This window comes from Nocardia veterana NBRC 100344 (genome assembly GCF_000308855.1).
GTDB lineage: Bacteria > Actinomycetota > Actinomycetes > Mycobacteriales > Mycobacteriaceae > Nocardia > Nocardia veterana.
The window spans coordinates 1-52,465 of the sequence record NZ_BAGM01000202.1; the positions used below are offsets into that span (position 1 = coordinate 1).

Consider the following 52,465-nt stretch of genomic DNA (forward strand, 5'->3'; position numbering starts at 1 on the left):
AGCCATGTAGGAACATCTCGCCGCTACGTTAGGGCGTTACCAGGGCAGACAGGTAGGGGTCGTTGACGGACGCCGAGGATTCCCAGGCCACGAACCGCGCGTAGGACTGGCCGGGCCGGTCATGTCTCAGAAGGGAAGGCCTGTCTTGAAACCTTGGCTGCGATCCGATGCGCCCGGCCACTGCTCTGGACGCGCGGCCACGGAGGTCCCACACTCGGTCGCCTCGACCGTGGATCATGGGTGTCACCGGGACGCAGGTGGAAGGGACCGCCGCGCGCCTGCGTGCAGCTCCCGGCGGCAAGGCGCGTGCTCGACGGTCAGCGCGCCTCGGAATCAGCGAGCGGTACAAGGTGTGTCGACCGTTGCTGTTTCCGGCGGCAACGGGTATCGCAGCGGCCGGAATCCGCCGTGCGCGCTGTGTCTGGTCTACCCAGGTGGTGAAGCGACCGTCGTCGATCAGCCACGCCTGGGCAGCCTTCTGACGCGAGTGAGATCCTGCCGCTGCTGTACGGGCGTGGCCCACCCCCTTCGAGGAGGAGTTCATGGGCAAGGAACCGATGGATCGAGAGTCGGCGGACCGGATCGCGGCCGCGGCCGAACGCGACCCCGACAGTCCCACAGCACAATCGGGATTCGACGACCGCGCGGCCGCCGCAGCTGACCGCAACGACGCCGACGAGGAGTAGATGACGGGGGCCGGCCCGGCTGCCTGGCCGGGCCCGCCCCCGTTCGGAATGCGCGATCGCAGCTGCGGTCAGCCAGCCACGACTTTGGCCCAGCGTTCGTGGGCGGATTGGCGAGTCATCCCGGCGGCCCGGCCGATCTCCTCCCACGACGCGCCCTGCTCACGCGCCACCCGGACAGCGTCGGTGAGGTCCTGCTGCGCTGCCGCGACAGCCTCGGCCGCGCTTTCGATGTCGTAGCAACCCCGCGACGGCGCGATGTGCCGGTCCCAGTCGGCCATGAGCAGCTCTTCCAGATCCTCCGGAAGCAGGGCGTCGGCGCTGTAGATCCGGCGTCGGCCGGGATCGTGCTCGGCGGCGGTCGCTAGCCGGGTCCATACCGGGCCACGCCAGCATTCACGAGTGTGGGAGCTCGTCAGGTCGGTGCAGATCACCTGCCACGCAACAACTTCCGCGTCGGTCCGGTATTGCCAGTCCCCCGCGCCCAGGTGCGTCCCGTCGGCGGCCATAGTCGCTACCGGTCTCCCGCCCGACCAGGCGCCACCGCGAATTCCGTCCGCAAATACCTGCGCAATGGAGCCCTCGTGTCGGTCGTCGGTCTGTCTGCCCATAACCCACACCCCTTCTTGTCAGGAATTCCTTACATCCAACCTGGCGTCAGGAATTCCTGACGCGAATTTCCCGCCGTTCCGGGCCGAATTTCTGACCTCCGATAAGCGAAGGGTCCCGGAGGTCACGCCTGTCTATTCGGCGGCAAGGGCGTAGGCACGTCCTTCGAAGGCAGGTTCCGTTCGAAACTTTTAAGCCGCTGCAATGCATTGCGTCCACGGAGGGTCGCACTCGCGATGAGGTGGCCATACCGATCGCGGTGAATCCAGATCGGTCCGTGCTTCTGCATATCCTGGATGTAGGCTTCGATGCGGTAGCGATCCCGGGCGCTCCCGTAGGGCACACGTATCATCCGGATGAGCTCGACTACTTCGACGGCGCCCGCCTTCGCCACGATTTCGAGTAGTTTGCGGTGGCGTCGGCGGCGTATCAGATATCCCCGCGAGACCACCTATCTTCGGCTTCACCGACGCACCCCACGGAGTGATCGCAGCGCCCTCAGCGCCAGGCGGGCATCGGCACGCCGGGATGCATCCGGGTGCAGGATCGCCACCGCCACGCCGATCGCGGCCGGTAGTTGAGTGAGAAAGACGGCGGCAGCTGCGGTGACCAGATCGAGGGTTTGCATGCGTTCGATGATCGACAAGGAGTGACCCTCCATGCAACGCGCTCTCGGAATTATCAGCCTATGCATGAAGCCGTGAAAAAGGCCGCTTGAGCAGCAACATCGTAAATCGTATGAAGCGTGCCACATAGTTGCAGAGCGTTCCGCTTCCTTGGATTCGAGACCGCCGAGGTCGGCCGGCGAGGTGCACTGGAACCGGCAAGTCCGGAGATCTCAGATTCTGATTCCGATATCGCCCACGGTAGGTCGGAGTACCGGACGCGCTGAACTCCGATAAGGGCGGTAGCAGCGGCTGGCGGGTGAACCTGGTTGCGGCGGCTGTCTTTCAGTCAGAATCGAGCGATGACGGGGAGGATGCGCCGGATGGGCGCCCAAATCAGCAGAGTCTCCGCACCATCCTCCCCTGCCACGAACCACACTCTAATCAGCACCGAGTATGGCCTCGGCGAGGCCACCTCCTCCGTCTCGGCGTCCCTTCGGCCCCACCGAAATTGGGTGCCGGCCGGGATGCGATCCCGATAGGGTTGCCCAGCGCGCGCTGGTCCCTCGTGTCCCGGGACGCGGTTGTGGATAAGGGATGTGTCTGCCATCTGCTGCGGTGCGTGAGAGAGGGGAATGCGTGCGTTCGGTGTGGATGGACTGTGACAGCGGGTTCGACGATGCCCTCGCGTTGATGGTGCTCGCGGCGGCACCGCAGATCGAACTCGTAGGGATCTCGACTGTGGTGGGCAACACGAGCCTGGACAACACCACCGCCAACACGCTGGCCGTGGCCGAGTTCTGCGGATTGGACACACCGATCTACCGCGGGGCCGCCAAACCACTGGCCCAGGAACCGCAGACCATCGAACGGCTCCTCGGCGCCGGCGCCATGGGCACCCTGGGCCGCTGCTTCCCTACCGCTGCGCGCACCGCCGAATCCGTTGACGCGATCCACGCCTTGACAGCCACGCTGGGCGCGGCCGCGCCGAGGTCGATCACGATCCTGGCGACCGGGCCGTTGACCAACATCGCTGTGGTGCTGCTGCTCCACCCGGAACTGGTCGACGCCCTCGATTCGGTGGTGTGGATGGGCGGTTCGACGACCAGCGGCAACCACACCGCCGCAGCGGAATTCAACGCCTACGCCGACCCCGAAGCGCTCGACACCGTGCTGCGCTCCGGCGTCGCGCTGCGCATGGTCGGCCTCAATCTCACCCGCCAAGTCCTCATCACTGGCGACCACGAGCTACAGCTGCGGGCCATCGGCACCGAACGCGCCGCCATCGTCGCCGACCACGTCGGCTTCTACCTGCGTATGTCCGACGCGACCACACCCCGGCCCGCGGCGTTGCACGATCCCGCGGCCGCCGCGTTCCTGCTGTGGCCCGACCTGTTCGATCTCGCCCCCGCCCGGGTCGACGTCGAACTCGCCCGCACCGTCAGCCGCGGCGCAACCGTCTGCGAGTTCCGGGTCCCCCGCAAAGCCGACCCGAACGCACTCGTCGCGACCACTGTCGACGGTGAAAAAGTCATGACCTGCGTCATGGCCGAAATACGCGCCCATCTCACCTGAACACCACCGCCGACTGGTGTCACCGCAGGAGACCGGAAGCGGCTCGAGTGTGTCCATCCCTGCGGCGACCGTATCCGAAGAAAGCGTGCGCCCGAGCCCGCTCGCCCCCACGCCACCCGATATCGAAACCTCCACGGCGAAGGATGCATTCGGGCCACATCGCGCGATCGCTCTGGCTGGGCTCGACCTGGACCGTATCAACGACTGCGACTCCGAAAGACAACGTTTCGCGGAGCGGCGCTAGCCTTTGGCTCATTTTCCGCGAACGGACGCGGTCGAAGTTTCGCTGCGCCACAATGTCTTTCATGCCAGCACTTGGGGAGCGATGATGGCGGACACCGCGGTGTTGATGATCGACATGCAGAATGGGTACCTCACACAGAAGGTGCGGGATGCACTCGGGTGGCCACCGATCTGGCGACTCCACGAGGTCGTTGCCGAATGCGCCGAGCTTCTGGCCGCCGCACGTGCAGCAGGACTTCCCGTCATCTACTCCCGCCAAACGCTCAGCCCAGCAGGCGAGTTGGCCGCAAACCCCCGAGCACGGCGCCACATGCAGTCACGCGCGCACCTGCTTCCCGAGGTCTCCGAGTCCGAACAGCAGTGGAGTCGTCAGATCATGGACGACCTCGCTCCGGTCGAGGGCGATATCGTGCTGGACAAGACCAGGCACAGCTTCTTCGCCTACACCGAGCTCGCGCCCGTGCTGAGAACCCTTGCTGTGCAACGAGTACTGATCGCGGGACTGCAAACCAACGTGTGTGTCGAAGCGACATGCCGCGCAGCGCTGGAACACAACTTCAACGTCGCCGTCGCCGAAGACGCCACCACCACCGACGGCCCAGCCCTGCACGAAGCCGCGCTCAACGCCATGCGTGTGCTCTACGTGGAAGTCCGCCCCTGGCGCGAACTACTCACCCAACCATGGGACAAGGCCTACCGAACACCCAACTACGGACGCGATCCCGGCTACTGGCAAGACCCCCACGACCTAAGCCACCAGTGAGGAGTAGATGCCGATACTTCTTGCTGTCCGTCTCGCAGCGAGCGGCCATCCCCTTCAGCCGCGTGTGTCCGACGCATACGTCGGTCAGCCACCATGGACGGGGGTGCATGTGCCGGCCTCACGCAACCAGGCCTGCTGCGGCCACGTCGTACCGGACATGACCACGCCGCAACCACATTCCGAGGTCGCCGACCGCTGGACGCAGGCCCGCATCCGCAACATGCTCGCCCGGGTCCACGGGCGCCCGCAGATCGCGGGCCGAGAACGGCTCCGGGCCCAGCGAAGGTGCGCTCACTGACCCGGCACAACATCTCCGGCAAGGATGAGCAAACCGCGCTGCCAAGAACGGAACCGCGGCGCCTTCGCGACCGAACCGACCCCAGGCCAAGATCGAGAACCTAGGATCGGTATTAACACGCTGATCAGAGACGTATGGGAGGGCTCGACGGTGGATACGGATGACGGTGACCTGCTCGGTTGGGAGTTCGACGAGTCCGCTCAATACGACCCGGCATGGTCGCAGTGGGTGCTCGACAGCACCATCGCCGCGAAGATGGACGCCCTGTTCACCCGGACACTGCCCAGCGTGCCGCAGCGCCCGTGGTGGCTCGATCGCGGTCTGGGCAACGACGACGATGTCTGGGTGCCGATGCCCGATTGCGGCCGCTACGACGTCCAGATGATGGACTGGATCTCGGATATGGCATTCGAGTGGTTCTTTCCAGACGAGGAATCCCTCTCCGACCCAACGAAATTCGATATCGCTGACCAGTTCGTGACCTACATCGGACAATGCTTCGTGTCGCAGCTGGGCGCCAGCCTGTTCAATGCTCCCGGTGCCGGGTCGCCACTCTACGACGACATCGGTCCCGCCGGGCTGATGATCTTCGCCGAGAAGCCGGTGTATCTGGTCGACGAGTTGCTGGAAGCCGCGAACGAGGGCTTCTTCTCCGTGTCTCGGACGATCGCCACGCTGTTGGCGGACAAAGAGCGCGACGAGCGTGTGTTCGGGCAATAGCTTGCGGCACAGGGGGGATGGTGCGCGCAAGCGATGATCGGCAGCGTCGGCGGGCCGAGGAAGAACGTCAGCGTCGGGCCAGGGAGGCCGCAAGAGCCCGCAGCCGGATCGATAAGGGGCGCTGGTTCCACCTCGGCATGGCCGCCAAGCGTGGGGAAACACGCGAGAACGGTTGGGTCACCGAATTCCAGGTCAATACGCTCCACGGTCGGCGCCGTCTCGACACCGCGCGTGTGCACGACGAGCGCAACCGACACTTCGCTGAGTACAAAAGTGGCCGCACGCCCGAGAAGGACGCCCTCGAACAGCTGAAGAAGGACCGCGAACTCCTGGAGCAAGGATGGTGCGGCACCTGGGTGCGCGTCGAGGGCGTGAATTTCGGCCGCAGTGTCGAGAAGGAGCTGAAAAAGCTCGAGCGGGATTTCCGCGACCAATTCGACGTCGTGTTCGTCACCGAACAGGAGGCCCGCGAGGCGATCCAGCGCGGCCAGGAACTCGAACGGCGACATCAGCGAGAACTGTTCTCCGGCGCCGAACTGCGTGCCCGGGAGGAGCGAAAGCGCAGGTTGGAACGCCTCAAAGAAGCCGAGCGCACCAGGGCAGCGGCTGCGCAGGCGATCGAGAAGAAGAAGCAGCGTGAGCGCGAAGAGCAGGAGCGCCGGCGGGCCCGGGAACTTGCGGCGGCCGAACAGGCGCGGCAACAGCGGGCCCGGGAGGAGCAAGAACGCCAGCAGCAGGCCCGGGAGCAGTCCGCCACGGCTGAGCAAGCCCGCGCGCGGGAGCGGGAGGAGAGCGATCGGGCGGCAGCTCAACAGAGGGAACGTCAGGCACGAGAAGCCTACGAGCGAGCGCGGTTGCGGCTGCCGCGGGAGGTGAGCGATCTTCTGGCACGGTCCTATCCGGTCCCGGGGGACGAAGTCCGTGGAGGGCCGGGCCCGCACGCGGGACACACCCGCGCCGGCCGCGCCGAACGGTCGCGCGACCCGCGCGAGCGGGGCGGGCGTGAACGCCAATAACCCCAGCATTCGGACATAACGGACGTGCAACGTCTTGGACACGCGACCAGTGACCTCCCGGTGGATCAAACGTATGTTCGATATGGTCGGTGGTGGTTGTCGCGAGCGCGTAATGGGCTCGGCGGCAACGTTGCTGGGGAAGATCAGGGAGGTTGTCATGGCTCGACCACGTCTTCACTACCCCGCCGCCGGCCGCCGCGCGGTGTGTGCGCGCTCCTTCGTCGCTGCGGTAACGGCCGCGTTGACGATCACCTGCGGTAGCGGGGTGGCGCTCGCGGATCCGCCCCCGACATCTTCGCCACCGCCCACCAGCAGCACCGCGCCGCCTTCGGGTTCGACCGCGTCGACGAGCCCACCGCCGTCGACGCCGGCGCCACCGCGCCCACCGGCCGCGGGCGCGTGGAAGCCGACCGAGAACCCCAACCGCACAGTGGTTCCCGGGAAGATGCGGTCGGATCGGGAGAAGGTGCCCGACGGGTTCACCAAGGAACAGGCCGACAAAGCCGAAACGATGGAGGCGGCCGCGAACGGGCCGCAACCGCTGGTCACGCCTGGGTGCCAGGTGTACTGGCCGGCGCCGTATGAGGTGTGTGGGGCGATCCGCGACAAGTACAACGAACTGGGCGGCCCGAACAGTTTCTTGTTGTGGCCGACGTCGAACGAGCTGACCAATCCTGACGGTGTCGGGAAACGCTCGACGTTCCAGAACGGCCCGATCTACTGGTCACCGGCCGGCGGCGCGCATCCGGTGGTCAACCATTTCTTCGCCGCCTGGCAGCGAAACGGCTGGGAGGCAGGCGTTCTCGGCTATCCGACCTCCGATGAGCTGGTCAACCCCGACAACATCGGCCGTCGGCAGTACTTCCAGGGCGGCACCATCTACTGGAAACTCAACGACGCCTACTACGTCGCGGGCGCGATCCGCGACAAGTGGGGCGAAACCGGCTGGGAAACAGGCTATCTGGGCTACCCGTCCAGCGATGAAACGGTGACACCGGACGGTGCCGGCCGGTTCAACCGGTTCGAACACGGGATGATCTATTGGTCTCCGTCGACCGGCGCGCATCCGGTGTCGGGTGGGATCTTGACCAAGTGGGCGATGACGAACTACGAAACCGGCCCCTACGGGTACCCGGTGTCGGACCAAAGACCGCGCGGGCAAGCCTTCGACCAGGACTTCCAGTACGGCACCATCGGCTGGCCCACCACCGCGGTGCAAGACGACGATATCGACTGGCAAGAGGATTACATCGACGACGGTAACTGTCCCGGCTGTGGTGACGACGACCGGGTCGCGGTCACCGGCCCGGGCTGGACGAACGCGCCCCAGCCCGACCTCGCGCCGCAGAGTCAGCCCGCGACAGACGAGATGTTCGGTGAGCTGCCGGCGTGCAAGGACCTGCCCACCGGCACCGGAGACAATCCTCGCTACAGCTGGTGCCGGCCCGAGCCGGCGCCGGGCCTGGCTCCGCAAGCCGGTTGGACCAGTGTGCTCGACAAACCGTATTGCAAAGACCTTCCGCACCGGCAGTGGGCCGGAGACCGGAAATACCAATGCATGTGGCGCGACGGGCAACTGGCACTGCTCGACCGTGAAACCGGCGCGCCGCTGGGAACATTGGCCGTGGTCCAGGAAAACCAGCTCACCACCGCATGGAACTCCACAACCTGGAACGTGCGCACCGCCCTGCACATCACCGGCGTCTCCGGTGGACTCGACGCAGCGCAATACGCGATGTCGGTCTACTGCACCAGCGACGGCAGCTGCAGCCACAATTTCAACAACAACGAGCCGCCCCACCCGGTCACCGAAACCCTCTACAAGCGTGACTACACCATGTCCTCGCCCGTCGGCATCGGGGCGATCTCGCGGACCAACGGATTCGCCGAATTCACGATCTCGCTGCCGGGCTCCAACACGAACCCGGTCACGACCAAGGCAGGCGTCTCACCGGTAATCCGCTGCGACCAGATCGGCAACCGCAACACCTCCGGCTGCATCGTCGCCGGCGCGGAACCGATCCTGGACATGACCACCCGCAACGTGCCCGCGCTGGCCGGGCACATCGGCTACGCCCAGGCCAGCGGACTGCCAGGAGCGCCGAACGGCACACCACTGACCCGCACCACAAACGACGCCCAGATCCAGAACAACCGCAACATCTCCTGCAACCGGGTACCGCGCCCCCGTCCGGCGGGCCAGCAGTGCGACGAATATCCCTTCGCGTCCACCAACCAGGGCGGAGGTGCTAACGGCCCGGCCAGGACCTATCAGGGCGCCTGTGCGACAGGAATGCCCAGCAGCTGGGTTGTCACACTGCCGGTGCCGGTGACCTTCTGGAACGCGGAGGGGATCAGCATGTGCATGATGCCGGGGCGCGACAACATGCGCGGCGGCGGCATCACGGGATGGTTCTATGTGAAAAACCGCGTACTCGACGGCGATACCTTCTACGTCAAGGGATCCTGACCCAAGGAGTGACTGAATGACCGAGACCGGGACCGTCCAGGTCAGCGCCCATCAATTTCTGCTCGCCGGCAGCGGCACCGACACCACCGCTGTCACCGCAGAAGGAACCCTGATCTGGACGGGCCCCGGCTTCGTCACCATCGTGACCGGAATCGCCTACGGCACGGCCACCCTTACGGTCGACACCAACGGGACAACCACGGCGCTGGACGAATGGGAAACTGTCGAAGAAACCGTCATCGAGTCCCCTGAGGACCTACAAGTGCTCAGCGTCGATGGTGTCGTCGCCGAGGGGTACGCCCCCATCCGCGCGGGGCGCTACCGCGTGCGCGCGCACGCCCGAGGCCGAGACCTCGACTTCGACGGCGTCGCCACCGAACCCACCGAACAGTATCTGCTCCTGATCACCCCGACCACCCGACCCACAGGCTCGATCACGCGGCTACGTAAGACCGACGCCGCTCACGAGCCGCCGGCCAAACAACTCCCGCAGGTCGACTACGAACACTTCTATGCCCCCGGCCCTGACGGAAACCTGACCAAATTCACCATCGACAGCCCCGAAGCGCAGGCTGTCTTCGCGCTGCGGAACCGATGGGGCGGGCGCCGACCCAGCGGACGCATCGCTGAGGACCTCACGATCTCTACCGCCGCCTCGATAATCGCGGACCTCGACCGCGATCTGGTCGATGAAATCGATTCCCTGTCCGATGACCGTTTGCGGGCACTCGCGCGATGGTGCGCACGACGTGCGTTCGAACGCAGCGGCCTCATCGAGTTCGACGACTTCCGCACCGCGCTCGACGCAATGGATGACGGCACCACCCCACCACCGGACTTCGCCAACGACTCGCTGGCAATCCACCGCCTGCAAACCGACCCCGCCATACCGCTGACCATCGAACCTGGGATCGCTGGAGCTACCGACTTCGTGCCACAGTACGAAGCCGCCAGAACCTACATGTTAGCCGTCAACGACGACATCGTCGCGATCAGGGCCGCGCTCGAAGCGGTGCGCTCAGCCATCGCCACCCACGGGCGCAACTACCCAGAATTCATCGATCGACTCCGCAGCGAATTCCTACATCACAACCCCGCCTGATCGAACCGTGCTCCGGTCGAGTTCAGTTCCGCGGCCGACCGGACGGCGGAAATTGTCCCACGGCCACGGCTGGCCGCCGCGTAGAACACGGAACACGTTCTCCGCCAGAACATCAGCGACCTCATGGTTGGCGTCGCGGGTCCGGCCGGCAATTCCGGGTGTGTGGATCATGTTGTCGCGGCCGAGGATCGGATCGTCCAGAGTGACAGGTGTGTTCTCGTATACGTCGGTGGCCCATGCCAGCTCGTTGCGCAGGACGCGGGCGCGCAGCGCGGCCAGGTCGATCCCGGTGCTGTCGAGGGTGACCACCAGTGCGCCTGGCGCCATGCGGTTGACCACGCTCGCGGGCACCCGTAGCTCCGGCGCACCAGCGGCCACCACGAGGATGTCTGCAATCTGGGGGTCTCATCGATAGCCACTCGCTGCACGTCGCAGACGAGGAAGTCGACGTCTTCGGCAGCCGGATCGGCCGCCGACACCACCGCCCCGAATGCGGAGCACAGGTGGGCGACGTGGGTTCCCACTGGGTCCAGCCCCGCGACGACGACGTGTTTGCCGCGCAAGGTGCCGTTCACGTAGCCGAGGTGGTCGCTGCACTGCCAACTGGGCCGCGGCCACGCCGCCGGTCCCTCCACCGCGACCTTGACATGCCAGCCCGGTATCTGGCGCAAACTCGACAGCGTCAACGCGACCGCCATCTCTGCCCGCGAATAGCTGTGACCCCGCGACCCGTCGACGTAGGGAATGCCCCGGGCAGCCAGCTGCGACGCCACTACCGGGCCACGCCCAATCACTCCCGCAACCACCGCCAGCTCCGGCATCGCGGCGATGTCCTCTGCGCCGGGTTCGACGTCGAGCAGCACGAGCGCGGGAATCTCCGCGATCCCGGCGACCTCACGCAAACATCTGCCCGCGAGCAGGCTTTCCCACATCACCGTAAGATCCCGGCTGACCAGCTCCTCCCGCAGTCGATCACCCAGGAAGGGCCACTTCGCCGTCAGGTGGCCGCCATCGACCACCAGAACGTCCGGGCTGTCCAATGTCGCTCCTCGAGCTTCCGTCTGTGCAACTCCCCTGCGGCCGCCGGCACCTCGTCGGCCCGCCGCTGTTCACGCTGGATGCGTACCGATCGCGGGACATGAAGACACGTCATGGGATCCTCCCCACGGCCGCCAAGCAGATCTCACCGGTCGAGGCCGGATTCCAGCCGAGCACAGCGGCATGACCCGCGTCGATTTCTTTATCCGGTCGCCACGCGTGCGCCGCGACCAAGCCGGGCTCGATCAGCTCACAGCCCGACAGAATCTCCTCGATCTCCTCACGCGGACGTGGCCAAAAATCGATGCCGTGTTCCCGATAGATCTCCGCAGCCCGCGTGACCTCCTCGGCATCCACGTCGCTGGTGACATGGCTCAAAATCACGTACGACCCCGCCGGCAACACCGCCGACACCGCCTGGACCACAGCGCGCGGATCCGCGATGAACTCCGCGACGAAACCGAGGCATACCGCCACGGGCGCAACAAGATTCATGTTCTCGGCGACTTCCCGCACGACTGTGCTGGTGTCGGTCACGTCCGCATGGACGAACACGTTGTGGTCATCGGCCAGAAACACGCGACCGTGCGCGGCGATCACCGCGTCCGAGTCCAGGTACAAGGTGCGCGTCGTGGGCACCGTGCTGCGCGCGACCTCGTGCAGATTCGGCGGGCATGGATAGCCGGAGCCGAGTTCGACGAACTGACCGATTCCACACTCGGCCGCCAGATGGTGCACGGCGCGTACAAGAAACAGCCGGGCAGCACGGGCGGCCCGCTGGAAGCCAGCACATTCGCGCACGATCTGCTCGGCGACTGACCGGTCCACCTCGTAGGAATCCTTTCCGCCGGTCAGCAGGAAGTCGTGGACCCGCCCGCAGTGGGCCCGGTTCGGGTCGTGAATGGAAATCCGCTCTGGAGGCCGCGTCTCGGCCTCGTGGTGGCTGCTCATTCGGTCTGCTCCGGTCCCTGCTCGGCGAGCCGGCTGCGGCACTGATCCACGCGGGCACGCATACGGCAGTCCGAGGAGCAGTTCGAGTGCAACCGATGCCCGCGCTCGGCGTTCTCGGGGTTCAGCACGCCCGGATCGGTCCGGCAGACATACAGGTTCGACCACACATGCGGCAGCAACGCCTCAGCCAAGTAGTCACGCTGGAACCCGCCGCCGCTCATGACCGACGGCCTATCGGTGCTGCCGCTACCGTCGCCGGGCCAGGGGCGCTCGGCAGGCGCCCGATCAGCGAGGGTTCGTAGCCCATTCCGGACTCGAGGGCGTGCCGCACGACCATCGTCACCCAGTTGCGGAAGCTCGCATAGTCCGCGGATGTAGACATGCGCACCGCATTTCCGTTGGGGTCCAGATGCATTCGCGCGTCCGGGCCGATCGCAACCCGGACCGCATCGAAGTTCACGAATGGCAGCCCGGCCGCCGCGGTGACCGTCATCGGATCCGCCGCTTTCGATCCCGGCCGCTTGCGCGCGAACCACCTGTCGTAACCGTCGGCAACCAGTTTCGCCCACTTCGGCGAGTTGTCGGCCGCGAGCAGCCGGTAGATCTCACTGTCGCGGGTGATCTCGGTGTCCTCGGTGAAGGTGACACCCGAGGTCACCAACCGCAGATCCAGGTCCGGCGCGGTCCAGATCGCACGTGCGCTCGCGGGATCCATTCGCGGGTTGTGGCTGGCGCGCGACGGGTCGCGATACAGGTGAGCCGGCCCGCCGCCCTGGAGCGTGATCACCAACAGCCGCGCCAACTCCGGGGCACCCCGGTACAGCCACGCCAGGTTCGACACCGGGCCCAACCCGACCCAGGCCGCGCGGTGGCCCTCGCCCACCACCGTGCGCACCGCCTCGACCGTCGATCCGGTAATCGGCATCGATGCCGGCGGGAAGCCCGGGGGAACCAGCCCGTCACAGACCCAGCGGGCCTCCGCGCCCTCGATGTCTTTCCCCGCCACGACAACCACGCCGGTCCGCCCGCACAGGTTGAGCAGATACCGCGCCAACCGCGCGCGCTCGCCGCCACCGAATTCGTCGGAGGTCACGACGAGCCGCAGCGGCAACGCCGCGGCCGCGATGATCATCGCGAGCAAATCATCCGGGTCATAGCCCAGATCGGTGCAAATGCATACGGGCAGCCGCGTCGTCGGCGGCGCCGAGGAGCGAAGGTTCGTCAATGGAATCTCCTGAGTCTCAATCGATTCGATTGCTGGGCAGCGGCGCGTCCGCGGTGATGTAGCTGTCCTCGGTCCAGCCGCTGAGATCGCGCCACGGGGCTGTGTAGTCGGGGCCCGACAGGGGCGACCCGGGAAGATCGGGGACATCGAAAGCGTCGACCAGGTCCGCGAGCCGCCGGGCCAGAGTGCGGCGACGCTCGACCACCTCAGTGGCGAGAGCGTCGGCGTCGGGGACCGGGGTGTGGAGTCGATGCTGGTGGGTGCTGAACCAGGCGTGGTGGGTGTAGACGCGGTCGGCGGCATAGGCGGCAGCGATGGTGGTCAACAGGTGCCGGGCGTCGGGATCGCTGGTTTCGGCGGCCGCGATCAGGGGTGCGATAGCGAGCGCGCGTTCGGCGGCCGCGCTGGTCAAAGCGATGGCGGCCGAGTCCGGCCCGAGCACCGGCCCGGCGACGGTGAGATCGCCGTCGCGGATCGCCGCCGCGATCACCCGCTCTCGCTCGGTAAGGGCCTGGGTGAGGATGGGCAACTGTTCGGGAGTTCCTGGCAGGTGGAGTGGCCGGGTCTTCGTCAGCTGGTGGCCGGCTTTGACCTGCATGGCTTGGATGACGCCTTCGGCGATCATGGCGCCGAGGGTGTTGGCGTGCCATTCGCCGAGCCGGCTGTTGATGGTGGCGCCGTGGGCGGCGGTGTTGAGCCGACACATCAGCAGCTGCTCGTAGGCGGTGACGGTGCACGAGGCCTTCGCGATCATCGCCCACACCATCGTCTCGGTCGCGGCGGCGCCGACGGCAGATCGCATGCCGGCGAGCTGGCGGGCGAGGATCGTCGCCGGGTAGAGCGCGGTGACGGCCGTGACCAGATCGGCTCGCACCGGGTCTCGGTCGATCATCCGTCGCCCCGGCTGGGGCGGATCGAACTGATGACCGCCACGCTGGGTCGCGAAGTTGTGCAGCCCAGAGACCGCGGCCCGGGCGGCGGCGAGTTTGGCGCGGGCCAAATCGAGGCGCCCGGCGCCCAGCGGGATGCTCGCGCGGTGGAACCGCTGCGGCACCGGTACGTCGGATTCGAACCGTCCGTCGTCGGTGAATCGTGCCCAATCACCGCCCAGTACAGCGTGTTTCGGCACCCAGCAGTCGCGGAAACGGAACGCGTAGTGCGGCAAGGTCGAGATGCCTTCCGGCAGCAACACCGCATCCACACCAGATGCGAAGTCGGTGCCGTCGTGCAGCCGGAGCAGGATCGGCAGCACGCCTTCGTCGCGGCCGTCGACGATCAACCGGGCGGTGACCACCATGACCGTCGGCAGCCCGAGGCTGGGATATTTGCCGTTGGGTTTGAACTTGCACGCGAGCAAGTCCGGGGTGCGCAGCCACAGGCCCTCGGTGTGGGGATCCCAGATCGCGAGGGTGCGGCAGTCGTTGCCGTTGGTGCCTCCGAGTTCGGTGATGCCGGCGAGGCCGAGTGCCTTACTGCTGTCGAGGTCGCGCAGGATCCGCTGTTGATAGTCCGATCCGTTGCCGAGGGCGGCGATCGCGCCGATCGCCAGGTCCAGGTGACCGGTCAGTGGTGTGAGCCCTGGCGGGGCGAGCACGGCAAGCTCCTCGGCCATCAGTCCCCGCAGCTCGTCATCAGCGGCGACTGCGACCGCAGATCCGCCGACCCCGGCAATCGCCGCCCGCAGCTGCCCGGGTCCGAGTACCGCCTTCTTCAAATAGGTCAGGCCAGGTTGGGGCCGGTAGCCGATCGCGGTCGCGGCCGCCCGCACCAGTGAACGCCGTGCGCGGTCCGGGCCGAACAGGGCCGCACCCAGCGCGACCGTGGCGGGTCGGTGTCGGTCGACGGGGCTGCCGTCGGTGTCGGCGTTGCGGGTGGTTGGAGTGGGATCGGTGGTGGTCATGTCGAGTCCCTTCGCGGTGCTGCCGGCGCACGTCCCGGTATGGTGGCCGGGCGGTGTCGCCGAATTACTGGCGCCTCATAGCTCGTCGGTGCGGATGAACGGTGGCCGAACGGGTGCCGGATCGGTGCGATCCAGTCCGCGTGGTCAATGCAGCAGGCCGACTGCGCGTAGCGCCTTGACGTAGTCGGCGGGCATGGATCGGGCGCGGATGATGGCGTCCACGAGCGCGACTGCTGTTGCGGGAGGAAGGCTTTCGCAGATCTCGGCGAGGTCGTCGTGGTCGACTCCCCACCGTTCCCTGTGGTGCGGTTCGCGGGCCTTGGCGCGGATCACGGCCGCCAGCTGTGCGGGCGCGTTGTCCCACCACTGGTGATCCATCTGTTCGGCGGGCGGAAGGATGTCACACAACGTCCACGCCTGCGGGGCGGTCAACGTGAGAGTTTCGACGAACTTGTCGACGGTCTCGCGCGTTATGCCGACACCCGCGGGGTCGAGGCGGGCCGTCAGGGATTGCTCGGCGGTCACGATGGCCTCCTGCTGGTCGGTTGCATCGGGGGTGCTGGCAGGAACGAGGTAGGGAACTCGGCCAACGCCCGGTGGAAGGGGCCGGGGCGCCAGACCGGGGCCTGATTGACCGGAACGAGGTCGGGAACTGCGTCGAGCAGCCTCTCGATGCCGGTGTGGGCGATGAGCTTCGCGAGGTCTCGCGCATCCTGGGGACACGCGTGTGGCCCGGTGCTCCATCCCAGGTGCGAGTCGTTGGCCGTCCGGTCCTTCTGTATGCGCGGATCGTTGTTGCAGGCAGCCAGGCTGATCACGACGGGCTCGTTCGCCGGCAACCAGATGCGCTGCCGGTCGGGCTGGGTTTCGACGACGGTGGGGCGGGGCGGATAGGTGATGCAGAAGTTCGCCATCGGCGGGTCGAAGGCCAACACCTCGGTCATCGCGTCGGTGATCGTGGAGCTGACAGTCGTTGTGCTGGCAGTGAATCGGTCATTGGTGATCATGTGCAGCACCGAGTTGGCGATCAGGTTGACCGTCGGCTCGATAGCCGCCCCGTAGAGTAGGACCAGCTGATGGATGGTCTCTTCATCCGACAGCGGAGTGTGCTCGCTCGGGTCGGCGGGGAATGCCAGCAGGCGGGTGGTGATGTCGTCGCCGGGGAAGATCCGTTTGCGCCGCACGACCTGCCCGAGCGCCTGCGCGAGGTCCTGTTCGACGGTCTCGGTGTCATCGGTGGCGTTGAACATTCGCGCCATCGCGTCGGCGACTTGCGCTCCGGTGTCGTCGGAGCAGCCGACCAATGTGTTGAACACCCCGAACACCAGTGGGTGGGCGAACTCGTCGAGGACATCTGTGTGCCCGCGTTGGCAGAACCCGTTGATCAGCTCTTCCGATCTCCAGATCACTTCTTTGCGCACCGCGTGCGGATCGACACCGGCCAAGGCGGCGTTGACCGCTTCGCGCAGGCGGGAATGGGTGGCGCCGACCGCGTGCAGCACGTTGGGCCGCCACAGCATCATCGGTTTGATCGGGCAGTCGTCGGCCACCCCGTCCTGCCACGCGCGCGGGTCCGCGGGGAAGCGACCGTCGTCGCCGAGGATCTGCCTGGCGGTGTGCCAGCTGATCACCAGCGTTGCCGGTACCCCGGGCGCGAGTAGCACCGGCACCAGAGGCCCGCAGTTGTCTCGCATATCGCGGTAGGTTTCGTGGGGATTGCCGGCGAATTCCGGTGAGTGCAAACTGATTCGCGGGCCGACCTGCTCGATCGGGATGGTCGCGGTCCCGACGACCGCGGGTTGTTGCTGCATCATCAACGCTCTCTACGCAAGCGGGAAGGGGGTTGCGGGCGGAAACCGCACGGGAAGCGAGACCAGAGCCAGGCTGAACGGGTCATCTACCCACACAAGGTCGTTGGCGGACACGGCCAGCTCGAGATCCGGTAGTGCATCCAGCAGCTGGTCCAACGCCGAGCGCGCGATCAACGTCGCGACGGGTTCGGCCGGGCACATGTGCGCCCCGGCGCCGAACGCCAGGTGCGCGCGGTTGCCTCTGCGGTCCTCGCCCATCACCGCGGGATCAGCGTTGCAGGCCGCCAACCCGACCAGAAGCGGCCGATTTTCCGGCAGCGTCCCGATGTTATCGAGGACCTGCATCTGCCGCGGAAACCGTGGCGCCGCGACCGCGATCGGCGGATTCTTGTGCAACACTTCGTCGATGGCGTCTTGACCCGACAATGCTCCGCCCAGGACATCGCCCCCGAATCGTTTGTCGGTCATCACCAGCAGCACGGCATTGCTGATCAACGCCCACGTCGGCGCGATGAACTCGCACAACAACAGCAGCTGCTCGACGATCTCTTCGTCCGACAACCCGGCCGGATGCTCCATCAGCCACGAGGCAACATCGGCACCCCGGTACGTGCGCTTGGTCAGCACCGTGTCGACTACCACTTCACGCAGCATCGACCGGCCCCGGACAGCGGAAGCCGGATCAGCGGACTGCATCATCAGCAGCGCGTCGATGATCTTCCCGCCGACCTCCGGGGCGATCCCGAACACACCATGCAATGCCTCGGCCACGAGAGGAATGGCGAAACAGGCTACGATATCCGTCTCACCGGCCTCGCAGAAGCTGTTGACGAGCCCCACCGCAGCGCGGGCAACCGTCCTTTCCACCGCCAACGTGTCGACCCGGGCAAGACTGTCCGATATCGCACGGCGAAGCCGTCGACGATCATCACCACGGGTATGCAGAGCGTCGCGGCGCGACCCGAGGGAGGCCGGCGGCAGCGACCCCGCCACCGGTTCGGTGGGATAGCGATCCTCATCGTTGAGGATTTCCAGCCCGAGCCGGTAGTCGATCACCAGTGTCGCCGGGCCCCCTATATCGACCGGGACCAGATGCGAGTGGTGCCGCGACCGCATGTCCCGGAACACCGCGTGCGGGTCTGCGGCGAACTGCTGCCCCGTGATCGGAAAAGGCGAAGCGTTCCTCGGTGGCGGGCCGTGCTCGATCGGGCACCGGCCGGAACCGGGTGGTGTGGACACAGAAATACTCCAAACATGTTGAGGGAAAACGAATCTGCGCGCGGCAGCCGATATGGCCGTGGGATCGTTCAGCGCGCAGTGAGGCGGGATGGCGCAGGAGACGGGTACCGCCACGCCCTGGTTGAAATGTTCGAGTCGATACCGTCGCCGCTGCCCGATGCAGGGCGGCGCACTGCTAAGCCGCCGGTAACTGGATGCGGCCAGTCTTCGCGCCGATCGTGTCGACGACCTGGCGGTAGGACGGCAACCAGGAATCCACCGGCAGGCCGGCCAGCCAGGTGCGGGACTCGTTGCCCGGCGTCGGCAATGCCAACTCCGCCCCGCGCCCGGCAATCGCTACCCCAGCGTCGTACAGGATGGCCTTACACCTGCGCAGGTCGTCATCCGGCGCCGGAGGAGCAGTCATCACGACCCGCACTCCCTCGCGTAGCTCGAAGATCGGCAACGGCCGCTGCGGCAATGATTCGGCCACAGCGTCTGCGGTCTCGCCGCTCACCATCAGCGCCACGAAGCGGTGCGCGCGAACCGTGATCGCTTTATAGGTGGTGTCGAGATGGGCCGGGCCGTACAACTGCTCGTATAGGCGCTTGCACTCCGCGAATGACTCACCGGTCTCCAGCGTCCTACCCGCACTCGGCTGCGGGTGAGGGTCCCCGCCGACATCGAGCCGCGGCGGCACAGTTGCTGTTGTCACGAAACCTCCATCAACGAATTCATGAAAAGGAAAGAAGCACAATCGATGTGAAAAGCAGGGGCGCCTTCGCAAGCCGGTGACCGTCTGAGCCTCTCGCAAGGATTCGCGCGGGTGTCGTTGGTCATCCAGCACCCGCCCGGTAGGTACGTGGCGCCGCACTATCGACGATCTCTGCCCAGCCGGCCGCCAACCGGGCCGCTTCGGTGAAGACCTCGTGCAGCGCATCGCCCGTCGCGCCTTCGCGTCGAACCGCGTCATCGGCGGCGACCGCGGCCGCGGCCAGCTTGTCGAGGTAGGCGCCGATAGATACCCGCTGGTCAGTGGCGCGAAGGTGCTGCGCCGCCCACGCATCTATCGCCCGGATCGACTCCAGACGGCGGCGAGCGACAAGTGAGCTGTCCCTCCCGAGCGCGTTCCGGTGCGTTCGCGCCAAGTCGGATGCGAGGGCGGTCACCGGATGCGTGCCCGGCTCGTGATCACCACGTACCGCCGCCCACAGCTGGCGCCAATCCGGGAGGAGGTCATCACTGACGAGCGCGCGGGTGGTCATATCGCCTCCCGGGCGTCACGCTCCGCGATCTCCATGCACTTCAGCATTGGCACAACCGGTGTGAGCCGGAACTGCACTACCGCTGAACTGCACTGAATTTTCACCGAATTCCGCGCCCGGGCGCTTGCTGGGCACCTGGTAGCTGGTGGGACACTGGCGCCATGATGGAACTCAACGGCGTGCCGGTCACCGTCGAGGCTCTGGCACCGCTGGCGCTGGTCGGACTCGGCCACTTCACCTCGATGCGAGTCGAGGAAGGCGGCGCGGTTCGTGGACTCGAAATGCATCTCGATCGACTGATCCGCGACAGCCGCACCGTTTTCAACGCCGAGCTCGATCCCCATCGTGTCCGCAGCTATGTGCGGCACGCCATCCGCGACACCGACGGGCCGGTAGTAGTCCGAGTGACCATCTACGATCCGGCCATTGAGCTGTCCAAGCCCGGCGCCCCCGCGGAGCCGCACGTGCTGGTCTCGACGCGGCACGCACCGGCCGGGCCGGCGGCCCCGCTGCGGCTGCAATCGGTCGTGTACTCGCGAGATCTGCCGAGGGTCAAGCACATTGGTCTGTTCGGTGCCCTGCACCAACGCGCAGCCGCGCAGCGCCAGGGCTTCGATGACGTCGTGTTCACCTCCGGTGACGGCTCGATCAGCGAAATCGCCACCAGCAACATCGGATTCATCACCGGTGAAGGCCGCCTCGTCTGGCCGCGCGCCGAAGTCCTCCCAGGCACCACCATGCGGCTGCTCAACCAGGTTCTCGACGAAGAGGTGGCGACCGAGCGCATTACTCTCACCCGGCTCGGCGACTACGCCGCCGTCGTCGCCACCAACGCCGCGACCGGCGTACGCGCCGTGTCCTGCGTCGACGACACGAAATGGCCCGAGCACCAAGTAGTGACGATCCTCCAGGAAGCTTACAAATCCATTCCGCCGCAGCGGATCTAACACAACGCCGCCCCCGGCTCCCAGTAGGCTCGGACGCCACCAGAACGAGAAAGGGCGACGCTGTCGATGAAAAGCCTGGTTCGGCCGTGGACGGGAGCTGAAGTAGCCGCGCTGCGCGACGCCCGGCGAATGTCGTTGAACGAATTCGCCGCCCACCTCGGCGTCACCGAACGTCAGGTCTCCAATTGGGAAGCCAAGCGAGCCGCCATCACGCCGCGGCCGGCCAATCAGGCTGCTCTCGATACCTCGCTGTCCCGGCTCAATCCCGACGAGCTGACGCGATTCCTTGCCCAAGTGCCCGCCGACGCGATAGGCGACTCCCCCGATACCGACCAGCTGATCCAGCCCGACCGCATCCGCCACCCCGTCGACGGCCGCTCCATGACGTGGATCCCCGAAGGCGTCTTCCTGTCCGGCCCGATGGACCAGCCGGTCTGGCTTGCTGGATTCCACATCGACACCTACCCGGTCACCAACGCCGACTACGCAGTGTTCGTCACCGCCACCGGACACGCAGCGCCACGGCACTGGGACAACGGCCGGCCACCCGCCGACCTCGCCGATCACCCCGTCGTGTGGGTCACCCACGACGACGCCACCGCCTACGCCCGCTGGGCCCACAAAGAACTGCCGACGGCGCAGCAGTGGGAGAAAGCCGCCCGCGGCACCTCCGGCGCTACCTGGCCGTGGGGCAATCAGGTCACCCCGGCCAAATGCAACTGCAAAGTCTTCGACCAACCCGGCACAACCACCCCAGTCGACTGCTACAAGTCCTCGGTCAGCCCCTACGGCGTGTTCGACCTGTGCGGCAACGTCTGGGAATGGCTCGCGACGGCATCGGCCCCAGGCCGGTTCGAGCTCAAAGGCTCGTCCTTCAGCAGCCTGCTCGAAGCCGCCAGACCAGCCGCATTCAACGACGCCCATCACCTCATGTGCGACGACGACACCGGATTCCGTTGCGCTGCACTCGAGCTCGAACTCTGAACCGGTCGACCGCTGTTTCTGACCATCAGTCTGCGAATCCTTTAGCGGCTGTCCCCGCCTGCCCACGGCAATCATGCCGACCTCGCCCGAACGAACTCCGAGACCGTGCCCGGCGCGTCCAGCCGCGGCCAGCAGCCCGCCGGCCTCACGGTCCACACACTTGCGTCCTGCCGCACCGCATCCAGCCACCCAATCAAATGCGCGACCGTTGGCACGATCAGCGCCGTGACGTGCGAAGGCGCCAAGGTCGCCAGCAACAACCCGAAATCGGCATCACCATTCTCAATCCGCACAGCGCACAGATCGAATCCATGCCGCGCCGATAGGTCTCGAACCCGCGCGGCATCCAGCTCGGTCTCATCCCCGGACAAGTCGCTGCGCACGATCCCGTACGCATGCACGGTGCTCATGCCCGCCTCCGGGTCGTCGCGGCGGACTCGAAACCAGCAGCATCTGTCAACGCCAACCAGTAGCGAGTGACCGTCCGCTTGCCGGGGGCATTCGCCTGCTTGACGCCATTCAGCCCCCGGATCCGCTGGCCTCCAGCGGCATACTGGCTAGACATCGTCGAGATCCGCCGACAAAAGGGCAGCAGCTCGTGTCCACAGCTCCGGCGGTACATCCCCCTGCTGGTTCACGGCATCCCGCGCGGCTGCTGGACTCAGTTCAGGCTCATCACGAACTGCGCTGCCCGATGGTGCTGAATGGCTGGGTTCGTCGTGGTCGATTTCGGAGACGACGACCCGACCGTTGACAATCCTGTTGCGTTGATCGCGCCGTCGAAACGCGGCGCCTCGTGCTACCGGCTTGCCTCTAAACCAGGACATAAGTCCAGCCTGGCGGTCATGCTGCGCGTTGGGAACGTAGCAACCCGTAGCAACCAGCAAACGAATTCGCCCTTCAGCAAACAATCGGCCCGCCGGTACCGTGAGGCAATGACTGATCGCCCCCCGCGCACCACAGTGCACTCCGGAAAGCTGGTATACGACGGCCGACCATGGTTGTCGGTCGAGCGCCACCACATCACCACGCCGGATGGAGTCGATCGGCAACACCACGCGGTGCGCCTGAATCCTGTCGCGATTGTCACCGCCATCGACGATCAGGGCCGAGCTCTGCTGCTACAACGTCACCGGTGGATCGTCGACACAATCGGCTACGAGTCGCCGGGCGGCATCGTGGATTCGGGTGAGGAACACGAATCGTGCGCGCGTCGAGAGCTGTTGGAAGAGACTGGGTTCACCGTCGAGCGACTGGCCCTCGTAGCGGAACTCGAGCCGATGCCAGGGCTGGTCCAGACACCGCATTACATCTTCCTTGGATATGGGCCACGGCAAGTTGCTGCGCCGACTGACGCGGAGGAGGCGGGGCAGCTCGTATGGGTCCCGTTGAGCAGAACCGCCGAGTTATTGGCGACAGGGCAGCTTCTCGGTACGGGCACGGCGGTTGGGATGCTGGCAGCGGTCGCGGATTCAGCTGGCGGCCAGGAGCTTTCGGGCTCGGCGCTTGAGCAAGTCGTGCCGGCAGCGGAGACGTCCTGACCCGAGGTCGTCGATATGGTCGGCTGTGGACGAGAGCAGCGACACCGCCTCCTCTCGTCGGCCGGCGTTGATTGCTGCCTGGGCAAGATCGAGCTGCTGGGCACATCGTGCCCTGACGAAGTCCTTGGGAATCACCTGCATGGAGTCGCGGGTGAGCGTTGCAGCGGCAGGATCACCGAGCCGAGCAAGGATATGCCCAGCCCAGCGAGATAGATGTGTTTCGTTGTGGGCGATGAACGGCATTTCGTCGTCAGATGAGCCGTCGGACGGCAGTAGGGCTTCCGCAGTCGCCAGTGCCTCCCGCGCGACCGAAGCATGGCCCGGGCAATAGGTCGCCACTTGTGCGCCGGTGGCCGACAGCCACGAGCGGAGCAGCGGAGGCAGTCCAGGTATGCGTTCTGCTTGAGAAACCTGTGCCAGCGCCGGGGCGGCCTGCCCTGTTTCGGCGAGCATCACCGCTTCCTCACCGATGGTGTGGGCCAACAGGATTGGATCCCCTGCGCGCAATGCAGCAGCGCGAGCTTCTTTGTAGTGCGCGGCAGCCGCAGTTGTGTCGCCTACGTCGAAATCCTGCCACGCGGCCAGTGCCGCAGCATCTGCCTGTGCACGAGCAACCACCGCTCGATCCGCTCCTTTGCTGTTGCGCCACATCGTATCCAGTGCCGTGACGTGCGCAGCCGTTTGGAGACGGGCCGCAGGAGCGCCGAAGCGCCGATCGAGCATGCGCAAGCTGTTGGTGTGATTCAGCAAGACCTCGAACAGAGTGCCGCCATGGACGAAGTCGACAGTAGCGGTTGGCACGCCGAGCACTTGCCGCAGCAATCTGGCATACAGCGCATCCGGCGTATGCCGGCCATTTTCCCAGCGTGACAACGCGATTCGTAGGCTGTTGGGCGACATGAGAGCGATTCCCTGCCTGCTCGCATGAGCACGCAGGGCAGCGATCAACTGGGCTTGGGACCAGCCGCGTCGGGTGCGCGCCGCCCTGATCTCCTTGCCGTCGATCGTCACCATCTCCCTCGGATCCGCCCTCGTTGCCGTACGGGCGGCGGTATCGCTGTTCCGATAACCATAATCTGATAATCAGAATTCAGGAACCTAATCGGGGAAATCGAAACTGCGGCTACGGTAGGACCCATGGCAACGCGGACCGCCCGGGGACTCCTACTCGGACGCGAGATCAACTACATGATTCGCGCCTCCGGCAAGAGCCAAGCCGAGGCGGGTCAGATCATCGAGGTCGGCCAATCCCGTATCAACAGTCTGATCGCGGGCACAGGCCGGATTTCGGCCGGCGACCTCCAGCTGCTGGCGAAACAGCTGGGATTCTCCGACGAGCACTACATCCAGAGTCTGCTCGAGCTGCGGCGAGACAAGTATCGACGCGGCTTCTGGACGACCGGACATCGCCGGGTTTACTGGGAGGAGCTTCGACTCCTCGTGGACCTCGAAGAACAGGCAAACAGGCTTCGGATCACAGAGTCCGAGATCATCCCGGGCCTGCTGCAAAGCGAGTCCTACATCCGCGCACTACATGCGAACATGTCAGACGCCCACACCGGCGTCACCGTTGAAGACTGGGTGCAGGCGCGGCTCGAGCGCCAGCGAAACCTCGTGAAGGCCGACGCCCCGGAGTTCCACGCCGTGCTCTCCGAGTCATGCCTACGGCGCCGCCACGGCGACCCCAAGGGGCACGTAATGATCGACCAGCTTCGTCACCTGATCGATCTGTCCCAGCGCCCCAACATCCTGATCCAGATTTTGCCGTTCAACACCCCCGTTGACGGCGGCGGGATGGAGGATCGCTTCACACTCATCCGCGTACCTTCACCCGGCGCGGCCGGCGACCTCGAACTCGCGGTGGTAGAAGCTCTCGGGGAAATCCGCTACATCCTCGACAAACCACCAGTCGGCGCCCGCGAAGCCTTGTTCGCCCGACTCAGTGCCGCCGCACTCAGCAGCGAGGACTCGCGTGAGTTCATCGACCACATCGCACGAGAGGAACCGAAATGCTCCCCATCTTCACCGCCCACGACTGCGTCAAAGCAGCGCGCAGCGCGGGTGGGAACTCATGCGTGCGGATAGGCCGGAAGAATGGCTGGACCGTAGTCTGGGACGACAAACTTGCGACGCCCGAGACTGATCGAGGCGCACCGCTTCCCTCGGCTCAGACGCTGGTTGTTCCGGACGAGCAGTTCGACGCATTTCAGGAAGCGCTGCGCGCTGGGCGCACAGATGGGCAATGTATACGCATCCGCCAGTCATCGGCGGGGCAGTACACCTTCACTGCCCACCATGCTGCTCATTCCCGGAACACCGGTGTCGCTCTGCACTTTGATCGCGACGAGTTCGACGCGTTTATGAGCGGTGTCCAGAATGGCGAGTTCGATCTCGAGCAGTTCCCAACGGCAGCGTAACTGTAGGTTCCCAGAATTCATGGTGCAATCTCAGAAGGGCTGGCGGTGACGTGGCGGATCCGCCACAGTTTTGAGATTCCGTTCATCCCTGGCGGCTGATTCGTGGGGGTACGGTCTCCGAGTTTTGAGCGGGAAGCAAATGGCGCGGTGCTCGGCCGCGTTTGATCAGTTCGGAACCGGCAGTCCGCCGCAGTCCGAGCTCATCACCAGAAGGCACAACAGTGCGGCGGCCAGCGGAGCCGGGGTAAGCATAGGTTCGCGCCGGTGGTGCCGAACCGGTTGTGTTATGTGGCGGCGGCGACCAAGACGAAGGCCGCCACCGCGGTGGGTGTATCAGAGTTGTTTTGGCCAGCAGGAATGGGAACGTGCCCAGGCACTAGTTGCCGGGGTTGTGTGAGGTCCATCCTTCACCGTGCACGGCGGGGCCGCCGTCGTTCGGTGCCATTTGCTAAGGCGCGGTGCCGGGGCCGGGTTGGGAGTCTTCGACGAAGTCTTTCACGCTGGTGGGCGACGGCCCTTCGATGTTTGGCTCTTCGAGGTCGTCGAGGCCGTCAGTTTGGTGATCAGCTGGCTTGTCGTTGTTGACCACCGAGTACTCCTGAGGGCGGGACGCTGGTTCGTGGGTGTAGTGGACAATGATCACGACCCCAGTGGCCGCGATCGTTGCTAGGCCGAGGCCGAGGAGCGGCTTACGCATCGGGACCGTCCTTTTCTGCGGCGAGCAGACCCGGCAGCAGTTGCGTCTCCCCCAACTGTACGTGGCCGGGGTCGATGCCAGGATGAGGTGGTTAGGAGAGGTGACCTCCTGCGGAGCGTACCTTGACGCGGATCGAGGCGGCCGCTACAAGCTGGAGTGAGCACCGCCCAATCCTGTTGCTGCCCAGTGTAGGTCGCCTCCGCTGAGGAGCAGTGAGATCGACTGCGGCTGGTCACGTCGGGGCGCCGCGGCCAGCACCCGATCCCATATACCGCTCCGCCAGCTGCCACACCGCGCCGTCCATGCCACCCATCCTCACCGATAGCGTCAGCCGACGCGCGGAACCTACTGAGGTAGCAAGGAATTCGGATGGACCGCGAACAGCGTCGCCATCAGAATTGCCGGTATGGCGGCAATTGTGGAGCGTGCCATCGGCGTGCAGGAGTACCGGCGCCTGCGCGCCGAGGTGGGATGGAGCACTCCCGATCACTGCGTGTGCGCGACCGCGTTGGCGACGTCATTGTTCTCGGTCGTGGCCCACGACGAGCAAGGCCGATCGGTGGGAATGGCTCGCGCAGTCTGCGACGGACTGTACGTGCTGATCGTGGATGTAGTCGTCTCTCCGCCGGAGCAAGGTCAAGGCATCGGCACGCAGTTGATCGATTCCGTTGTGGAATGGGCCCGCCAGCAACGTGTTCCACATTTGGCGTTGGGTGCGAGCATGGACGTGGCGGGCCTTTATCACCAGCATGGATTTGTTCAGGCCGGACAGTATCTGCGGTTCATCGACTCCATCGCGCTGGCGTGAGCGTACCGACGACGTTGACCGTCACCGCTACGATTTCAGGCTGCAGTCGATGTAGCGCAAACGGTTGGCGACCTCTGCCTGCTGGGTCGACTATCGGAATTTGAGGAGCGGGACGTCGAAGAGTTCGTGGTCGGGGGTGCGTTGCATGTCGGGGTGGGCGACTTCGATGACGAGCATTTCGGTGAGGAATTGGATACGGGCGTCGAGGAGGTGGCTGGTGTGGGCGGTGGCGGAGTGTTCTTTCAGTCCGACGGTGACGTGGATGTGTGGTTTGATCTCGTTGGTGTCGGGGTCGTAGGCGAGTGTGCCGGCGCCGAGGGCTTCGACGTTGCGGAGCTGGACTTTCGACCAGACGGGGGCGTCGGGGTTGTCGAGGTGTTCGCAGGTTCCTACCAAATCGACAGTGCTGAATCCGGCGATGAAGGAGGGGATGTAGCCGCTGCGGAGGTTGTGGGTTCGGCAGAAGTCGGTCAGTGCTGGGTAGAAGTTGTCGCCGTGGTCGAAGGTGACGCCGAAGGATCGGCCCAGGGTGATTTCGTGTGCGCGCATCAGTGGTCCTTGCTGGGATCGGTTGGCCAGGGCCAGGTTTCGGGGTCTCGGTAGCCGCCGGCCGCGGCGAAGGCTGCGTGGATGGTGGGTCTGTCGTTCGTGGCGGACAACAGGGTGTGCAGCAGTATGCGGGCTTTGATTGGGTCGAGGTATCCGGCGCTGGCGAGACCGCGGGCAAGCAGGTCGCGTTCGGAGCCAGGGAATCCGTAGGTGGTTTCGAGCACGGATCCGGCGCCGGTGCGTGAGGCGAGGACGACGGGGATCTTCGCGGCGAGGGTTTCGAGGGCGGGGACGAGGTGGGCCGGGACGTGGCCTGCTCCGAGGGCGGCTACGACGAGCCCGTCGATGTGGTCGGCGAGTGCGTGCAGGGCGGATCCGTCGTCTCCGAGGGTGATCGTGAGGATCGGGATGCGAAGGTCGTTTCGGGAGCGGGCGGGGATGGTGGTTCGGTGGGCCAGGATGTTGAGCAGGCGGGCGCGGGTTTCGACGAGGTAGCCCAGCGGGCCGCCGTTGGGTGAGCTGAAGGTGGCTGTGCTGGTGGTGTGTGTTTTGCGGACGCGGCGGGCGGCGTGGATTTCGTCGTTGAACACGACGACGCAGCCTTGATGGCGCAGGTGGGGGCTGGCGGCGGTGCGGATGGCTGCCAGGAGGTTGGCGGGTCCGTCGGGGCCGGCGAGGGTGGGGTTGCGCATGGCGCCGGTGACCACGACCGGCTGCGGGGCGGTGTGCAGGAGGTCGAGCAGGTAGGCGGTCTCTTCGATGGTGTCGGTGCCTTGGGTCACGACGACGCCGTCGACATCGGCGGCCCGGTCGGTGATGGTGTCGGCGAGGGCGGTGATGTCGTCGATGGTCAGGGATGCGCCCGGGGTTTGGCGGAAGTTCACCACGTCGACGGCGATGCCGGTATCGGCCAGGCCCGGTACGGAGGCGATGAGTTGTTCGGCCGTCAGGGCGGGTGCGACGCCGCCGGTTGGGCTGGTGGTCATGGCGATGGTGCCGCCGAGGCCGAAAACGGTGACGCGGCGGCATGATTCGTCGGTGGGCACGCAGGCAGCCTAGCGATCGGTATCGGGGAGGTCGCCGAGGAATTGGCATGCTTGCTCGATCCCGGCCAGTGACAGGAGTCGGCTGCGCGGGCGGGTGAATCCGGATACTCCGTGATCGGCCAGTTGCCGTGCCCGGCCGGTGAGCCAGGTCCAGTCCAGTTCGAGGTAGCCCGCGAGCGAACGCAGTCGCGTGGTCGGGGTGGTTCCGGAAAGGATAGAGTGAGCGCGGGCCCAGGCGGCGGCGTCGGTGAACTCGCGCAGGGTGGGGCGGTGGTCCGTGACGTCGACATGCCAGATGTGGTCGGAGTTGACCCAGCTGGCGACGATCGCGCGGCGGGTGTGGTCGAGAACGAATCCTTGGGTGGCGCTGTATTCGGGATCGCCGCAGACGGCGACGGTGATGGCGAACGATTCGATCAACGCCGCGGTCAACATCAGCAGCACTCTCTCGGGCTGGGGTGAGGCGGTCACCGCGGCCGGTGGTATGCAGAATGCCCGGGTCAACGTCTCGGCGGCGGAGACCTTCTGGGCGATGGTCTGCAGGTACCGGTATTTGTGCGCGAACAGCAGCCAGGTGCTGGCTTCTTCACCGCGCTGCTCGCGGCTCCAGAACACCGGTGGCTGGGTCAGCTCGTCGGTGTGGCCGAGGATGTGTCGAGCGCAGACGTGCGAACCGAGCCACATTTGCGAGACCGCCGACATCGCACCGGTCAGGTCGGGACCGACGCCGGGGCGCGGTGGTGTATCGGGTGCGGCCAGTTGCGTTGTCGCGGTGTGGAGTTCGGCGTCGTCGTCGAGGAGGGCGTCGTCGAGATTGGTAACGGCCCAGAGAACGGCGGTCGTGAACGGGTCGAGCCGGTAGGCGGCAGGCACCAGCAGCGGCGCCCCGTCACCGGAGGAGTTCAGCTTGGCCAGAGCATGGCGGCGATCCACCGCGTAACCGGCGGCCTCGGGCTCGGTGCCGACCGTGGCGACGACGAGGCTGCGGCGGGGGCGGTGAAGTAGCGGATCGACAGCCACGGTGGTACCCACGGTGGCGATGATCCGGTCACCGTCGCGGCGGGCGGGCAAGGCGAGTACCGGAGTCGCTGACCCGGAAAAGAACCGCCCGGCAGGGGTCGTAATGGTCTGCAGCCCAGACGGGTCGGCGCCGAGCCAGCCGAGGTCGGCATCGGCAGGGGCGGGTGCGCGCGGGCTGTCGACGTCACGCTCGGCGATGAGCTGAAAGAACAGCTCTTGTGCGTCACTGGTGGCGCGGGCCAGCTCGATATCGAGCAGTTGCTGCGTCGCGGGGCGCAGGCGCACCATGTGGCCGCGGGCGCGCCAGTTCGAGACGGTTTTGGCGTCGACTCCCAGGCGGTCGGCGAACTCACGCACCGACTGGCGGGTGACGGTTTGCAGAACTACCGCTTCGAACCCAGTCCATTCGCTGCCCAGCTGCATGATGTTGTCCCCTACAGGAATTCGGAATTCCCACGGTAATCCCACACCACGCCTACAGGCGAGGATTCCTCCGATGCGGTGACAGGGGCGACAGTGGTGGCCACGGTTTTTCGCCACTGAAGAGGGGAGCGGTGATGCTCAAGCGGATGTTGGGGTCGAGCGGTATCGAGGTCTCGGCGATCGGTGCGGGGTGCTGGGCCATCGGTGGCCCGGACACCAACCTGGGTCTGCCGATGGGGTGGGGCCGGGTCGAGGAGTCCGCCGCGATAGCCGGGCTCGAGCGGGCCTGGGAACTAGGGGTGACGCTGTATGACACCGCAGACGTGTACGGGCACGGCCGATCCGAGCGGCTGCTGGGTCGATTGGTATCGCAGGTGCCGCGAGACAGGATCCAGTTGGTTTCCAAGGTCGGCTACTTCGCCGGCACCGCGGCCCATGGTTATGATGCCGGGCACATGCGCCGCCAACTCGAGCAGACGCTGAACAATCTCGACACCACCTGGTTGGACGTGTATTTCTTCCATCACAGCGAGTTCGGCCCGAACGACGAGCGACTCGAGCTGGCGATCGAGGCGATGCGCGGTTTCCAACAGGAGGGCCTGATTCGCGCCATCGGCATGCGAGGCCCGCACCGCTACGCCCCCGAGCGCCTCTCCGTCGGCCCGAAAGCCGACAAGGAGGCGCGGTTCCGGGAGCTGTTCGACCGCATCGCCCCGCAGGTGCTGGCCGTGCGGGACAACCTGCTCACCCCGCAGGACCGGTCGAACAGCATTTTCACCTTCGCCGACAGCCACGGCTGCGGCGTGCTGATCAATAAGCCCTTGTCCCAGGGCTTGCTGACCGGCACCTACGACCCGGCGCGGCCACGAGTATTCGGCCCTCAGGACCACCGCTCCCGCAAGCGATGGTTCTCCCCGGCAGCGCTCGCGGTGATCAGCGACGGACTCGACCAGGTGCGGACGCTGGTCGGCCCGGACAACGAAGACCTGATCCGGATCGCGGTGTGGTCGTGTCTTACCCGCTCCGAGAATGCGGCGGTCCTGGTCGGATTCAGCAATCCCGCCCAGGTGGCGACGAACATCTCGGCAGTGGGCGCCCGGCCCGACGACGTGGTGATCACTCGGGTGCGTGCGATCATGGCCGATGTGCAGCGCCGCCTCGATGCCGAGGGTGAGGTGTTCGTCGACGAACAACCCGTCGGGGCCCGGCCGTGACCGGCACGGCGACCAGGCCGGTACGGGTGCTGACGTGGAATGTCCAGCACGCCAACACCCTTCGCGCCCGCAAGCAAGTGTCGTGGCTGTCGCGAGTCGACGCCGACGTGGTGGTGCTCACCGAGGTCTCGGCCGGCGCGGCCGGCGAGGTCACCGCGCAATGGCTGCGCGAGGCCGGCTACGCCGTGCACCTTCCACAGCCCGGCGCTGACCGCTACCGCGTGCTCGTGGCCGCGAAAGGGATCACCGACCCCGTCGAGACGGCCATCGCGGTGATGCCCCACCGGTTCGTCACCGTCCGCGTCAAACCCGCGACCGGTGCACTGTTCACGGTCGCCGGGATCTATGTCCCCTCGCGCGGCCCCAAGCACGAACGCAACGTCGCCAAACGCGCGTTCCAGGACGCGGTCAGCGCCGCCCTACTCGCGCTGACCGAACAGTGCACCCCGGTAGGGCCGTGTGTGATCGCGGGTGATCTCAACGTTGTTGAGCCAGACCATGTTCCGCACCACCGCGTCTACGGAGCGTGGGAGTACGACTTCTATCGCTCCTTCGCCGCCAACGGATTCATCGACGCGTTCCGGCTGCTGCACGCCGAGCGAACAGAGCATTCCTGGTTCGGACGCGTCGGCGCCGACGGCGAACGCAACGGCTACCGGTTCGACCACCTGTTCATCGACAGCGACCACCGTCATCTTGTGCGCGAGTGCGCCTATCAGCATCGCCCGCGACTCAACGGGCTCAGCGATCACTCCGCGATGACCCTCACCCTCCACATCTAGCCACGCCCGTCCCCATCCTTTTTCAGCGCCCGATTCCGCAGGTCGGCACGCGCTGCGATCCAGTGCTGCCCAAAACCGGTCGGGCACCGCCCAGAACGGCCGTCTCATGCACCACGACAGCACCCTCGCCCGTCGCATCCTCACCGTCACCGCCCGCGCCGGCGGCGACACCACCCGAACCGCCGAACTCCTGGCCCACTGCCACGCCAGCGAACCCAACCCGCTGCGCGACGCCCTGACCACTACCTACCCGGCGCGAGTCATCGTCACCGACACCCTCGAGCATCGTCTGCTGCTGGCCGAACACCACGACCGAAAGACCTGGACAATAGCGGAACTGTCGGGCCGCGCACTGGCCGAGCGGCACTGGCCGGCGTGGACCCGCGGTCACCTCACCATCGACGACACCAGCTCCTGGCTCAGCACCGCCGAGCTGAGCGCTGCAGCGCAGCACCGGTTCACCCGCCCGAGAGTTGTGCTCGCAGCGCTGTATCACCCGGAACACTTTCCGCTACCTCGGTTTCCCTTGGCCATCAGCGACCTCGCCCGCGCCGCGCGCGCGACGCTGACCGGGGAAACCGCTCTCATGGATATGCAGCTCGGCGTCGGCCTCGACGACATCATCAACACCGTCCGTACAACGAGCCCGGACGTGCTGGGAATCTCGGCGACCTTCGGTCAGCACGACCTGCTCGAGACCCTCCTCGACGCGGTCCAGGAAATGCCGGATCGACCGCTCGTGGTCGCGGGCGGGAGCCTGACCGCCCGCAACGAGCAGTTGCTGCTGCAGCGCTGGCCCTGGCTGCTGATCGCACGCGGCGCCGGTGAGCCGACCATCGCCGACCTCCTCGCGTTCTGGCACCGCGATACCGGATTCGACCAGATTCGCGGCCTCGGCTCGATCGACGCCGCCCGCGGCGAAGGGACCCTGTCGATCGGCCGCTACCGCCGCTCGGCCACCGTTCCCAACCGCACCCGCACCGACATCTTCCCCGAACTCGACCTGCTCGCAACCACATTCGAACACCACGGCGTCGCCCAGCTCGAGACCTCACGCGGGTGCACCAACTTCTGCTCGTTCTGCCCCCGCGGCCACAAAGGCAGCTGGTCCGGAATCGCGCCTACTCAACTGCCGACCATCGTGTCGGGCATGAGCGAGGTCTTCGACCGCTACCCCGCCATCGCCCGCACCCTCTACCTGGTCGACGAGGAATTCGTCGGCCGCGGACCCGACGCCGTCGAACGCGCCCTCGCGGTCGCCGATATCCTCCACCAGCACCAGTTCACGTGGGAAACCTCCTGCCGCATCGACCAAGTCGCGCGCACCGACCGCGACCGCGACTGGCATATCGAACGCGCCCGAATGTGGAAGACACTGCGCGCGACGGGCTTACGACGGTGCCTGTTCGGTGTCGAGTCCGGCGTCACCTCGATCCTGGACAGATTCAACAAGGAAACGACCAGCGAACAGAACGCCCTGGCCATCCGCACGCTGTCCGCGCTCGCAATCCCCACCCGCTACACCTACATCACCTTCGACCACCTCATGACCGAAGACGAGCTGCGCGCCACCCACGCCTTCCAAGCCCGCACCGACCTGATCCTTAAACCACTGCCGCACTTGACAATCGACGACATCGTCGACGGAGTCCGCGACGACACATTCGTCGCCGAACACTCCACCGACCGACCCTTCTACACCGGCATCTCCTACATGCTCGTGTCCATGGAATGCCTCATCGGCGCCGCCTACACCAAACACGTCCAAGCCGCCGGCCTCGCCGGCCCGGCACGGCCCTCGATGGGACGCCTGGACGCCTCCTTCGCCGATCCCCGCATCGGTGTCCTGTCGCACCACGCCCAGCTGTGGGTCGACAGGCACTTCGCCCTCGACTACACACTCAAATCGCTTGAAAAGATACTCGACGGCCCGCCCCGCGTTGCCGCCCGCGAAGCACGGACAGTCATCAAAGACGCCGCCTTCGCCCTGCTGGGCGACATGCTCGACACCCTCAACCGCTACCGATCCCACGACAACATCGAAGACCTCGCCGAGACCGTCGGCCGCCTGCTCGACACCCGACTCGAACCCCTGACGGAACGCATGACCCACACGGTCGCCCTGCTTCGCACGCAGCTACCAGATGCCGAATCCAGACTTCTCGACGCCGAATTCGGCCGCTGGCGAGCCCACACCACCTGGCAACTGATCAACACCGCCGACCCTTGCGGGACATAGGCCGGGGGCAGGAAACGTCGTCGCTCACGCGGTTTCGGGGATCGGTACCCAGTTGAACTCCGGGCAGAATCGCGCGTATGTGCACAGCTTCCACGTCGCGTAGTCCTGCATGCGGCCCGAAGTCCGGAGCAGATACTTCACCCAGGTATGCGCGATCTGCTCCGGCTCAGTCATCGTCGCCTCGATCTCATCGAGCATCCGACACGAGACCGCGAAGTCCTCCTCGGTCAGCGCGCTCAAATCCACCTCGACAGCCTCCACCGTGAACGCGAACACCAGTCGCGTCGTCGAAAACCGTGTTTTGCGTTCACCTTTGAAACTCGTGTGCGGAGCCAAGGCCGCCACCAGCTCGTCCCTCTGATCCGCCGGATAGCCGATACCTAAGTCCAAATCGCTGGTCTCGAGATTCAGACGCAAACCCAGCGAACCCACATCACGCGACGGGCGACCGGTCCACTCCCGAATCAGCCCGGCCGCACGCGCTCGCAGCGCCAGCAGATAGTCGTCGTGACGGCGTAGGTCGCGCCAAAACTGTTCCGCACGAGCAAATTCCGCAGCCGAAAACGCCGCAGGATCAGCCCACCGCTGCGCCAGAATTGCATCCAGATCCAACTCGGAAGGAACCTCGGAAGTCGTCACGGCTCCGCAGCCTACCCACACCCCATGCCACGACGCCCGGAAACGGGCGGGCAGCACCCGCTTCGCCCCGACCGGTCGGGCGGCCACCGGTGGGTGGCTACGGTGGAGCCGGTCGGCAGTCACCGGGTGCATCGGACGGCGGTCGAGCGGCTCCGAACGCGCTCACAGGTGCGGTCGTAATCGCAGTAGCGGGGCCAGGCTGCCGCGGCGCGCAATCGTCGCGCTGTGGCAGCCGCTGGCGTCTATCGCTGACCGGTGGGCCGCGTCGAGGCCTACCGAGGTGAGGTGGTTCCGTCGGGCCAGTCGGTCTGCAGGGCGGGGTGTTGCAGGTCGGTCAGGTAGTCGGTGATGGTGTCCTCGTCGCCGGACCCCATGTGTCCGGTGCGCCGGCAGAGGGGCACAAAGTGGTGTTTGCCCGCGATATCCCCGAACGCCACACGACACAATCGAGGGGAACCGCCCACCGCGCGAAGGGAATTCGTGATGTATACCAGCTTCCACGTCACCGCCGAAGACGGCTTGTCGGACCTGCAACACAGCCTGATCGACCTCGAGAAGGCCACCACGGTGCAGCGTGACTACAGCCCGCATATCGTTCACGGGCTCCTGCAAACCTCCGCCTACGCCCGCGCGATTCTGTCCACCGTGATCGCGCTCCTCCAAATCCGCGACGACACCGACGCAACTGTTGCCAAGAGGCTCGCGCGACAGCGCGTGCTCGACGCCCCGGGCAAACAATTCCGGCTGCTGATGGGCGAGGAAGCGCTGCTGCGCACCGTGGGCAGCGCTGAAATCATGGCCGAGCAGATCGGCGTCCTGCTCGATATCCTCACCGCACGCGACAACGTCGAGATCGGCATCGTCCCGGTCTCCGCCCCCTTCGTCTCAACTGCTGGTGGATTCATTCTCAGCGACGACCGATACCTGGACGTCGAAACCGTCACCGGCCTGGTAAGGGTCACCGACGAGCCCGACATCGCCACCGCAGCCCGGCATTTCGACGCCATCGCCGCCGTGGCCGCCTACGGGCACGATGCGCGCGTCATACTGCAACGCGCCCAGGCGACACACGCCCGCTTGCGGCACGACCTTCCCTGACGGCTCGCCGATCTCGCCGAGCCACGGCGCGGGTGCGCTGGGGACTCGGCCGCGGATCCTGTCGACGCGGAAACGGCGCCTCTGTCTACGACTACCTGACTCCCGCCGGCGCCGGGTTCGTTTCCGCGCCAGCAGCGTTGCTGCCACCGCAGAATCGTGGCGGCGGGTTCAGCTCGGTCCATGCCGTATTGGTCGTAGAGCAGTTTCTGGTCCGGCTGGGCGGAGGCACAGCCCGCGTCCGTCCTTCGAGCCGGATTCGGTTGCGCCAAGCCATTTGCTGATGCCCAGTTCCCGACGTCGGCTTGCCTGTGGAAGGCCTTGGCCGTCGTGGTCGAATGCGTAATCCACCGCCACGCCCTAACCGGTGATCAGCTTCTCTCGTGACCTCCGTCGGGCTCTCACCCCCGACCAACCTACGTGTCGAGTCTGCGGCCACACCCGGCCGCTGGGAGTCGGCACCGGCACCGGTATGTCTGTGCAACGCACACGCCGGGCACCCAAACGTGCCTTTACTGCTTGTGGGCAGGGTGCCGGAAGTCCGGGCCGAATCCGAATTCCTCTATCGGGCTGGCACTTCCGAGTGCGGTGAACCAGTTGGCAGGGACGGCTGTTGTGGGTAGTCCGGTTTCGGGTGTGTGGTGGTCGGGGGTGCAGCGGTGTAAGGGTCCGTTGCCGGCGTCGAGGATGTGCCGGAAGTGCGGGTCGATGTGGGAGACGAACAGCGTCGACATGGCAGATCCGTCCTCGGCGATACGAGCGGCTTCGAACACGACGTGTAGGGCGGCGAAGCGGACGGCGACGCTGCGGTGGTCCCACCATCGTCGACACCAGGTGTATTGGTCTTCCCGGTGGTTGGCGGCGATGCGGACCGCGGTGACCGGCAGCAGCCATTGTTCGACGAAGTCGGCGTAGTGGCCGAATCGGAACGGCTTGTTGGCGCTGGACTCGGTGTCGGTCCTGCCTGTCGAGGTGAACCATCCAGACGGCACGGGGTCGTAGGTCAGTGATGGCAGCGCAGTGTGTTTGGTGCGGGTGCAGCGGTGCAGTGGGCCGTTGGCGGCGTCGAGGATGACGTGGAAGTGGGGGTCGAGGTGGTGGAGTAGGAAGGTCGACAGGCCGGCGGCGTTCTTGTCTGCGCGCATGGCTTCGAAGGCGCGGTGCAGGCAGGCGATGCGGACGGCGACTGCCCGGTGGCGCCACCATTGGCGACACCAGGTCCAGGTGTGTTCGCGGTTGGCTTCGGCGAGGCGGACGGTGATGAAGGGGAACAGCCATTGTTCGGCGAAGGTGACGAAGTCCGGGTAGGCCGGAGCCGGTGCTTTGCGTGGCTGCCGTTGCGCTCCAGGTGTCGCTGGTGTGGTCATAGCTCGACTCCTGCTGCGCCGCCGGTGTGGCTGTCCGGCCGCGTGGGTGGTTTGGAGGGGCTGGTGTAGCGGGCCAGGGACCGGGTGACGAGTGGTTCGAGGGTGGGATTGTTCCACCAGAACTGTTTTTCGATCAGGATCGGTTCGTGGCCGGGGAGGCGGATCAGGGCTCGGTCTTTGGGTAGGCGGGCGAGTTTGGCGACGTTGAGGATGGGTTCGGCGCGCCAGCTGGTGGTGCGGTTGGTGCCGCCGGGCCCGGTCGAGCGGGAATAATCGGCGACGTCGTGGTCGTCGACGAGTCGCGCCCACTGCTCGAGGTAGGTGGGGGTGGCGATGTTGCCGCCGTAGATTTCGATGGATTGGGCGCGGATGACGGTCAATCCGTTTGCGCCCCAGAGGTCTTCGGCTTGTTCGAGGACTTGCACGATAGTGAGCAGGATGACCCCGCAGCCGGCGGCGTAGGTGTAGTAGCTGGGCAGCGCGTCGATGAGCGCGCAGTTGGCTGCTTCGTCGAGGACCGCCAGCAGCGGCACCGCCAGGCGGCCTTCGGGGCGTGCGCGGGCGACGGTCAGCGCTGATTCCAGGATTTGGCCGACGAGGGCGGCGGTGAGGGCGGCGGCGGAGTCCGGTCCGGTCATCGACAACGCGAACAGGGTGTCGTTGCTGGTGACGAACTCCGCAGGTTTGAATTCGGGCAGGTCGTGCGTCTTCGGCGCCAGCGCGGTGTCGATGGCGATCGCGTCGCTGGTTTCGTAGACGCTGATGCGTTGGCGCGCTGGTGGGGTGATCATGGTGGCGTAGCCTTCGTCGGAGAGGACGTTCAAGAACCTGCGGGCCATGTCGTAGAGGCCGTCGCGTTGGCGGGCGTACAAGCCTTGGGCGTCCGAGATACGTTGCGCTGCACGAGTGTGATGGTGGTGGCGCAGGATCAGGATCGGGGTTTGGTCTTGATCGCTGGACAGCCATTCGGCGACGTGGAGAAGGTCGCCGTCGACGCACGCGGCGGCCAGAATATAGAGGGCCAGCAGTTCTTGAGCGCCGCCGTCGAAGTAGGAGTCGACTCGGGCGTTGGCGCGCTCCGACGCCGATCCCGAGGCCCCGGAGACGAAGAATGAGGCCAGCTTGCGCGCGGCGGCGAGGGTATGGATGCGGGCGAGCAGGTCGACCCAGAATCCGCATTCGGCCTGCCCGGTCACCGCTTGTAGATCGCACAGCCAGACTCGGCCACGTTGTTCGCGCCCGAACGTGGTGTGCCGGTAGAGGTCTGGTTTGTTAGAGGTGGCCAGTACCGGTCCCCACGCGCTCAGCACCGCAGGGATGGCCCAGGCCATTGTTTTGCCGGTGCGTTGCCCGGCCGCGATGAACACTCCCATTTCGGCCGGCACGAACAACTCGATCCCGCCGACGACAGTACGGCCCAACGGTGGCCCCGGCAGAGCCCGCACATCGGCTGGGGCGTCTTTGAGAAGCCGTTCGGCCGCGGTGGCGTTGTCCTGTTGCCGCGCAGCCGAGATTTGTCGCGGCGAGACCATTGTGCGGGCCGCTTGGTCGATGTCGTTGCGCCGCATTGCCGCCCACCGCCCGCGGGTCGTGGTCGCGAAAGCGCCGAGGGCTGCCAACGCGAATACGAAGAGCGCGCTGGATTGCCACGGCCAGGGATGCCGGCCGGCCATGACCTGCAGGAGCGCCGCGACTGGGTGGGCGGTGATGGGCACTCCGGCGCACCAGCTTCCGGCCGACAGTGCCGCCCACGCGAGCAGCGCCAACGCGATGAGGCCGAGGGCGATGAGCAGCAGCCAGGCTTCTTCCCCGAGACCTCCGGTGGTGCGGCGCCGCGTTTGCCGCGCCATCACCCCGCCCCCGCTGAGACTGGGGATAGCGTTGTGAATATCTGTGTATAACAGTCATGGCAGAGGTGGTTCACAGGTTCACCTCGCGTTCTGCCTGGGCGGCAATCTCTTTCGTGGCAAGCTCACGGGTGGCTGGGGCCCATTCGCCGGGCTGGGGGTCGGGAAGTGCGGTGTCGACCGCGCTGCTGATCGCAGCACCTGCCTCCACGTCGGAGGTGTTGTGAGTGACCGGCATAGCCGTCTCTATCGTGGTGACGGCGGCATGTGGCTGCGCGGAGGTTGTTCGGGCGAGTTGGGTGCGGTAGGAGTCGGCGGCGGCGCGGGCGACGTCGCGTTGTTCGACGAGTTGGGCGATGCGTCCCAGATGCGGGTCGGAAGGCTGTGCGGCCCAGTAGGTTCCGTCGCGGCCCGTGGTGTAGGCGGTGTGTACCTGTGCGTCGGTGAGACCGATGGCGAGGGCATCGCGGCGTGCGGCGCTCAGGCCGGCCCGCAGCCGGTCGAGCCGGGCGATGCGGGCTTGGTCATCGATTCCGTTGAGCCCGTCGGCGAGAGTGCTGTGCTCGGCCGCGAGATCCTGCACCTCTCGTAGGGCCTCGGCGTGGCGGCGCTGCCATGTTTCGGTCTCGCTGTAGTCGGCCGAGATCGGCGCCTCGCGAACCGCGCGGGGCAGCAGCATTTTCCGTGCGTCGCGGCCGTCGTCGAGATCGGATGCTGCTTCCTCAGTCTCGAGCAGTTCGTCGGTGTCGGCGATGACCGCGTCGACCTGTTCGAGGCTCGGCAACGCGGCAGCCGGATTTCTGGGAGCGCCAAGTGTGCGCTCGACGGCGGTGCGGCGATCGACCTCATTCGCGGTTCGCGCGGTTGGCGCCGCGGTGGCGCCCATGTCGGGTTGCAGGTAGGGATAGCGGCGCGCGGCGTCTTGGTCCGATCCGGCGATCGTGGCCGTGCCGTGCCCGGTGATCAGGCGGGCTTGCTGCAGGGTACGCCAAATGTCGTCGTCGATGGCCACCTCGCCAGTGGCGCGGGCGCGGGCGATCTGGTCGAAGTTGCGGCGCGCGATTTCCGGTTGAGTTCGCCACCCGGCCACGACCCGCTGCAATCCGGCCCAGGTACCGCGCCAGTGTTCGGACTCGTGGCGCGCCCACCTGATCGCCAACTCGTCCGCGCGGGCGTGGAATTCGGCGCGCGCCTCGGCGGAGATGGCGGAGGGCGCGATTTCGCGTAGCTGGTAATAGCGCGCGAAATCGGCGCGCAGCTGCCGCTCGGTGTGCGAGGCGGCGTCGCGATAGTAGTCGGGGTTGGTAAAGCCCAGCGGCTCGTCCAGAGCGGTCACGGCTCGACCTCCGGCCCGTGATCCGACGTGGCGGGCGGCGGCCCGGGGTCGGGATCGGTGGTATCGGGCCAGTAGTCGGGCTGGCCGGGCAGTGCGGTGTCGATCGCGGTACCGATGCCGCCGCTTGTGTCGGTCAGCAGGGTTGGGTCGAGGGTATCGATTTCGTTGGCCAGCGCCAGTTCGGCGTTCATGCGGGCGAGCGCATGGGCAGGCTGCGGCCCGGGTTCGACGTTGTGGTGGCGGTGGCCGGCCAGCCATTCGGCATCGACCAGTTCCTCAGCCTGATCGGTGATGGTGTTGTACGCGTGCGCGAGGTCTTCGGTCAGGGCTTCGATGCGCGCGTTTGCTTGGGCGAGTTCGTGTTCGAGGTCGCGTATCCGGGTGCGGTCGGCGCCGGCGCGGGCCTCGACGAGGGTGAGTGCGTGCGCGAGGTATTCGAGCCGGCCCAGCAACCGGTGGGCGGGTTGCTGGTCCCACCCGACACCGGCCAGCCCGAGATCGTGGGCGGTGTCGATGTCGCTGATAGGCACCCCACTGTGGACGGCATCGAGGTAGGCGCGGCGAAGGTCGTCTTCGATGCCGTTGATCGCGGTCACCCGCCACTCGCCGGGGCCAGCCTCGGTCGTGGTGTCGGCTGCCGGATGCTGTTGCCACTCGATGTAGCGCTTCATCGAGTCCTGCACGGCGCGCAGAGCCGTCGCGCGCAGGGCGTCAGGGTCGTCGGGGCCGAACCGGACGGCCAGAGGGCTCGCTACGGTGCGGGATCGAAACGCTGTCGCCGGCACCGGAGCACGGGCCGCCGCGTCGGAGAGAGTGGGGTTCACTGCGGGGTCCGGCGCGTTAACGCTGGGAGATTTAGGTAGGGGGAATGTGTTGTCGGACATCGTGTTCCGCCTTCTGGGGAAACCGGCCGCGACTTGTGGTCGTGGCGTGACGGGATGTCCTCGCGGTATCGGGGTGGAATCGGGGCGTGTGGTGGGGCGGCGCCAGCGCCATCACCGGGAGTTGACGGTGCGGTGGCTAGGGCTCAGGCCCGAGGTCGGGTCGTGGCGAGGTTGGCGGTGGTGTGGTCGTGGGGCCGGGGCCCCAGTCGCGGGCGGCGGTTTCGGGCAGAGCGACATCGATGGCGTTTGCGAGGTGGATCGGGAGCCGGTCGGTGCGCTCGGGGTCGATACCGAGCGCGGCGGCGGCGCGTGCGATCAACTCGATGGGGTCGGGTGGGCGGGCCTGTGCATGGGTGGTCGGGGCTCCGGTGTCCGGGTGGACAGGGATGTAGGGCGGCAATGCTGGGTCCGCCATGGGTCGGGTGTAGCGGCGCCATTCGAATTCCAGTTGCAGGTCATCCCATCGGTTGATCTGCTCGGCGGCCTGCTGACGGGCGGTATGGACTTGCGAGCTGTTCCAGAGGGCTTCGACCTCGGGCGCCGACAGTTGGGCGGCGTCGGACAGCCTGGCCGCGCGCTGATGGTGCAGAGTCAGGTTGCGGTGGAACTGCATATCGGCAACCGGGTCGGCGCCCAGACCCAGGCGCCCGGCGCTGAGGCGGGCATCGCGTGCTGCAGACAGCAGCGCCATCCGATGCACGTGCCACACATCGACGACAGCCATATCGATGAACAACTGCTTTGCCGCCGACGCGGCGGCCTCCGGTGGCCCCGCTGCTGGGCTAGGGTGCGCGACGGCCTGCGCGATTGCTTCTGTGGGTGCGGGGTGTTCGGCTGCTTCGGCCCCGTTGGTTCGAGCGCGGCCGACCCACTGCGGTGGGATGCCGAGCTCGATGGCCAGTTGCTCGATGGTTTCGCGTTGGGCTTCCAACGCGTCCAGATGCGAACGCCACTCTTGCTCGGGCGTGCCGTCGGTGCCGTCATAGCCGCCGAAGCCGCGTGCCCGCACCGTCGCGTGCTCGCGCGCGAGGCGGTCGATGCGGGCCAGCAACTTCGCCTGCCACTGTTCGATCGATACTGCAGAATGGGGGTCGGTCACGGTCTACACCTCCGTGGCCGGTGAATCACTCTGGGCGGCAGCGAGTCCGGTACGGTCTGGTTGGTCATAGCTGAGTTCCGGCATCGTGGTTGTGGCCGGGATGCGACGGCAAGCCGGTCGGTGTGGCTGTGTCCCAGTGGGTGTGGTCGGCCTCGGCGGGCAGGGCGCGGTCGATCGCGTCGGCGCCGGTGTCGGCGCCGGTGGCCGGCCGGGATAGCAATGCCGCCGCTGCGGCGGTCTTCATGGCATGTGGCGTGGGGATGCGCACGGGGTGCTCGGCCGGGGCGGCATCCACGCGCAGGGTGATGGCGGTGGCATCACGCATAACGCTGGTTTCGATGCCGGGGCGGGCGTACACGCGCCAGCGTTCCTCTAGCGCTTGGTTGTCGTAGGTCTGGGTCGTGGCGTCGAGGATTCGCTGCCAGTCACTGCTGGTCCGCGCCCACATCCCGGCGGATTCGGCGACGGTGAGACCGATCGCGTCGGCGAGGTTGCCAGCCCGTATCCACAACGCGCTCAGGTTGCGCTCGAACTGAGCGACCATCCCTGGTTCGGGCTCGAATCGGGGTGCGTCGGTGACCGCACGCATCCGGTGGGCGACGTCGATCGCGGCCATATGTTGCATCTGCCACACGTCGTCGGCCACCCAGCTCTGCACGCGCTCGCGCACCGTATCGGCGCCCGGCGCCGGGCGGAGATCCGCCCGGCGGCCACGGCTTCCCGCCGCTCGGGCGTCGGCTATCTCTGCGTGCGGGATGCCGAGCGCGTGAGCGCGGGCTTCGATTTCGCTGCGGTCGGCCGCCAGTTGCAGCAGCTGGGTGCGCCATGCCAGCATCGCCAACTCCCCCGCCCCGGGCGGCGTGTCGTAGCCCTCGCGCAGCAGCCGGCCGCGGTCGTCGGGCAAGTCCTGGATTCGGTCGAGCAGTCTCTGCTGCCAGGCCGGTCTTCGCTGCGCGGGCGGTGGTGTCGGTTCGGTCATGGGTCGGCTCCTGTATCGAACTGTGGTGTACTGCTGTTGTTTTCGATTGGCTGGCTTGCGGTCACGGTTCGGGCCCGGGGTCGAGCGCCGGGACAACCCCATGGCGCAGGGCCCCCGTGGTGTTCTCGGGTGCGAATTCGCGGGTCATCTCCGGTAGCGCGGCGCCGATATTGGCGTCGATCGCGGCGCCACCGCCGACCGTGCGCTGGGCGCGTAGTGCGGCGCTGATTTGGTTGATCAGCGATTGTGGTGGGGGCACGAGTTCGCGGTCGGGGTCCCAGGTGAGGTCCCCGTAGTCGGCCAGCGCGGTGTGTGCGGACACGTCGGCGTCCGGGGCGGACAGCTGGTTGCGCCATCGCCGCGCCAGGTCGCCGGGGTCGGTGGTGCATACAGGGTCGGCGAGGGTCGCGATCCACGCGGGATCGGTGGCGGCGGGCCATATCTGTTCGCGTTCCGCGTCGACGGGTTGCAGGAGCGCTGCAACGGTGCCGATCCGGTCCCAGTGTTGGCCCATCTTGTCGGCAAAGGCTTCCTGCGCTCGATCAGATTCGCCGGTGGCGCGGAGTTGGTAGGCGGCGTGCAGGGCCGCGATATGTCCGAACTCCCGTGCCTGCGCGGCCACTGCGGCGATCAGTTCCGCGCGCGGCGGCGCACCGTTTTCCGGCCAACGGTCCGGTACCTGCGCTGTGCTGTGGCCGCGGGCGTAACCGAGCCATTGGGCCGGAATACCGCCGGCGCGGCCGAGTTCGGTCAGTGCTTCGGCGCGGTCGTGCATCTCCGCGAGATAGTCGTGCCAGAGTTCGGCGGGAAAGTGACCGAATTGGCCTCCGAGGCGGCCGGTTTCCTGCATGCGGCGCAGCCCGTCGGAGATGTCGCGCAGTCGCCGCAACAATGCCGCATGGGCGGTGTTCGGACCCCGGGCACGAATGCTGCCTGGCGCAACGGTGGACGCCGGAACTGGGGTGGGGCCTGGATCGGGTATCGGTTGCGGGATCGTCATTCCTTCTCTCCTGGCTCGCTCTCGGTGCTCGGCCGCTGGTCACTCGTCGGCATGCGGGCGGATGCACTGCGCGCGTGTCATGGGCTCGGCCCGTTGTCGCGATGCGCAGGTGCTGGCGCTCCGCCGACGTGCCGCTCGTTGCCGGCCGTTGGCGCGGGGAATTTGAGGCATCGGGGTTCGCCCAAAGCGGCGGCCACAGCGCTGTCCGTGTGCGCGCCGAGTGGCAGCGGCGGTGGCGGGACGGGAGCAGCCAGCCCGGGTGGCAGTCGCAGAGCGGCGGCGATGTGTTCGACCATCGCCTCGGGGATCGGTGCGATGACGGAATCGGGGGTGAAGTCGATGTCGCCGTGGTCTCTCAGCAGCCGGTACGCCCTCACCGACGCGGGTTCGTGGTGGGCGTGGGCGCGCCATTGCTGCGCCAGCTGGGTGAGGGCGCGGTCTCGCACGGTGGCCGCGAGAGCGCGGGCCCAGATCGCGTCCGGGCCCGGTCTTATCCGGTCGCGTTCCGGTCCGATCAGATCCAACAGGGCCGCGATCGAGGTCAGGCGCTCGTAGCGCAGTGCTGCGGTGGCTTCGATGCGTGTCCGCAGCGACTCGGGTTCGTCGCTGCGGGCGCGGGCGCGGTAGGCGGCGTGTACGGCGACGACGTCGGTGAGGTCGCGGGCTTCGGTGGCGAGGTCGTTGATGAGGCGATCCCGCTGCACGGGCTGCGGGACCGGCCATCGTTGCGGGGCCCGCCACCGAGTGCCGCGCTCGCCACGGGCGCGAGCGAGATCGATCCACCGCTGCGAAATCCCACCGGCGTGGCCTAGCTCCGCCAGCGCAGCGCCGCGCGCCATCAGGGCATCCAGACGCGCGAACCAAGCAGGTTCCGCCAAAGCACCTGTCTCATAGTCGTTTCGAGCGGCATCGAGCAACACCCGCGTCTGTGCCGCCACCGCGCACAACCGCCGCAGCAATGCCTTCTGTGCCGCATTCGGCGCCACCGGTCGACGACCGGCCACACCGCGGGCGTCCTCCGTCGCGGTCATGGTTCGACCTCGACTCTCCTGCCGGGCTCTACTCCGCTGCCGGGCTGTCGTGGCAGCGGCATATGACCCACCTCGAGGCGGTGTGGGCAGCCGTGGCCTCTTCCGGCTGCGGCCACCGCTCTATCGATGCCTTGCCCGGACGGTGCGACCGGGTCGGCTTTCAGCCGTCGGTCGGCTGCGTGGGTTGTGGGAGTGGTGTTGTGTCCGAGCTCGTTTCGAAGGACCTCGTGGATCTGGTCGGGTGGTGAGAGTGCGGCGCCGGTCGGTGCGGTGATTCCGGAAGTGGTGAGTGCGCCGGCTTGCAGGACGATGCTGACTTCCGATTCGCGGGCAAGAAAGGTGTTACGCGTCATCGTGGTTCGACCTCCGCAGACGGCGCAGGCCCGAGAGCTTTGACGGGTGGTAGAACTGGTGGCGCAAAGTCGACGCCCATATCGAGGTCACCGGTGACGCCGGTCGCCTCGACCACCATGTTGATGACCTCCCCGTCGAGCACTTCGAGCTCGTCGCCGGAATCGGGCGCTGGGGCGGGCGAATCGGCGGCACCGAAGGCGCGCATCTGGGCTTCGCCGTAGCTGGCAAGGGTGTACTCGACGCTCAGCGCGCTCACTTTGTTGTCGAGTTCATCGGCGGCGCCGTCGAGGGCCTCCGCCTCGGCACGAGCATCGGCCACTGCGGTGCGGGGGTCGTTGCCGGTGTCCTCGCCGTAGCGTTCGGCCCACGCCTCAGTGTGGGCGCGATGGTCGTCGGACAGATCGGCGGTCGCTTCGGCGGCCGCCCATCCCGCGCTGGCGGTGTGGGCGCGGGCATTGCCTGGGTCGGTGTCGGTGAGTGTTTCGGTGAGTCCGAGCGCGCGTTTGCGGGCCTCGATCAGCAGCTTCTGGTATTCGACCTTCAGATCGTGCAGGCGTTGGTCCTGGGCGATTTGTTTGTCGTAGCGGCGCAGCTGTTGGGTATGGATCGCGTCTTTGCGGTTGTATTCGCCGCGTAGGGCTCGCACCTGCAATCCGTGAACCTTGTCGCGGCGTTCCTCGCTGGCCTTGTCGCTGTCTTTCGCGCGGTCTGCTCTGTCCTGATCGTGTTGCAGGCGTGCGTTTTTGACCTGTACTTCGAGCAGGTGCTCGCGGTAGCGGCCCGCCTTGATCGCCATGTCGGCCCAATGCTCGACGCGGCCGTGCTGAGCCCGGTCGATGTAGCCCTGCAGTTGCACGCCGTGGATGTGGTTCTTGCGCTGCTGTTCGGCGATCCGGTCGTCTTGGCGTTGGGTGAACTCCTGCCGGGAGCGTGATTCGCTACCGCGACGCTGCAGCAGGTTCATCGCCATCGCCGCGGTTTGCATCGCCTGCACGAACCCGGCCTTGACCGCTTGTCCGCCCTCATCGACCGGGTCACCGTTCCCCTGGGTCATGACGCGACCTGCACATTCGCCAGTAACCACCGGGCGTCCTGACCGTCCTGGGTGCGGTGTGCGAGAGCGAACACGACCAGCCGCAGCGCGGGCGTGGTGTCGCTGGGTTGCATGCTCACGGCGACCACGCGCGCCGCCCGTGACGCGGTGTCGGGCGGGTGGTCATCGGCCGTGACGCGGGCGGTCGCGGTGACCGTGACGAGGTGGTCGCGCCAGTGTTGCCACATGCCGGGTGTGACCGGCGCCAGGGCGATGGCGGCGGGTGCGCCGCCGCGTGCGAATTCGGGGTCCAGCAGCTGCGTCGCAGCGTCGAACGCGTGCCGTGGGTCGACCCCCTCGCCAGGTCGGTAGGTGAACATCGTCTGCAAGGCCGCCGCCATGACCGATTCCGCCGAGCATGGGTCAACCGCGATGAACGGTGGCTCGAATCTGGCACCGAAGCAGTCGGTTTCATCCGGCGGCCGACCGCGTGACGGGTGCTCAGTGCACCCCGTAAGCAGGCACGTTCCGGTCGTCACGATGAGCGGAATCGCGAGGTGGCGTGACATCATTGCTGGTTCCTCGGGTGTTGGATGAGGCAGGTGAGGTCGGCGCGGCGCCAGTCGACCCACACGCCGAGTTGATGGCCGGTGGCGGGATTGGTGGCGGCGTCGACGAGCAGGTCGAGCACTAGGCCGCTGGCGAACGCCGCCCGGTGCAGGGCGTCCGGGTCCGCGACGAAGCGGGAGGTGACGATGCGCAGGGTCGCGACGTCGGCGCCCCAGAGGTCTCTTCCGTGTGCGGCGAGCCAGATCGCTTGCAGTGCTGCGGCTTCGGTGGCGGCGTCATCGCTGTCGATGATCAGGTCGCGGTGGAACCGGTCGTGGGCCACGGTGTGCCCGTCGGGCCGGCAGATGGTGAACGTCTGACGTGTCGCGGCCACCCACGCCAGAAGATACGGCCCCTCCGACGCCTGCCCGGCGAGCCGTTGCTCGGGAGTCGAGCGCCCGTTACCGGCTGCACTGGCCGGAGCGGTATGGCGACGCTTCGATGACGGAGGGGTAGAACGCCCACGGACGGATCCCGCCCCGCGTCGTCGTTCCGGATTATTCGGTGTCACAGCTGGTTTCCCTCTTCCACTGCTGGGCTTCGGGGTTGTGGTGTGGTGTAGCGGCGGACGTCGAGGTGGTCGGTTCCGGCGAGGCGGGCAAGGGGGGCGGAGGTGACGTTTTGGCCGGTTTGGGGGGCGTGTATGACCAGGTCCGCGCCGTTGGCGTCGCGGCCCGCGTACACGGCGACATGGTGGGAATCGCTCTCGCCAGGGGTGGTGAAGAAGATCAGGTCCCCGGGCTGTCGCTGATCGAACGCGACGATTTGACCGGCAGGTGAGTCTTGTTGGGCTTGGGTATAGTGCGGCAACCGGATTCGTCCGCCCGAGGCCTGGTAGATCGCGTACAACGTCAACCCGGAGCAGTCGAACCCGCCGCCGGTCGGCCCCTCGGCGTCTCCCCCGCTCCACACGTACGGGGTACCGATCCACCGCTGCGCCGCGGCCACGACCGCTTGCCCGAATCCAGTGGCCGGCGCCGGCGCGCCGGGTGGACCCGAAACGGGTCCACATCCGGGCGGCGGTTGTCCTGGTGCGGGCGCGGGCAGGGACGCTGGGTCGATGTCGGCGAACATCGCGTAAAGGCGTTGGGCCAGGTCCAGTTGTCCGGCATAGGCGTTCGGTGCAGACACTTCGACGGCTTGGGCGAGTTCGGCCGAGGTCATCGAGGCGGCGCCGGGGATGGTAGCGGCTTGGTTGTAGAACCAGTTGATCTGATAGATCGCATTCATCAACGTCGCGATCCCGGCGCTTGCCCAGACGCTGACCCGCATCTGGTGCGGGCCCACCGAATCGTGGTCGGCGCCGACGCCATCGTTGGGGTAGTTCAACGATTCCGGGACGTTGGAGTTCGCGAGGTTGCGCAGCGTCGATTCGGTGATCATCGCCGCCAGTTCGGCAACGATCACCGACTGCGGTACTCGGCGTTGTTTGCCGATCGCGACACCGTTGCGCGCCAGCTCCAACTGCCGCTCGTTCAACCCCGCCACCGACTGACCGGTCGGCCCCGACACTCCCCCAGCGAGCACGTCGGTCGCACACGAGTCCGCGGGCTCGATTCCGACGAGCACGGCCAGGAACAGGATCAACGCGATGGGCAGCGACCCGATGCCTGCGAGGAGGGTTCTGGAGGACATTACTCATCGCCGCCCTCCCTGATCTCGGCGGCCGCGGCCTCGCGCGGAGGCCTTCGTTCGTCGTTGTCTTCGCCGGTGAGGTGGGAGAAGCGGCGGTTGGTGTTGTGGATGTCGTGGGCACGCTCGGTGGGGGTGAAGGTCATGCGGAACGGGATGCCCGGCGCGTCGGCTTCACCGGTTTTGAGTAGGAAACATCCTGTGCCGGGCGGTGTTTCGCGCTCGCCGGCGTTGTCGAGGTGATCGTCGGTCGGCGGCCGAGGCGCGGCCCAGGAGGTGACCAGCAGCTTTTCGGTGTCGGTGATCGACACCGCCGCGCGGAGTCGTTCGATCTCTTCCGGCCCGACGGGGCCGATGATCTTGGCTCGGGCGCGTTCGAAGAAGCCGAGGGCTTTGGCTTGCGCTGCGGCGGAGTCGAAGGCGGCGAGGTCTTTGATGGTGTGGCTGCACATGATCAACCCGGTGCCCAGCGGCCGGTTCAACCGGGTCAGGGCGTCGACGCGGTCGACCATGAACTCTCCCGCGCCGAGGACGCGCCAGATCTCGTCCATCACGACCTCGAACGTGCGCGGCGGGGCGAGGCCGGCGTCGGCGAGGGCGTGGGCGGCGGCGACCGCGCCGAAGCCTTCGCTCCAGCACACCATCAGCACCGCCGCGAGCAGTTTCGTGTCGCCTTCGGGAATGCGGGACACGTCGATGCAGACGGCGGGGCTGTTCAGGTCCAGCGGGGTGCTGGTGTGGCGGTCGAAGATCTGGCCCCAGGGGCCTTCGATCACCGCGCGCAGTGAACGGCGCAGCACTTTGGTCGCGGCCCGGAATGCGACCTCGTCGTCTTCCTCGGCGAACTGCCGCAGCCGCTGCGCGCCGCCGGAGATCGTCGCCAACAGGTCCGACAGCCGCGGCGGCCGCGCCGGGGTGAATCCTGCTGCGGGGCTGTAGAGTTCGCGCAGTCCGGCGGCGATGAGTGTTTCTTCGTAGTCGGCGACGCGGGAACCGCGGACCAACTCGATCAGCCCGGCGACGATGTTGACTTGCCCGGCTTCCACGCGCGCGGCGACCTGGCGGCGTTGGTCGGTGTCGGGGAGTCGGTCGATGATGGTGCCGAGCGCGCCGACGGCGAGCGGGTTGATGCTGCCGTGCCCGTAACCGAGGTCGACGACTTGCCCGCCCAGCGCTTCGACGAGGTCGCGGTAGTCGGGTTTGGTGTCGCCCATACACAGCACCGTTTCCCCAGCCGCGACGGCTCCGGTCGCGAGACGCCGGATGAGCGAGGACTTGCCGAAACCGTTGAGCGCCAGCACGAAAGCGATCGGCGCGGTGATGAAGCCACGGGCGAACCACGACATCGGATCGAAATGCACCGGCGCGCCGGTCACGAAATGAGACCCCACCGGGCAGCCCACGATCGGCGCCGTCGCACCGACAGCGAAGGGCCACAACCCAGCCACCTGCACCGTGGTCGCCCGCCACTCCGGCGTCGCCGCCACCACCATCGCCCGCCCGCCGCCGACACCGCGGTATCCGCGGTCGGTCAGATGGGCCACGGGCACGCCGAACCCGTCGCGGACCGAATCCTCGGCTCTCCGTGCGGCATTAGCGCGGCGATGATCGTCGCTCGACAGCGCCCAGCGAGCGCGCACACCGGCCAGGCCGCGCCCGGCCGCGGCCGTTTCGACCTCTGCGCGGGCCTGGGCTGTCAGCACGCGAATTCCTGCGACTGCCGTCGTTCGCGGATGGCGAGTTTTGCGGGTCTCGGTATGGATTCTCATGCGCTGAACCGCTTCGAGATCGAGGTGTGTTCGGGCAGGATCAGGCCGATGCCGAGGGATGCGGCGAAGGCGGCGGCTTGGGAGCCGTAGCAGCGGCGCACCCGTAGCCGGGACGCCGCGGTCATGGTGCGCACGGAGGTTTCGATGCCTGGCAGGTCGGCGTCGAGGACATCGGTGACGGTGACCAGGACCCCGAATCGGGTCAGGCCGGCGCCGCGGGCTTGTTCCTGGCGGGCGGCGCGGGTGTTGTCGACGCGGATGGACGCGGCGGCCGAGGCAATTCCGCGTTCGGTCTGCTCGGCGGCCAGAGCGTCGCGGAAGTCGGCATCGACGATGTCGGTGGCCTCGGCCGCCGAGTGCAAGCGGTACACGATCGCGACACGCTTGCGCGGAACGTCCGCCCGGGGGCGCAGCAATTCCTCCAGCCCCGTTTCCAGCACCGCGCCCCGGGGTGGGGCGTCCATTTCCCAGGTGATCGAGCGGGCGCCGTCGTGCACCAGATGGTCCCAGCGGTCCTCGTGGGCGATCGGGCCCACCGAATCCCACGACTGCGTGTCAGTGATCTTGGGGCCTGCAGCTTCGATGTCGCGCTGGGCAGCCAGGTCGTAGCGAGACCGCACCAGCCCCAGCACTTCCCACGCCTGCAGCGGCGTGGCCGGAAGCCCCGCACGAGCCAGTTGCGACAGCACCCCTTGCACGCGTTGCCCGATCTCACGGGCCTGCTCGGGCAGGTCCCGACGGGTTTTGCGGGAGGTGCCGATGGCGCGGTAGGTGATGGCGATGCGGGCCTCGATCCGCACGCCCACTCCGCCGATGTCGGCGGCGGCCTCGCGCATCACCGCCCGCGCGAACTCCGGTGCCTCCGGCCGGACCAGGCGTGCGACTTCGCGGCGTTGCTTGAGGTGTGTTTCGGCGACGGTGTCGAGGACCGCGGTGACCGCGACAACCTCGCCACCGCGCGACTGCGAGGCCAGGAAGTGCCCGTACTCGGCGACCCAGGCATCGATTTGGGCTTGGTCGACCAGTTCCTTGCCGCGCGGCAGCACCCGCAACACCACCGTGCAGTGATCGGTGCGGCGAATATGAACGATCGCAAACCGCCTACCGCCGGGTGTCTCCCATTCCCCGAGCCTCGAATCAGCCAGCAGCCCAGGCAACCTCGCCACACCCGGGATCCGGGAGAACCGACCGGACCGATACACCAGTTCACCGCGCGCTTTCGCCGTCGCGAACTGGGCCCGCAAGACCGCAGTCTCCCACCCGGTCCGGCCATCGATCGTGATCACCAACGGTGCGAAAACCACTGCGACACAGGCGAGAACGACCAGCGTCGGAGGAATGGACCGGGTGATCATGAACGTGGCCATCACGGTGATCAGCAACGCCAGCGCGAGCATGCTCACACCCCACGTCATGCCGAAGAACCCTGCTGAGCGTGGTTTTTCCCATCTTCCGTACATGCGAGGACTGGTCATCGCCGCACCTCCAACGGGCCGGGAGCGTCGATATCCCAGCCGTCACCGGCCTGGGATTCGACCGCCGAACTCGCCGACTGCACACCCTGACCGGCCAACTGGATACCCATGACGGCTGCACCGGCGATGCCCGCGCCCGCGGCCGCGCCGGAGCCGC

At 66.8% G+C, this 52,465-nt stretch carries 53 protein-coding genes; 16 read left to right on the top strand and 37 right to left on the bottom strand.

Annotated features, from left to right (window positions below):
* The first annotated feature begins 542 nt into the window (after positions 1 to 542).
* Positions 543 to 686 (top strand): hypothetical protein, encoded by a 144-nt coding sequence (locus tag ON37_RS33245; protein ID WP_157171631.1) that lies wholly within the window; start codon positions 543 to 545, stop codon positions 684 to 686.
* Between the two features lie 68 nt (positions 687 to 754).
* On the opposite strand, the gene ON37_RS27810 is transcribed toward ON37_RS33245, so the two are convergent.
* On the bottom strand, positions 755 to 1,192 hold the full coding sequence (locus ON37_RS27810; RefSeq protein WP_051032197.1) for a hypothetical protein: 438 nt from the start codon (positions 1,190 to 1,192) through the stop codon (positions 755 to 757).
* 563 nt (positions 1,193 to 1,755) lie between these two features.
* Positions 1,756 to 1,920 (bottom strand): hypothetical protein, encoded by a 165-nt coding sequence (locus ON37_RS27815; RefSeq protein WP_157171632.1) that lies wholly within the window; start codon positions 1,918 to 1,920, stop codon positions 1,756 to 1,758.
* Between the two features lie 616 nt (positions 1,921 to 2,536).
* Here ON37_RS27815 and ON37_RS27825 point away from each other — a divergent pair.
* Entirely contained in the window at positions 2,537 to 3,472 is a 936-nt protein-coding gene (locus tag ON37_RS27825; protein WP_157171633.1) for a nucleoside hydrolase, read from the top strand.
* 325 nt (positions 3,473 to 3,797) lie between these two features.
* On the top strand, positions 3,798 to 4,478 hold the full coding sequence (locus ON37_RS27830; protein ID WP_083893347.1) for a cysteine hydrolase family protein: 681 nt from the start codon (positions 3,798 to 3,800) through the stop codon (positions 4,476 to 4,478).
* 118 nt (positions 4,479 to 4,596) lie between these two features.
* On the opposite strand, the gene ON37_RS33250 is transcribed toward ON37_RS27830, so the two are convergent.
* Positions 4,597 to 4,773: a hypothetical protein gene (locus ON37_RS33250; RefSeq protein WP_157171634.1), complete on the bottom strand. Its 177-nt coding sequence runs from the start codon at positions 4,771 to 4,773 to the stop codon at positions 4,597 to 4,599.
* Positions 4,774 to 4,800: 27 nt separating this feature from the next.
* On the opposite strand from ON37_RS33250, the gene ON37_RS27835 reads away from it, so the two are divergent.
* Together ON37_RS27835 and ON37_RS31270 are read left to right on the top strand one after the other, a co-directional pair.
* Positions 4,801 to 5,496: a hypothetical protein gene (locus tag ON37_RS27835; protein WP_157171635.1), complete on the top strand. Its 696-nt coding sequence runs from the start codon at positions 4,801 to 4,803 to the stop codon at positions 5,494 to 5,496.
* Between the two features lie 17 nt (positions 5,497 to 5,513).
* Positions 5,514 to 6,512: a hypothetical protein gene (locus ON37_RS31270; protein ID WP_169332994.1), complete on the top strand. Its 999-nt coding sequence runs from the start codon at positions 5,514 to 5,516 to the stop codon at positions 6,510 to 6,512.
* Positions 6,513 to 6,689: 177 nt separating this feature from the next.
* Here the strand turns inward: ON37_RS31270 and ON37_RS34375 are convergent, their stop codons facing one another.
* Complete coding sequence (locus tag ON37_RS34375) at positions 6,690 to 6,941, bottom strand: hypothetical protein (protein ID WP_051032199.1); 252 nt, start codon at positions 6,939 to 6,941, stop codon at positions 6,690 to 6,692.
* Between the two features lie 16 nt (positions 6,942 to 6,957).
* On the opposite strand from ON37_RS34375, the gene ON37_RS31280 reads away from it, so the two are divergent.
* Together ON37_RS31280 and ON37_RS27850 are read left to right on the top strand one after the other, a co-directional pair.
* The gene (locus ON37_RS31280; RefSeq protein WP_245553542.1) at positions 6,958 to 8,982 is read left to right on the top strand and encodes a NucA/NucB deoxyribonuclease domain-containing protein; all 2,025 of its coding nucleotides are present in this window, start codon (positions 6,958 to 6,960) and stop codon (positions 8,980 to 8,982) included.
* Positions 8,983 to 8,998: 16 nt separating this feature from the next.
* Positions 8,999 to 10,084, top strand: coding sequence for a hypothetical protein (locus tag ON37_RS27850; RefSeq protein WP_040723713.1), 1,086 nt, complete (start codon positions 8,999 to 9,001; stop codon positions 10,082 to 10,084).
* 167 nt (positions 10,085 to 10,251) lie between these two features.
* Here the strand turns inward: ON37_RS27850 and ON37_RS33255 are convergent, their stop codons facing one another.
* From ON37_RS33255 to ON37_RS27900, 10 genes are all read right to left on the bottom strand, one after another.
* Positions 10,252 to 11,124 carry a Rossmann-fold NAD(P)-binding domain-containing protein gene (locus ON37_RS33255; RefSeq protein ID WP_157171636.1) on the bottom strand — a complete coding sequence of 291 codons (873 nt, stop codon included), beginning with the start codon at positions 11,122 to 11,124 and terminating at the stop codon, positions 10,252 to 10,254.
* 109 nt (positions 11,125 to 11,233) lie between these two features.
* A complete protein-coding gene (locus tag ON37_RS27860) occupies positions 11,234 to 12,073 on the bottom strand; it encodes an SAM-dependent methyltransferase (RefSeq protein ID WP_051032201.1) in 840 nt (279 codons plus the stop codon).
* Entirely contained in the window at positions 12,070 to 12,294 is a 225-nt protein-coding gene (locus tag ON37_RS27865) for a hypothetical protein (protein WP_040723716.1), read from the bottom strand. The genes ON37_RS27860 and ON37_RS27865 overlap by 4 nt, the downstream gene beginning before the upstream one ends.
* Entirely contained in the window at positions 12,291 to 13,298 is a 1,008-nt protein-coding gene (locus ON37_RS27870; protein ID WP_051032202.1) for a nucleoside hydrolase, read from the bottom strand. The genes ON37_RS27865 and ON37_RS27870 overlap by 4 nt, the downstream gene beginning before the upstream one ends.
* A 16-nt stretch (positions 13,299 to 13,314) precedes the next feature.
* Complete coding sequence (locus ON37_RS33260) at positions 13,315 to 15,198, bottom strand: acyl-CoA dehydrogenase (RefSeq protein WP_040723717.1); 1,884 nt, start codon at positions 15,196 to 15,198, stop codon at positions 13,315 to 13,317.
* A gap of 144 nt (positions 15,199 to 15,342) precedes the next feature.
* The gene (locus tag ON37_RS27880; RefSeq protein WP_040723718.1) at positions 15,343 to 15,723 is read right to left on the bottom strand and encodes a hypothetical protein; all 381 of its coding nucleotides are present in this window, start codon (positions 15,721 to 15,723) and stop codon (positions 15,343 to 15,345) included.
* On the bottom strand, positions 15,720 to 17,012 hold the full coding sequence (locus ON37_RS27885; protein WP_306306517.1) for a cytochrome P450 family protein: 1,293 nt from the start codon (positions 17,010 to 17,012) through the stop codon (positions 15,720 to 15,722). Before ON37_RS27885 ends, ON37_RS27880 begins: the two co-directional genes overlap by 4 nt.
* Positions 17,013 to 17,021: 9 nt before the next feature.
* On the bottom strand, positions 17,022 to 18,248 hold the full coding sequence (locus ON37_RS27890) for a cytochrome P450 family protein (protein ID WP_157171637.1): 1,227 nt from the start codon (positions 18,246 to 18,248) through the stop codon (positions 17,022 to 17,024).
* 175 nt (positions 18,249 to 18,423) lie between these two features.
* Entirely contained in the window at positions 18,424 to 18,942 is a 519-nt protein-coding gene (locus tag ON37_RS27895; RefSeq protein ID WP_157171638.1) for a carbohydrate kinase family protein, read from the bottom strand.
* 121 nt (positions 18,943 to 19,063) lie between these two features.
* Positions 19,064 to 19,492: a hypothetical protein gene (locus tag ON37_RS27900; RefSeq protein WP_040723720.1), complete on the bottom strand. Its 429-nt coding sequence runs from the start codon at positions 19,490 to 19,492 to the stop codon at positions 19,064 to 19,066.
* A gap of 164 nt (positions 19,493 to 19,656) precedes the next feature.
* On the opposite strand from ON37_RS27900, the gene ON37_RS27905 reads away from it, so the two are divergent.
* Both ON37_RS27905 and ON37_RS27910 read left to right on the top strand, forming a co-directional pair.
* Positions 19,657 to 20,439: an aminotransferase class IV family protein gene (locus ON37_RS27905; protein ID WP_040723753.1), complete on the top strand. Its 783-nt coding sequence runs from the start codon at positions 19,657 to 19,659 to the stop codon at positions 20,437 to 20,439.
* A 66-nt stretch (positions 20,440 to 20,505) separates the two neighbouring features.
* Entirely contained in the window at positions 20,506 to 21,423 is a 918-nt protein-coding gene (locus ON37_RS27910) for an SUMF1/EgtB/PvdO family nonheme iron enzyme (RefSeq protein WP_210741965.1), read from the top strand.
* Between the two features lie 71 nt (positions 21,424 to 21,494).
* Here the strand turns inward: ON37_RS27910 and ON37_RS27915 are convergent, their stop codons facing one another.
* Positions 21,495 to 21,833 carry a hypothetical protein gene (locus ON37_RS27915; protein WP_040723722.1) on the bottom strand — a complete coding sequence of 113 codons (339 nt, stop codon included), beginning with the start codon at positions 21,831 to 21,833 and terminating at the stop codon, positions 21,495 to 21,497.
* 294 nt (positions 21,834 to 22,127) lie between these two features.
* On the opposite strand from ON37_RS27915, the gene ON37_RS32155 reads away from it, so the two are divergent.
* Entirely contained in the window at positions 22,128 to 22,964 is an 837-nt protein-coding gene (locus tag ON37_RS32155) for an NUDIX hydrolase (RefSeq protein ID WP_083893342.1), read from the top strand.
* Here ON37_RS32155 and ON37_RS33265 read toward each other — a convergent pair.
* Positions 22,896 to 23,978, bottom strand: coding sequence for a helix-turn-helix transcriptional regulator (locus ON37_RS33265; protein WP_157171639.1), 1,083 nt, complete (start codon positions 23,976 to 23,978; stop codon positions 22,896 to 22,898). The genes ON37_RS32155 and ON37_RS33265 overlap by 69 nt on opposite strands.
* A 123-nt stretch (positions 23,979 to 24,101) precedes the next feature.
* On the opposite strand from ON37_RS33265, the gene ON37_RS27930 reads away from it, so the two are divergent.
* Positions 24,102 to 25,049: a helix-turn-helix domain-containing protein gene (locus ON37_RS27930; protein ID WP_051032205.1), complete on the top strand. Its 948-nt coding sequence runs from the start codon at positions 24,102 to 24,104 to the stop codon at positions 25,047 to 25,049.
* 176 nt (positions 25,050 to 25,225) lie between these two features.
* Here ON37_RS27930 and ON37_RS33270 read toward each other — a convergent pair whose 3' ends face one another.
* Positions 25,226 to 25,402, bottom strand: a complete 177-nt coding sequence (locus ON37_RS33270; RefSeq protein ID WP_157171640.1) for a hypothetical protein — start codon at positions 25,400 to 25,402, stop codon at positions 25,226 to 25,228.
* A 427-nt stretch (positions 25,403 to 25,829) separates the two neighbouring features.
* Positions 25,830 to 26,078 (bottom strand): hypothetical protein, encoded by a 249-nt coding sequence (locus ON37_RS33275; RefSeq protein WP_157171641.1) that lies wholly within the window; start codon positions 26,076 to 26,078, stop codon positions 25,830 to 25,832.
* A gap of 406 nt (positions 26,079 to 26,484) precedes the next feature.
* Between ON37_RS33275 and ON37_RS31285 the strand changes: the two genes are divergently transcribed.
* Positions 26,485 to 26,886 (top strand): GNAT family N-acetyltransferase, encoded by a 402-nt coding sequence (locus tag ON37_RS31285; RefSeq protein ID WP_051032206.1) that lies wholly within the window; start codon positions 26,485 to 26,487, stop codon positions 26,884 to 26,886.
* Between the two features lie 90 nt (positions 26,887 to 26,976).
* Here ON37_RS31285 and ON37_RS27945 read toward each other — a convergent pair whose 3' ends face one another.
* The 3 genes from ON37_RS27945 to ON37_RS31290 are packed head-to-tail and all read right to left on the bottom strand — an operon-like array spanning position 26,977 to position 29,924.
* Positions 26,977 to 27,435 carry a PPC domain-containing DNA-binding protein gene (locus ON37_RS27945; RefSeq protein ID WP_040723725.1) on the bottom strand — a complete coding sequence of 153 codons (459 nt, stop codon included), beginning with the start codon at positions 27,433 to 27,435 and terminating at the stop codon, positions 26,977 to 26,979.
* Positions 27,435 to 28,481: an asparaginase gene (locus tag ON37_RS27950; protein WP_040723727.1), complete on the bottom strand. Its 1,047-nt coding sequence runs from the start codon at positions 28,479 to 28,481 to the stop codon at positions 27,435 to 27,437. The genes ON37_RS27945 and ON37_RS27950 overlap by 1 nt, the downstream gene beginning before the upstream one ends.
* 9 nt (positions 28,482 to 28,490) lie before the next feature.
* Positions 28,491 to 29,924 (bottom strand): hypothetical protein, encoded by a 1,434-nt coding sequence (locus ON37_RS31290; RefSeq protein ID WP_051032207.1) that lies wholly within the window; start codon positions 29,922 to 29,924, stop codon positions 28,491 to 28,493.
* A gap of 134 nt (positions 29,925 to 30,058) precedes the next feature.
* Here ON37_RS31290 and ON37_RS27960 point away from each other — a divergent pair, with 134 nt between their 5' ends.
* The 3 genes from ON37_RS27960 (at position 30,059) to ON37_RS27970 (ending at position 34,159) form a co-directional block, all read left to right on the top strand.
* Positions 30,059 to 31,138 (top strand): aldo/keto reductase, encoded by a 1,080-nt coding sequence (locus ON37_RS27960; protein ID WP_210741968.1) that lies wholly within the window; start codon positions 30,059 to 30,061, stop codon positions 31,136 to 31,138.
* A complete protein-coding gene (locus ON37_RS27965) occupies positions 31,135 to 31,920 on the top strand; it encodes an endonuclease/exonuclease/phosphatase family protein (protein WP_051032208.1) in 786 nt (261 codons plus the stop codon). The genes ON37_RS27960 and ON37_RS27965 overlap by 4 nt, the downstream gene beginning before the upstream one ends.
* 106 nt (positions 31,921 to 32,026) lie before the next feature.
* Positions 32,027 to 34,159, top strand: coding sequence for a B12-binding domain-containing radical SAM protein (locus ON37_RS27970; RefSeq protein WP_210741970.1), 2,133 nt, complete (start codon positions 32,027 to 32,029; stop codon positions 34,157 to 34,159).
* A 24-nt stretch (positions 34,160 to 34,183) separates the two neighbouring features.
* Here the strand turns inward: ON37_RS27970 and ON37_RS27975 are convergent, their stop codons facing one another.
* Positions 34,184 to 34,798 carry a hypothetical protein gene (locus ON37_RS27975; RefSeq protein WP_040723761.1) on the bottom strand — a complete coding sequence of 205 codons (615 nt, stop codon included), beginning with the start codon at positions 34,796 to 34,798 and terminating at the stop codon, positions 34,184 to 34,186.
* Between the two features lie 272 nt (positions 34,799 to 35,070).
* Positions 35,071 to 35,235 (bottom strand): hypothetical protein, encoded by a 165-nt coding sequence (locus ON37_RS33280; protein ID WP_157171642.1) that lies wholly within the window; start codon positions 35,233 to 35,235, stop codon positions 35,071 to 35,073.
* 46 nt (positions 35,236 to 35,281) lie between these two features.
* Here ON37_RS33280 and ON37_RS27980 point away from each other — a divergent pair, with 46 nt between their 5' ends.
* Entirely contained in the window at positions 35,282 to 35,896 is a 615-nt protein-coding gene (locus ON37_RS27980) for a DUF5753 domain-containing protein (RefSeq protein WP_040723728.1), read from the top strand.
* Between the two features lie 509 nt (positions 35,897 to 36,405).
* Here ON37_RS27980 and ON37_RS31295 read toward each other — a convergent pair.
* The 14 genes from ON37_RS31295 to ON37_RS28055 all read right to left on the bottom strand — a co-directional run bounded on the left by ON37_RS31295 (position 36,406) and on the right by ON37_RS28055 (position 52,308).
* Positions 36,406 to 37,260 carry a DUF4913 domain-containing protein gene (locus ON37_RS31295; RefSeq protein ID WP_051032209.1) on the bottom strand — a complete coding sequence of 285 codons (855 nt, stop codon included), beginning with the start codon at positions 37,258 to 37,260 and terminating at the stop codon, positions 36,406 to 36,408.
* The gene (locus tag ON37_RS27995; protein WP_051032210.1) at positions 37,257 to 39,110 is read right to left on the bottom strand and encodes a type IV secretory system conjugative DNA transfer family protein; all 1,854 of its coding nucleotides are present in this window, start codon (positions 39,108 to 39,110) and stop codon (positions 37,257 to 37,259) included. The genes ON37_RS31295 and ON37_RS27995 overlap by 4 nt, the downstream gene beginning before the upstream one ends.
* A gap of 70 nt (positions 39,111 to 39,180) precedes the next feature.
* Positions 39,181 to 40,443 carry a hypothetical protein gene (locus tag ON37_RS28000; RefSeq protein WP_040723729.1) on the bottom strand — a complete coding sequence of 421 codons (1,263 nt, stop codon included), beginning with the start codon at positions 40,441 to 40,443 and terminating at the stop codon, positions 39,181 to 39,183.
* Positions 40,440 to 41,114, bottom strand: a complete 675-nt coding sequence (locus ON37_RS28005; RefSeq protein ID WP_169332995.1) for a hypothetical protein — start codon at positions 41,112 to 41,114, stop codon at positions 40,440 to 40,442. The genes ON37_RS28000 and ON37_RS28005 overlap by 4 nt, the downstream gene beginning before the upstream one ends.
* Positions 41,115 to 41,463: 349 nt before the next feature.
* Positions 41,464 to 42,426 carry a hypothetical protein gene (locus tag ON37_RS28010; RefSeq protein WP_040723732.1) on the bottom strand — a complete coding sequence of 321 codons (963 nt, stop codon included), beginning with the start codon at positions 42,424 to 42,426 and terminating at the stop codon, positions 41,464 to 41,466.
* 64 nt (positions 42,427 to 42,490) lie between these two features.
* On the bottom strand, positions 42,491 to 43,405 hold the full coding sequence (locus ON37_RS28015) for a hypothetical protein (RefSeq protein ID WP_040723733.1): 915 nt from the start codon (positions 43,403 to 43,405) through the stop codon (positions 42,491 to 42,493).
* Positions 43,406 to 43,466: 61 nt separating this feature from the next.
* Complete coding sequence (locus tag ON37_RS28020; RefSeq protein WP_157171644.1) at positions 43,467 to 44,405, bottom strand: hypothetical protein; 939 nt, start codon at positions 44,403 to 44,405, stop codon at positions 43,467 to 43,469.
* Between the two features lie 77 nt (positions 44,406 to 44,482).
* Positions 44,483 to 45,436, bottom strand: a complete 954-nt coding sequence (locus ON37_RS28025) for a hypothetical protein (protein ID WP_040723736.1) — start codon at positions 45,434 to 45,436, stop codon at positions 44,483 to 44,485.
* A gap of 349 nt (positions 45,437 to 45,785) precedes the next feature.
* Positions 45,786 to 46,844, bottom strand: coding sequence for a hypothetical protein (locus ON37_RS32610; RefSeq protein WP_040723737.1), 1,059 nt, complete (start codon positions 46,842 to 46,844; stop codon positions 45,786 to 45,788).
* Positions 46,841 to 47,224: a hypothetical protein gene (locus ON37_RS28035; protein ID WP_051032211.1), complete on the bottom strand. Its 384-nt coding sequence runs from the start codon at positions 47,222 to 47,224 to the stop codon at positions 46,841 to 46,843. The genes ON37_RS32610 and ON37_RS28035 overlap by 4 nt, the downstream gene beginning before the upstream one ends.
* Positions 47,225 to 47,391: 167 nt before the next feature.
* On the bottom strand, positions 47,392 to 47,766 hold the full coding sequence (locus ON37_RS28040; RefSeq protein ID WP_040723739.1) for a hypothetical protein: 375 nt from the start codon (positions 47,764 to 47,766) through the stop codon (positions 47,392 to 47,394).
* Positions 47,767 to 47,939: 173 nt separating this feature from the next.
* Positions 47,940 to 49,067, bottom strand: coding sequence for a C40 family peptidase (locus ON37_RS28045; RefSeq protein WP_245553543.1), 1,128 nt, complete (start codon positions 49,065 to 49,067; stop codon positions 47,940 to 47,942).
* Entirely contained in the window at positions 49,067 to 50,767 is a 1,701-nt protein-coding gene (locus tag ON37_RS28050; protein ID WP_174362156.1) for a putative type IV secretion/conjugal transfer ATPase, read from the bottom strand. The genes ON37_RS28045 and ON37_RS28050 overlap by 1 nt, the downstream gene beginning before the upstream one ends.
* 62 nt (positions 50,768 to 50,829) lie before the next feature.
* Positions 50,830 to 52,308, bottom strand: a complete 1,479-nt coding sequence (locus ON37_RS28055) for an SCO6880 family protein (RefSeq protein WP_040723740.1) — start codon at positions 52,306 to 52,308, stop codon at positions 50,830 to 50,832.
* Positions 52,309 to 52,465 lie beyond the last annotated feature (157 nt).

Coding starts and splice junctions, on each gene's coding strand:
- ON37_RS31280 (WP_245553542.1), top strand. CDS start 6,958: ATGCGGTCGGATCGGGAGAAGGTGCCCGACGGGTTCACCAAGGAACAG.
- ON37_RS31290 (WP_051032207.1), bottom strand. CDS start 29,924: ATGCAGCTGGGCAGCGAATGGACTGGGTTCGAAGCGGTAGTTCTGCAA.
- ON37_RS27905 (WP_040723753.1), top strand. CDS start 19,657: ATGGAACTCAACGGCGTGCCGGTCACCGTCGAGGCTCTGGCACCGCTG.
- ON37_RS27945 (WP_040723725.1), bottom strand. CDS start 27,435: ATGCGCGCACACGAAATCACCCTGGGCCGATCCTTCGGCGTCACCTTC.
- ON37_RS27865 (WP_040723716.1), bottom strand. CDS start 12,294: ATGAGCGGCGGCGGGTTCCAGCGTGACTACTTGGCTGAGGCGTTGCTG.
- ON37_RS27960 (WP_210741968.1), top strand. CDS start 30,059: ATGCTCAAGCGGATGTTGGGGTCGAGCGGTATCGAGGTCTCGGCGATC.
- ON37_RS31285 (WP_051032206.1), top strand. CDS start 26,485: ATGGCGGCAATTGTGGAGCGTGCCATCGGCGTGCAGGAGTACCGGCGC.
- ON37_RS27835 (WP_157171635.1), top strand. CDS start 4,801: ATGAGCAAACCGCGCTGCCAAGAACGGAACCGCGGCGCCTTCGCGACC.
- ON37_RS27850 (WP_040723713.1), top strand. CDS start 8,999: ATGACCGAGACCGGGACCGTCCAGGTCAGCGCCCATCAATTTCTGCTC.
- ON37_RS28035 (WP_051032211.1), bottom strand. CDS start 47,224: ATGGCGGCGGCCTTGCAGACGATGTTCACCTACCGACCTGGCGAGGGG.
- ON37_RS28015 (WP_040723733.1), bottom strand. CDS start 43,405: ATGACCGAACCGACACCACCGCCCGCGCAGCGAAGACCGGCCTGGCAG.
- ON37_RS33265 (WP_157171639.1), bottom strand. CDS start 23,978: ATGGTGACGATCGACGGCAAGGAGATCAGGGCGGCGCGCACCCGACGC.
- ON37_RS33275 (WP_157171641.1), bottom strand. CDS start 26,078: ATGCGTAAGCCGCTCCTCGGCCTCGGCCTAGCAACGATCGCGGCCACT.
- ON37_RS33245 (WP_157171631.1), top strand. CDS start 543: ATGGGCAAGGAACCGATGGATCGAGAGTCGGCGGACCGGATCGCGGCC.
- ON37_RS28045 (WP_245553543.1), bottom strand. CDS start 49,067: ATGTCCTCCAGAACCCTCCTCGCAGGCATCGGGTCGCTGCCCATCGCG.
- ON37_RS31295 (WP_051032209.1), bottom strand. CDS start 37,260: ATGACCACACCAGCGACACCTGGAGCGCAACGGCAGCCACGCAAAGCA.
- ON37_RS31270 (WP_169332994.1), top strand. CDS start 5,514: ATGGTGCGCGCAAGCGATGATCGGCAGCGTCGGCGGGCCGAGGAAGAA.
- ON37_RS28005 (WP_169332995.1), bottom strand. CDS start 41,114: ATGAAGCGCTACATCGAGTGGCAACAGCATCCGGCAGCCGACACCACG.
- ON37_RS27810 (WP_051032197.1), bottom strand. CDS start 1,192: ATGGCCGCCGACGGGACGCACCTGGGCGCGGGGGACTGGCAATACCGG.
- ON37_RS27815 (WP_157171632.1), bottom strand. CDS start 1,920: ATGCAAACCCTCGATCTGGTCACCGCAGCTGCCGCCGTCTTTCTCACT.
- ON37_RS33270 (WP_157171640.1), bottom strand. CDS start 25,402: ATGAATTCTGGGAACCTACAGTTACGCTGCCGTTGGGAACTGCTCGAG.
- ON37_RS32155 (WP_083893342.1), top strand. CDS start 22,128: ATGGCTGGGTTCGTCGTGGTCGATTTCGGAGACGACGACCCGACCGTT.
- ON37_RS27830 (WP_083893347.1), top strand. CDS start 3,798: ATGATGGCGGACACCGCGGTGTTGATGATCGACATGCAGAATGGGTAC.
- ON37_RS28055 (WP_040723740.1), bottom strand. CDS start 52,308: ATGACCAGTCCTCGCATGTACGGAAGATGGGAAAAACCACGCTCAGCA.
- ON37_RS27970 (WP_210741970.1), top strand. CDS start 32,027: ATGCACCACGACAGCACCCTCGCCCGTCGCATCCTCACCGTCACCGCC.
- ON37_RS33260 (WP_040723717.1), bottom strand. CDS start 15,198: ATGACCACCACCGATCCCACTCCAACCACCCGCAACGCCGACACCGAC.
- ON37_RS27885 (WP_306306517.1), bottom strand. CDS start 17,012: ATGATGCAGCAACAACCCGCGGTCGTCGGGACCGCGACCATCCCGATC.
- ON37_RS27910 (WP_210741965.1), top strand. CDS start 20,506: ATGAAAAGCCTGGTTCGGCCGTGGACGGGAGCTGAAGTAGCCGCGCTG.
- ON37_RS28025 (WP_040723736.1), bottom strand. CDS start 45,436: ATGACCGCGACGGAGGACGCCCGCGGTGTGGCCGGTCGTCGACCGGTG.
- ON37_RS28020 (WP_157171644.1), bottom strand. CDS start 44,405: ATGACGATCCCGCAACCGATACCCGATCCAGGCCCCACCCCAGTTCCG.
- ON37_RS27995 (WP_051032210.1), bottom strand. CDS start 39,110: ATGGCGCGGCAAACGCGGCGCCGCACCACCGGAGGTCTCGGGGAAGAA.
- ON37_RS27915 (WP_040723722.1), bottom strand. CDS start 21,833: ATGAGCACCGTGCATGCGTACGGGATCGTGCGCAGCGACTTGTCCGGG.
- ON37_RS27980 (WP_040723728.1), top strand. CDS start 35,282: ATGTATACCAGCTTCCACGTCACCGCCGAAGACGGCTTGTCGGACCTG.
- ON37_RS27900 (WP_040723720.1), bottom strand. CDS start 19,492: ATGACCACCCGCGCGCTCGTCAGTGATGACCTCCTCCCGGATTGGCGC.
- ON37_RS32610 (WP_040723737.1), bottom strand. CDS start 46,844: ATGACCCAGGGGAACGGTGACCCGGTCGATGAGGGCGGACAAGCGGTC.
- ON37_RS27860 (WP_051032201.1), bottom strand. CDS start 12,073: ATGAGCAGCCACCACGAGGCCGAGACGCGGCCTCCAGAGCGGATTTCC.
- ON37_RS27930 (WP_051032205.1), top strand. CDS start 24,102: ATGGCAACGCGGACCGCCCGGGGACTCCTACTCGGACGCGAGATCAAC.